At 69.4% G+C, this 57,671-nt stretch carries 43 protein-coding genes (2 of these 43 cut by a window edge); 17 read left to right on the forward strand and 26 right to left on the reverse strand.

Features of this window, described 5'->3' with window-relative positions; all coding sequences use genetic code 11:
* The 8 genes from FZ029_RS33285 to FZ029_RS08000 all read right to left on the reverse strand — a co-directional run.
* Positions 1 to 712, reverse strand: the 5' portion of a protein-coding gene (locus tag FZ029_RS33285; protein WP_211104118.1) for a DUF4347 domain-containing protein. It extends 2,417 nt beyond the left edge of the window; only the first 712 of its 3,129 coding nucleotides appear in the window; its start codon is at positions 710 to 712; its stop codon lies off the left edge, out of view.
* Positions 713 to 1,105: 393 nt separating this feature from the next.
* On the reverse strand, positions 1,106 to 1,696 hold the full coding sequence (locus tag FZ029_RS07970) for a YigZ family protein (protein WP_149268770.1): 591 nt from the start codon (positions 1,694 to 1,696) through the stop codon (positions 1,106 to 1,108).
* A gap of 7 nt (positions 1,697 to 1,703) precedes the next feature.
* A complete protein-coding gene (locus FZ029_RS07975) occupies positions 1,704 to 4,112 on the reverse strand; it encodes a calcium-binding protein (protein WP_149268771.1) in 2,409 nt (802 codons plus the stop codon).
* A 72-nt stretch (positions 4,113 to 4,184) separates the two neighbouring features.
* The gene (locus FZ029_RS07980; RefSeq protein WP_044553747.1) at positions 4,185 to 4,481 is read right to left on the reverse strand and encodes a hypothetical protein; all 297 of its coding nucleotides are present in this window, start codon (positions 4,479 to 4,481) and stop codon (positions 4,185 to 4,187) included.
* A gap of 132 nt (positions 4,482 to 4,613) precedes the next feature.
* A complete protein-coding gene (locus FZ029_RS07985; RefSeq protein ID WP_149268772.1) occupies positions 4,614 to 6,191 on the reverse strand; it encodes a flippase in 1,578 nt (525 codons plus the stop codon).
* A 208-nt stretch (positions 6,192 to 6,399) separates the two neighbouring features.
* Entirely contained in the window at positions 6,400 to 7,647 is a 1,248-nt protein-coding gene (locus tag FZ029_RS07990; protein ID WP_149268773.1) for an aminotransferase class I/II-fold pyridoxal phosphate-dependent enzyme, read from the reverse strand.
* A complete protein-coding gene (gene pseB, locus FZ029_RS07995; protein ID WP_211104119.1) occupies positions 7,647 to 8,723 on the reverse strand; it encodes a UDP-N-acetylglucosamine 4,6-dehydratase (inverting) in 1,077 nt (358 codons plus the stop codon). The genes FZ029_RS07990 and pseB overlap by 1 nt, the downstream gene beginning before the upstream one ends.
* 136 nt (positions 8,724 to 8,859) lie before the next feature.
* Positions 8,860 to 10,152: a glycosyltransferase family 4 protein gene (locus tag FZ029_RS08000; protein WP_149268774.1), complete on the reverse strand. Its 1,293-nt coding sequence runs from the start codon at positions 10,150 to 10,152 to the stop codon at positions 8,860 to 8,862.
* A gap of 348 nt (positions 10,153 to 10,500) precedes the next feature.
* Between FZ029_RS08000 and FZ029_RS08005 the strand changes: the two genes are divergently transcribed.
* The 5 genes from FZ029_RS08005 (at position 10,501) to FZ029_RS08025 (ending at position 17,609) form a co-directional block, all read left to right on the forward strand.
* A complete protein-coding gene (locus FZ029_RS08005; protein WP_149268775.1) occupies positions 10,501 to 11,769 on the forward strand; it encodes a hypothetical protein in 1,269 nt (422 codons plus the stop codon).
* Between the two features lie 93 nt (positions 11,770 to 11,862).
* A complete protein-coding gene (locus FZ029_RS08010; RefSeq protein WP_149268776.1) occupies positions 11,863 to 14,346 on the forward strand; it encodes a CHAT domain-containing protein in 2,484 nt (827 codons plus the stop codon).
* A gap of 70 nt (positions 14,347 to 14,416) precedes the next feature.
* The gene (locus tag FZ029_RS08015) at positions 14,417 to 15,082 is read left to right on the forward strand and encodes an aspartyl/asparaginyl beta-hydroxylase domain-containing protein (RefSeq protein ID WP_149268777.1); all 666 of its coding nucleotides are present in this window, start codon (positions 14,417 to 14,419) and stop codon (positions 15,080 to 15,082) included.
* Between the two features lie 152 nt (positions 15,083 to 15,234).
* Positions 15,235 to 17,109 (forward strand): ABC transporter ATP-binding protein, encoded by a 1,875-nt coding sequence (locus FZ029_RS08020; RefSeq protein WP_247892199.1) that lies wholly within the window; start codon positions 15,235 to 15,237, stop codon positions 17,107 to 17,109.
* Positions 17,106 to 17,609 carry a hypothetical protein gene (locus FZ029_RS08025; RefSeq protein WP_247892200.1) on the forward strand — a complete coding sequence of 168 codons (504 nt, stop codon included), beginning with the start codon at positions 17,106 to 17,108 and terminating at the stop codon, positions 17,607 to 17,609. The genes FZ029_RS08020 and FZ029_RS08025 overlap by 4 nt, the downstream gene beginning before the upstream one ends.
* Positions 17,610 to 17,806: 197 nt before the next feature.
* Here the strand turns inward: FZ029_RS08025 and FZ029_RS08030 are convergent, their stop codons facing one another.
* The gene (locus tag FZ029_RS08030; RefSeq protein WP_012978551.1) at positions 17,807 to 18,751 is read right to left on the reverse strand and encodes a replication protein RepA; all 945 of its coding nucleotides are present in this window, start codon (positions 18,749 to 18,751) and stop codon (positions 17,807 to 17,809) included.
* A 751-nt stretch (positions 18,752 to 19,502) separates the two neighbouring features.
* On the opposite strand from FZ029_RS08030, the gene FZ029_RS08035 reads away from it, so the two are divergent.
* From FZ029_RS08035 to galE, 7 genes are all read left to right on the forward strand, one after another.
* Entirely contained in the window at positions 19,503 to 20,957 is a 1,455-nt protein-coding gene (locus tag FZ029_RS08035; protein WP_149268778.1) for a mannose-1-phosphate guanylyltransferase/mannose-6-phosphate isomerase, read from the forward strand.
* 157 nt (positions 20,958 to 21,114) lie between these two features.
* Complete coding sequence (locus tag FZ029_RS08040) at positions 21,115 to 21,537, forward strand: hypothetical protein (RefSeq protein ID WP_149268779.1); 423 nt, start codon at positions 21,115 to 21,117, stop codon at positions 21,535 to 21,537.
* A gap of 3 nt (positions 21,538 to 21,540) precedes the next feature.
* A complete protein-coding gene (locus FZ029_RS08045) occupies positions 21,541 to 23,775 on the forward strand; it encodes a peptidase domain-containing ABC transporter (RefSeq protein ID WP_188051865.1) in 2,235 nt (744 codons plus the stop codon).
* Between the two features lie 4 nt (positions 23,776 to 23,779).
* A complete protein-coding gene (locus FZ029_RS08050; protein WP_149268780.1) occupies positions 23,780 to 25,312 on the forward strand; it encodes an HlyD family type I secretion periplasmic adaptor subunit in 1,533 nt (510 codons plus the stop codon).
* 251 nt (positions 25,313 to 25,563) lie between these two features.
* Positions 25,564 to 27,459 (forward strand): hypothetical protein, encoded by a 1,896-nt coding sequence (locus FZ029_RS08055; protein ID WP_149268781.1) that lies wholly within the window; start codon positions 25,564 to 25,566, stop codon positions 27,457 to 27,459.
* A gap of 87 nt (positions 27,460 to 27,546) precedes the next feature.
* A complete protein-coding gene (locus FZ029_RS08060) occupies positions 27,547 to 29,874 on the forward strand; it encodes a hypothetical protein (protein WP_149268782.1) in 2,328 nt (775 codons plus the stop codon).
* A gap of 199 nt (positions 29,875 to 30,073) precedes the next feature.
* On the forward strand, positions 30,074 to 31,096 hold the full coding sequence (gene galE, locus FZ029_RS08065) for a UDP-glucose 4-epimerase GalE (protein ID WP_149268783.1): 1,023 nt from the start codon (positions 30,074 to 30,076) through the stop codon (positions 31,094 to 31,096).
* Positions 31,097 to 31,102: 6 nt separating this feature from the next.
* Here galE and FZ029_RS08070 read toward each other — a convergent pair whose 3' ends face one another.
* The 8 genes from FZ029_RS08070 to FZ029_RS08105 all read right to left on the reverse strand — a co-directional run bounded on the left by FZ029_RS08070 (position 31,103) and on the right by FZ029_RS08105 (position 41,489).
* Entirely contained in the window at positions 31,103 to 32,059 is a 957-nt protein-coding gene (locus tag FZ029_RS08070; protein ID WP_149268784.1) for a UDP-glucuronic acid decarboxylase family protein, read from the reverse strand.
* Positions 32,060 to 32,088: 29 nt separating this feature from the next.
* Entirely contained in the window at positions 32,089 to 32,952 is an 864-nt protein-coding gene (gene rfbA / locus FZ029_RS08075) for a glucose-1-phosphate thymidylyltransferase RfbA (RefSeq protein ID WP_149268785.1), read from the reverse strand.
* 11 nt (positions 32,953 to 32,963) lie between these two features.
* Entirely contained in the window at positions 32,964 to 33,854 is an 891-nt protein-coding gene (gene rfbD / locus FZ029_RS08080) for a dTDP-4-dehydrorhamnose reductase (RefSeq protein WP_149268786.1), read from the reverse strand.
* Positions 33,851 to 34,918 (reverse strand): dTDP-glucose 4,6-dehydratase, encoded by a 1,068-nt coding sequence (gene rfbB / locus FZ029_RS08085; protein ID WP_149268787.1) that lies wholly within the window; start codon positions 34,916 to 34,918, stop codon positions 33,851 to 33,853. Before rfbB ends, rfbD begins: the two co-directional genes overlap by 4 nt.
* Before the next feature lie 73 nt (positions 34,919 to 34,991).
* Positions 34,992 to 35,543 (reverse strand): dTDP-4-dehydrorhamnose 3,5-epimerase, encoded by a 552-nt coding sequence (gene rfbC, locus FZ029_RS08090; RefSeq protein ID WP_149268788.1) that lies wholly within the window; start codon positions 35,541 to 35,543, stop codon positions 34,992 to 34,994.
* A gap of 3 nt (positions 35,544 to 35,546) precedes the next feature.
* Positions 35,547 to 38,984 carry a glycosyltransferase gene (locus FZ029_RS08095; protein WP_211104120.1) on the reverse strand — a complete coding sequence of 1,146 codons (3,438 nt, stop codon included), beginning with the start codon at positions 38,982 to 38,984 and terminating at the stop codon, positions 35,547 to 35,549.
* A 260-nt stretch (positions 38,985 to 39,244) separates the two neighbouring features.
* On the reverse strand, positions 39,245 to 40,669 hold the full coding sequence (locus FZ029_RS08100) for an ABC transporter ATP-binding protein (protein WP_149268790.1): 1,425 nt from the start codon (positions 40,667 to 40,669) through the stop codon (positions 39,245 to 39,247).
* Positions 40,659 to 41,489 (reverse strand): ABC transporter permease, encoded by an 831-nt coding sequence (locus FZ029_RS08105; RefSeq protein ID WP_149268791.1) that lies wholly within the window; start codon positions 41,487 to 41,489, stop codon positions 40,659 to 40,661. Before FZ029_RS08105 ends, FZ029_RS08100 begins: the two co-directional genes overlap by 11 nt.
* An 847-nt stretch (positions 41,490 to 42,336) precedes the next feature.
* On the opposite strand from FZ029_RS08105, the gene FZ029_RS08110 reads away from it, so the two are divergent.
* Genes FZ029_RS08110 through cysN form a run of 3 tightly spaced genes read left to right on the forward strand, consistent with a single transcriptional unit; the run spans position 42,337 to position 46,131 of the window.
* Positions 42,337 to 43,173, forward strand: a complete 837-nt coding sequence (locus FZ029_RS08110; RefSeq protein WP_149268792.1) for a sulfotransferase — start codon at positions 42,337 to 42,339, stop codon at positions 43,171 to 43,173.
* The gene (gene cysD / locus FZ029_RS08115; protein WP_282184131.1) at positions 43,163 to 44,185 is read left to right on the forward strand and encodes a sulfate adenylyltransferase subunit CysD; all 1,023 of its coding nucleotides are present in this window, start codon (positions 43,163 to 43,165) and stop codon (positions 44,183 to 44,185) included. Before FZ029_RS08110 ends, cysD begins: the two co-directional genes overlap by 11 nt.
* The gene (cysN, locus tag FZ029_RS08120; protein WP_149268793.1) at positions 44,185 to 46,131 is read left to right on the forward strand and encodes a sulfate adenylyltransferase subunit CysN; all 1,947 of its coding nucleotides are present in this window, start codon (positions 44,185 to 44,187) and stop codon (positions 46,129 to 46,131) included. The genes cysD and cysN overlap by 1 nt, the downstream gene beginning before the upstream one ends.
* 27 nt (positions 46,132 to 46,158) lie before the next feature.
* Here the strand turns inward: cysN and FZ029_RS08125 are convergent, their stop codons facing one another.
* Positions 46,159 to 47,046, reverse strand: a complete 888-nt coding sequence (locus FZ029_RS08125) for an S-methyl-5'-thioadenosine phosphorylase (RefSeq protein WP_149268794.1) — start codon at positions 47,044 to 47,046, stop codon at positions 46,159 to 46,161.
* Positions 47,047 to 47,210: 164 nt separating this feature from the next.
* On the opposite strand from FZ029_RS08125, the gene mtnA reads away from it, so the two are divergent.
* The gene (mtnA, locus tag FZ029_RS08130; protein ID WP_149268795.1) at positions 47,211 to 48,302 is read left to right on the forward strand and encodes an S-methyl-5-thioribose-1-phosphate isomerase; all 1,092 of its coding nucleotides are present in this window, start codon (positions 47,211 to 47,213) and stop codon (positions 48,300 to 48,302) included.
* A gap of 280 nt (positions 48,303 to 48,582) precedes the next feature.
* Here the strand turns inward: mtnA and FZ029_RS08140 are convergent, their stop codons facing one another.
* The 4 genes from FZ029_RS08140 to FZ029_RS33900 form a co-directional block, all read right to left on the reverse strand.
* Positions 48,583 to 48,768: a hypothetical protein gene (locus tag FZ029_RS08140; protein WP_149268796.1), complete on the reverse strand. Its 186-nt coding sequence runs from the start codon at positions 48,766 to 48,768 to the stop codon at positions 48,583 to 48,585.
* A gap of 42 nt (positions 48,769 to 48,810) precedes the next feature.
* Positions 48,811 to 50,229, reverse strand: a complete 1,419-nt coding sequence (locus FZ029_RS08145) for a UdgX family uracil-DNA binding protein (protein ID WP_149268797.1) — start codon at positions 50,227 to 50,229, stop codon at positions 48,811 to 48,813.
* A gap of 3 nt (positions 50,230 to 50,232) precedes the next feature.
* The gene (locus FZ029_RS08150; protein WP_149268798.1) at positions 50,233 to 51,444 is read right to left on the reverse strand and encodes a putative DNA modification/repair radical SAM protein; all 1,212 of its coding nucleotides are present in this window, start codon (positions 51,442 to 51,444) and stop codon (positions 50,233 to 50,235) included.
* 116 nt (positions 51,445 to 51,560) lie between these two features.
* A complete protein-coding gene (locus FZ029_RS33900) occupies positions 51,561 to 53,591 on the reverse strand; it encodes a tetratricopeptide repeat protein (protein ID WP_149268799.1) in 2,031 nt (676 codons plus the stop codon).
* Positions 53,592 to 54,013: 422 nt separating this feature from the next.
* On the opposite strand from FZ029_RS33900, the gene FZ029_RS08160 reads away from it, so the two are divergent.
* Positions 54,014 to 54,709, forward strand: coding sequence for a DUF2076 domain-containing protein (locus FZ029_RS08160; protein ID WP_149268800.1), 696 nt, complete (start codon positions 54,014 to 54,016; stop codon positions 54,707 to 54,709).
* Positions 54,710 to 54,793: 84 nt separating this feature from the next.
* On the opposite strand, the gene FZ029_RS08165 is transcribed toward FZ029_RS08160, so the two are convergent.
* From FZ029_RS08165 to FZ029_RS08180, 4 genes are all read right to left on the reverse strand, one after another.
* The gene (locus FZ029_RS08165) at positions 54,794 to 56,176 is read right to left on the reverse strand and encodes a nucleotide sugar dehydrogenase (RefSeq protein WP_282184132.1); all 1,383 of its coding nucleotides are present in this window, start codon (positions 56,174 to 56,176) and stop codon (positions 54,794 to 54,796) included.
* Between the two features lie 122 nt (positions 56,177 to 56,298).
* Entirely contained in the window at positions 56,299 to 56,616 is a 318-nt protein-coding gene (locus FZ029_RS08170) for a HigA family addiction module antitoxin (RefSeq protein ID WP_014190039.1), read from the reverse strand.
* Between the two features lie 7 nt (positions 56,617 to 56,623).
* Positions 56,624 to 56,947, reverse strand: coding sequence for a type II toxin-antitoxin system RelE/ParE family toxin (locus FZ029_RS08175; protein WP_149268801.1), 324 nt, complete (start codon positions 56,945 to 56,947; stop codon positions 56,624 to 56,626).
* 61 nt (positions 56,948 to 57,008) lie between these two features.
* On the reverse strand, positions 57,009 to 57,671 hold the 3' portion of the coding sequence (locus tag FZ029_RS08180; protein ID WP_149268802.1) for a neutral zinc metallopeptidase. It continues 273 nt past the right edge of the window; only the last 663 of its 936 coding nucleotides appear in the window; its start codon lies off the right edge, out of view; its stop codon occupies positions 57,009 to 57,011.

Consider the following 57,671-nt stretch of genomic DNA (forward strand, 5'->3'; position numbering starts at 1 on the left):
CGCCGACATAATGGTCGCCGCCCAGCCCGCCGTTCAGCGTGTCGCCGGCCGACTGGCCGCTGTTGCCGCCGCCGACCAGCGTGTCGTCGCCCGCCCCGCCGAGCAGGCTGTCGTTGCCGGTACCGCCGACGATGCTGTCGTTGCCGGCCCCGCCGTTGATGGTGTTGCCGCCATCGTCGCCGATCAGCGTGTCGTCGCCGTCGGTGGCCGTGCCGCTGTAGGCCAGACGGTGGACCCAGGCGCCGGTGTCGGAGACGGGCAGGGACGCGACGATCGGCCCGGTGGTCACGTCGAGGTCCCAGGAGGCGCCCAGCGACGGATGGCCGACCGGATGGCTGGCGGCGGCAACGCGCGCGCCGGTCGCCTGCGCGAGCGCTGCGGCGAAGCGGCCGCCGTCCGCACCGGTGTCGCAGGCATGGATCAGGATCTCGGTCCCCGGCGCCTGCGGCCAATCGCGCCCCTCTGCCTTGCGGCCGGACAGCGCCACGACATCCAGCCGGCCGGCACCCAGCCGGACCGCACCCGGTTCGCCATGGGCCAGCAGATGGATGGCCGCCGGCCGGTCGGCGAGGGCGTCACTCAGAGCGTTGGCCAGGGCCTCCCCGCCATCCTCGTCTGCCATCACCCGGATGATCCGGACGCCGGGCCGGCAACGGTCGAGCAGCAGGTCGAGATCGTCGAGGCTGGCGTCCGCAATCAGTACGTCGCGCAAGGATGGTCCTCCTTCATGGCCGCCGGCGGCAGCGGCAATATTCCCTCAGACCGAACGGCCTCCTCCCCCGAATGTGAGGAATGGACGCACATCAACAATTCGATAAGTCGGGGTATTGCCGGCAAGAACGGGTGACCACCTGCAGGAAATCGCAAGAAGGAGAGTGCGATTTCAGACGGTGACTTCAGCAGATCTCCGCGCTCCACCGTATTTGACCAAAATTGCCGCTTTGCGGGAAAAATCCTTTTGCACACACGAAAAAGCGGTAGATCCGAGCCGGGCCGCGGCAAGACTCCAAGGTCAGAAACCAACATTTTAGATCATGATTTCATGACACCAAATCGACACATAAGGGCGCTTATGGAAAAACGGCCAAGCTCCGGCTCCGGCCGCTCACTCCCCGGCGGGGTTCACCACCGCCTGCCCGCGGGAGATGTCGGCGACCAGCCGGATGAACGCGTCGGCCCGGTCGCGGGGAAGCGTGACATGAAGCTGGACCCCGTCGGGGGTGAAGCCCGTCGTCTCCACCCGCGTGCCGGGAAAGCCGCCAAGCGCCGAGCGGATGCGCGCCTCGTCGGCGAAGGCGCAGGCGACCGACAGGGTGGCGTAATCGACGATGGGCTCGCGCTCCGCCGCCTTCAGGCAGCTGGCCGCCGTGCCGCCATAGGCGCGCACCAGCCCGCCCGCCCCCAGCAGGATGCCGCCGAACCAGCGGCTGACCACCACCGCCACCCGGTCCAGCTCCTGCCCCTCGATGGCCTGCAGGATCGGCCGCCCGGCCGTCCCGCCCGGTTCGCCGTCGTCGCTGAAGCGATAGACGTCGCCGACCCGCAAGGCCCAGCAATTGTGGCCGGCGTCGGGCATGCTGCACTCGGCGATGAAGCGGCGCGCCTCCTCCTCGCTGTCGGCCGGGGCGGCCTGGGCCAGGAAGCGGCTCTTCTTGATCTCCTGCTCGAACCGTTCGGTCCTGACGAGGGTGAACATCTCCCGCCTACAGCACGAAGTCGAAGGCGGAGAAGCTGTAGTTGGCGATGTTGACCTGGACGCGGAAATCGGCCGTGCGATCGCCGTTCACGTCGCCCTCGATCAGCGTCACCGCGCCGGAGGCCTGATAGCGCAGCTGGCCGGCCGCACTGAAGCCGGCGGTGCCGATGAAGGTGAAGGCGTCATTGTCGGTGGTGCCGGTGATGGCGTCGATCTCCGACAGGTCGATGCGGTCGCCCTCGGCGCCGACGGTGGCATAGCTCGCCAGCCCCTTCAGCGCCTCCGCCGCCACGACGGCGCCGTTGAAGTTGAGGATGACGTCGGGGGCGGCCAGGGTGGATTCGGTCAGGTTGCGGATGGAGAAGACGTCCGCCCCGGCGCCGCCGTCCATCAGGTCGGCGCCATAGCCGCCGATCAGCGTGTCGCTGCCGTTGCCGCCCAGCAGAACGTCCTCGTAGGTGGTCGTCGTGTCGGCGGCGTTGACGGAGATCTCGTGGTTGCGGTCGGAATAGACGTCGCCGAACATCACGTCGTCGCCGTTGCCGCCGCGCAGCACGTCGCTGCCCAGCCCGCCATAGAGCGTGTCGTTGCCGCCGCCGCCGTCCAGCCAGTCGTTGCCGGCCCCGGCGTCGAGCCAGTCGTTGCCTTCCTCGCCCAGCAGGGTGTCGTTGCCGACGACGTCGATGAGGTCGCCGCGCATCAGGTCGTCGCCCGCCCCGCCGAACATCAGGTCGTTGCCCGCCCCGCCCTCCAGCTGGTCGGCGCCGTCGCCGCCCAGCAGGACGTCGTTGCCGGCATTGCCGAACAGCGTGTCGTTGCCGGTCAGCCCGGCGATGGTGTCGTTGCCGCCGCCGCCGCCGATGGCGTCGCCCATGATCCCGCCGACCAGATAATCGTTGCCGGTGGAGGCCGAGGACGAGACGGTCAGCCCGGTCAGCGAGGGCTGGGAGAAGCTGAGCAGCGACCCCACCGGATAGACCCCGTCGGTTGCCTGCAGCAGCTCGATGCCGGTCAGCGTGTCGGTGCCGTCGGGCCCGCTGACCAGCAGGTTGCCGTTGCTGTCGATGGACAGCGAATAGGAGGCGAGCGCGCCGGTCAGTACGAAGGTATCGATGCCGCCCAGCCCGTCCACCGCGTCGGTGATCGGGTTGCCCAGCGCATCATAGGCGGCGCTGCCGCTCAGCGTGTCGTTGCCGGTCGTGCCGGTCACCGGCACCGGTGCGCCCAATGGCCCCCCCAATGGCGCCTCCTGCCTGGACAGCAGGTCCGCCGCCCAGGCGGGAGCCGCCGCCCCGGACAGGCGGGGCGTCGCCCGCAGCGGCCGGCCCTCGTTCCGCCCGAAGACCAGGTAATGGAGTTCGGCCGCCGTGGTGTCGCCGCCGGTCGCCGCCGCCACATCGGCGTTGGCCGCCAGATAGGCCGCCGCATCGAAGGTGACGCCGCGCCCCTCGCTCCGCCCGAAGCTCAGGTAATGGAGGGTCGCGGCCCGGCTGTCGGTGCCGAAGGCGGCGATCAGGTCGGGATAGGAGGCGAGGTAGCCCAGCGCGTCGAAGCCGGTCGTCCGCCCTTCGCGGGCGCCATAGACCAGATAATGCTGCCGGGCGGCCTCGGCATCGACGCCGACCGCCGCCAGCACGTCCGGGTTGACGGCCAGATAGCTCAGCCCGTCGAAACCGCCGAGGCTGCGTCCCTCGTTCCGGCCGTTCCAGGCGTAATGGGCCGCCGCCGCGATGGTGTTGTCGCCGAAGGCGACGGCAAGGTCGCGGTTGGCCGCGAGGTAGCTGCGCGCGTCGAAGGCGAAGGCAGACGGAGCGGCGGTGCGGCCGTCGATGGTCAGCAGCTCGACATCGGTCAGGGTATCGATGCTGCGGCTCGACACCACGGCATAGCGCCGGCCGCTGCCGTCGAGCGCCACCACCACCGGCGTCTCCGCCCGGTAGCTGCCGCCCTGCAGGGCATAGCGGCGCGGATCCGCGGTGTAGATGGCGCGGTCGGTGCCGCCGCCGCCGTCGAAGCTGCGCCCGCCGGGGACGCCCAGATAGACGCTGTCGTTGCCGTCCGCCCCGACGAAGCCGTCGATCTGCTGGAAGGTCCGGGCGCCGAGCCGGTCGAGCGTCCCGCCGGTCAGCGGAACATTCAGCCCCTCGATCCGGTAGCGCAGGTTGCCGGCCGCATCGCGGTCGGTCAGGCCGGTGAAGCGGACGCTCGCCGCCGCCCCGCTGCCGGCGGCGGCATAGTCGAGCGTGACGGCATGCGCCCGCCCGGCGACGGTGCGGGTGACGGTCTGGCTGCCGGTCCCGGCGGCGATGGAAGCGGCATCCGGCAGGGTGGTGAAGGCGTCGGCGACGAACCCGTTCGCCAGCCGGGACTCGTCCATATCGAGGGCAAAGCCCTGCCCCGCCACCAGCCGCGCCATGCACGCCCCCTAGCCGTCCCCCCTGGCGCCGCGAGGCGGCGCCGCCCGGCCGATCAGGCCGGATGAACCAGGTCAGATGACCTGGAGATAGGCCGGGTCGAGCGCGCCGTGGCGGAACGGGATCCAGTCCTTGTGGTCGGCGCGGTACTGCAGGCCGTAGGGGTTCTTGAAGAAGATCTTCTGCAGCGGCTGGCCGCCTTCGGCGCGGGTGCGCTCCAGGTCGATCAGCGGCGAGGAGGCGAACACCTTCTCCCACAGCTCGGTGTTGTCCACCTCGCGGCCGGCGTTCTTCACATAGTCGCGCGCGGTGTCGCTGAGCTGCCAAGCCTCTTCGACCATCGCGTAATAGTCCACAGTACCCTCGGCCATGGCCTTCGAACTCCAACCAGCGTTGCACAGAGTTTCCGCTCACATAGCGCATTTCCGGCGGCAAAGGAACCACCTGCGCGCCGCAGCGGTCGAGTGCGGCCGGTCCCCGCCGGCCACACCCTTGAGATGATGTTACGGACGGTCCGTCGCCGCTCCGTCGATGGCCCGCCCGTTCATTATGGCTGTGGGCATGGGCGCGGGCAGCGCGGCGGCCGGCCGCGTCTTGCGTAGCGGGGCGGCCAGCTTCTCCCACGACCGGGTGCGCAGCAGCCGGCCGGCCACCCCCAGCCCGACCGCCAGCAGCCCGGTCAGGCTGATCGCCGCCCCCACCGGCCCGCCGACCAGCAGCCCGGCCAGCCCGGCCGCACCGGCCAGCAGCGCGCGCAGGCCGATGGTCAGCGCCACCGCCCCCGTCCCCGGCGCCAGCCGCGGCAGCAGAACCAGCAGAAGCCCGCAATCGACCGCGGTGCGCAGGCTCCAGGCCACGGCGGCGCCGGTCGCGCCATAGCGCTCGGCCAGCAGCCACAGCACGCCCAGATAGACCGGCAGTTCGGCCATCTGCAGCCTTGCGGTCACGTCGACCCGCCCGACGCTCTGGATCAGGGTGTTGGGCACATAGGCGGTGGCGTTGAAGAAGACGCCCAGCATCAGGATCGACAGCACCGACGCGCTGTTGGCGGCGAAGGCCGGACCCAGCCACAGTTCCAGCGCCGTCTCGCCGCCGACGATGGTGGCGGCCTGCATGACCAGGAACACCGCCAGCGTCAGATGGCCGCCGGCGTCCAGGATGCGGCCCAGCGCCGGCGGATCCCGCCGGAACAGGCTGGAGGCCAGCGGGAACAGCGCCAGCGACAGCGCGCCGGGGATCACCATCAGCCGCGACAGCAGCTCGAACGGGGTGGTGTAGAAGGCGACCATCGCCGCCGGAACGAGGCTGAGCAGGATGAAGCGGTCGGCATAGAGCATCGCCGGGCCGACCAGATTGTTCAGCATCATCCAGGCGCTCATGGTGAACAGCCCGCGCAGGGACGGGCGGCCCCAGCGGCCGGGGCGCAGCAGGTCCGGCACTTGGCCCACCGCCAGGATGCCGTAGCCGACCAGCCCGACGAAGCGCCCCACCGCGATGGCGGCGATCACCGGCACCAGGCTCTGGCTGAAGGGCAGGACGCAGAGCGGGCTCAGGTAATTCAGCACCCCCACCGTCATCCGCACCAGGCTGATCGGGCGGAAGCGCTGGTGCGCCTCCAGCACGCCGCGCAGGCCGGCGGAGATCAGCGCGATCGGCACGATGGCCGCCGCCACCAGCAGGCTGAGCCGGATCTCGTCCGGCGAGGTGCCGGTCTCCAGCTGGAAGCGGTCGGCCAGCAGCCCGGCGCCCAGCGCCACCACCCCGCCGGTCAGCAGGCCGATGGCGCCCATCAGGGCGATGGCCGGCCCGGCGATGCCCGCAGTATTCGCAGAGCTGCTGGCGGCGCTCGCAGAGCCGTTGCCGTGCTCCGCCCCATGCCCGATCCGGTCGGCGACGACCTGGACCAGCGACCGTCCCAGCCCGAGGTCCAGCACGCCCAGATAGCCGAGCAGCGCCCAGATCAGGGTCAGCGCGCCGAAGCGCTCCATCCCGACGGCGGAGATGAGCCACGGAATCGACAGCAGGGCCGCCGCCATGGGCAGCCCCTCGCCGAGCAGATTCCAGAGCGTGTTGCGAAGCAAAATCGAAGGTCCGTACGCGAAACACTGTGGAGCGGCGTTCGGGATGACCCGACCCCGGCCATGCGGCTCTTCAGCCGTTGGACCTAGGCCTATGCCGTCCTGACGACGCCATTGTTATCCGTCCATCCTGTCCAAAACGCTAACGGAATCGCTTGGATGAAACGGTGTGGATCCTGAACGTCCCGACGGATGGCCGATAGGACACCCGTCAGGACAGAGCCCGCTCCAGCGCCGCGGCGACCCGGTCGACGTCGCCGTCGGCCATGGCCGGGAACAGCGGCAGCGACAGCGTGCGGTCATAATGGGCCATGGCGCCGGGCAGGACGGGGTCGCCGTAGCGGCGGCGCCAGTAGGGTTGGCGATGGACCGGGATATAGTGCACCTGGGTGCCGACGCCCAGGGCGCGCAGGGCCGCCATCACGGCGGACCGGGTCCGCCCCGCGGCATCGAAGTCGATGCGGGCGGCGCACAGGTGCCAGGCCGGCCGGCACCAGGGCACCTGGGCCGGCGGCCGCACCAGCGGGGCCAGCGGCGCCAGCCGCCCGGCATAGAGCGCCATCAGCCGCGCCCGCCGGTCGACGAAGCGGTCGAGCCGGCCGAGCTGGCTCAGCACCAGGGCCGCGTGGATGTCGGACAGGCGATGGTTGAAGCCGGGCTCCACCATCTCATAGTACCAGGGGTTGGCGTTCCCCTCCGCGTCGAGTGCTGCCTCGGGATCGGCGAAGCCTTCCCCAGCATGGGGCTCGCGCATCATGCCGTGGTTGCACAGGCGGCGGACCCGCGCCATCAGCGCCGGATCGCTGCCGGTGACCGCCCCGCCCTCCCCCGCCGCGATGGTCTTGACCGGGTGGAAGGAGAAGACGGTCAGCGACCCCGCCGCCACCTCCGGCCGGCCGGCGCCGACCGGCACCTCACGGCCGCCGGACAGATCAACCGTGCCGATGGCGTGGCAGGCGTCCTCGACCAGCGCCAGCCCTTCGGCCTGCGCGAGTGCCGCCAGTTCATCCATCGGGGCGGTCTGCCCGGCGTAATGGACGGGGGCAAGCGCGCGGACGCGCCAGCCGGCTTTGCGGGCGCGGGCGATGGCGGCCTCGGCTTCGGCCACCCCCATCAGGCCGCTGTCGGGCTCGACGTCGGCGAAGGCGACCTCTGCCCCGGCATGGCGGGCGGCCGAGGCGGTGGCGAGGAAGGTGTTGGACGGCACCACCACCGCGTCGCCCGGCCCGATGCCGAGCGCGGCATAGGCCAGCCGCAGCGCCGCGGTGCCGTTGGCGCAGGCCACCGCCTCGGCCGCCCCGACCCGCGCGGCCAACGCCCGCTCGAAGCCGGCGACCGCCGGCCCCTGGGTCAGCCAGTCGCCGCGCAGCACCGCCGCCACCGCGGCGATGTCCTCCTCCTCCACCGACTGGCGGCCATAGGGGAGGAAAGGCAACTCCGCCGGCAGGGGCTCCGTCATCAGGGCGCTTCCGCCAGCAGGCGGCGCAGCCGCTCGCCGTCCAGCCAGTCGTCGTTGCCGTCGCTGGCATAGCGGAAGCCGTCGGTCACCGGGCGGGCGTCCAGCCGCTCGTACGGCGCATGTTGCCAGAAGGTGAAGGCCGGCTCGATGACGTAGCGGTCTTCCAACTCGTAGGTCTGGCGGGAATCATCCTCGGTGATCATCACCTCGTGCAGCTTCTCGCCCGGCCGGATGCCGACGATCCGCTGCGGCAGATCCGGCGCCATGGCGCGGGCGAGGTCGGCGATGCGCATGCTCGGGATCTTCGGCACGAAGATCTCGCCGCCCTGCATCATGGCGAAGCAGGACAGCACGAAATCGACGCCATGCTGCAGGGTGATCCAGAAGCGGGTCATCCGCTCGTCGGTGACCGGCAGATGGTCGGCCCCCTCGGCGATCATCTTGCGGAACAGCGGGACGACGCTGCCGCGCGACCCCACCACGTTGCCGTAGCGCACCACCGCGAAGCGGGTGTCGAGCGCGCCCGACAGGTTGTTGGCGGCGATGAAGATCTTGTCCGACGCCAGCTTGCTGGCGCCATAGAGGTTGATCGGGTTGGCCGCCTTGTCGGTCGACAGCGCGACCACACGCCGCACCCCCGCCGACAGCGCTGCCCGCACCACATTCTCCGCCCCATAGACGTTGGTGTTGATGCACTCCATCGGGTTGTATTCGGCGGCCGGCACATGCTTCAGCGCCGCGGCATGGACGCAGAAATCGACGCCGCGCATCGCCAGCTTCAGCCGCTCGCAATCGCGCACGTCGCCGATGAAGTAACGCAGCGTCGGCGCCCACTCCGCCGGCATGTGCTGCTGCATCTCGTACTGCTTGAACTCGTCGCGGGAGAAGATGATGACCCGGCGCGGTTTGGCGTGGCGCATCACCGTCTCGACGAAGCGGCGCCCGAAGGAGCCGGTCCCCCCCGTCACCAGGACCGAGCGGCCGTCCAGCATGCGCAACCCCGCCTCCAGACCTCCGTCCGCCCCGTCCGGGGTCCATGCCTCGGGTCCGCTGGCCTTGCTGGAATGAGTCGTCACCGCCGGTTCCATCCGTTGAAGGTCCGCATCGCTCGAAACCGCCTGGAGGCCTCCCGCGCTCCGGATGGTCCGGGGCGGGCGCCAAGTCGGGATCGAAATGAACCCCGACCGTAGCCGGTGCTTTCTGACGATCGGGTTAATTCACTCCGTCCCCCGGCGCAAGGCCCCTGGCAGGCGGACAGGAGGGCAGCCTCCCCGCCTGCACGTCCTCCAGCAGGCGGATCTGCGCCGGCAGGCAGACGGTGGCGAGGTCGAAGCGCTCCACCGCCGTCATCCTTGCGGCGGCCGACAGGGCGGCGCGCAGATCCGGGTCGTCCAGCGCCGTCTCCACCCGGTCGGCGAGCGCCATGGGATCGAAGAAGCCGGTCAGCAGCCCGTTCACCCCGTCCTCGATCACCTCGGCGACCGGCGGCGTGTCGGACCCGACGATGACGGCGCCGCAGGCCATCGCCTCCAGCATCGACCAGGACAGGACGAAGGGGAAGGTCAGGTAGATGTGGGCGCGTGAGACGCGCAGGACCGACAGGTAGTCCTCATAGGGCAGCTTTCCCAGCACATGCAGCCGCGACGCTTCCGGCCTGGGAGTGCCGGCGGCGTCCAGCATCGTCTCCCGCCACATCGTCTCGCGCCAGGTGCCGCCCCCCTCCGGTGGCGCGCCGTAGCTGACCTCGTCGCCGCCCACCACCAGGATGTGCAGCTTCGGCCGGCGCCGCAGCAGCTCCGCCGCCGCCCGCATGAAGGTGGGAAAGCCGCGGTAGGGCTCCAGGTTGCGGGCGACATAGGTCACCACCTCGTCCTCGCGCGACAGGGTCCGGCCGTCGGGCAGGGTGACGGTGGCGGCCGGATCCGGCCGGCAGGCCGCGGTGTCGACCCCGTCATGGATCACCGAGATGCGCGGGCGGAAGACGTCGGGATGCTGGCGCCGCTGCCATTCGGTCGGGCTGACGCCCCAGTCCATCGCCTCCAGCCCGGCCAGCAGCGAGGCGTTCTTGGTGCGGATGCGGCAGCGCGTCTCCAGCGTCACCGGCCGTTCCGGGTCGAAGCCGACGTCCGACCCGTCGGCCCGATAGAAGAACTCGCAATAGAGCAGCAGGCGGGCGTCCGGGAACAGGTCCTTCAGGAACAGCGCCTCGCCCCAGCCGGGATGGGCGCAGATCACGTCGGGGGTGAAGCCCGCCTTCTGCAGGGCCAGCCCGGCCCGCACCGCGCCCTGCCCGTGCAGGACCTGCCCCTCGAACATGCGGATATAGGGGTGGGTGCCCTCCCCCGGCTCGCGCGTCGGCCGGTAGAGCGCCATCTGCACGCCCTTCGGCAGCTCGCGCCGGACCTTGCCGATGAAGGCGACCTGATGGGCCGGGTCGGCCGCGAAATGGCGGACGAGATGCTTGTACTGGCCAGGGGTGTTCTGGTGGACGAACAGGATCCGCATGGAAAAACAATGCCCGGAAGACGGAGAAGCGGGGCGACAGCCTGCAACCATCCGGCGGCGCTGTCGATGGGGAATGGGGTTTCCCGATCTGGCCGCAATCTGACTGCGATCGGATAGGAACGGCTTCTTCATGAAAAAGCGAATGGGAAAAGGCGGTACAGAAAAACCGCAGAAATGAAGGGTCGCTGAGATGCCGCGAAATCACCCCGGCCTGTACCCTCCTGCAACCTCCCGGCTGTGATCCAAACAACGACTACACGGATTTTCATTGCCATTGGGCATATTGCTTAAGTACAGGTTTCTATCATTGAATGCGTTGGGGGAGCATTGAAAATGGAATTTCTTCCGTTGAAACGCCTCAAGGCTGCCGTCGGCCTGGGGGGTGCGGTTGCCGCGGCGATGCTCGGCGGCAGCATGCCGGCGGGGGCGGCCGAGCTGTTCGGGCTGAGCGGCACGGTCACCGGCACCAACGGCGTCTCGCAGAGCGGCTCGGTGACGTTCAACGCCATCGAGGACATGGCCAACAAGCTCGACAATGCCGGGCTGCGCTCCGTGTTCAGCAACTACACCAGCGTGTCGGCCGCCAACGTGACGCTGAACGTCCGCGGCCTTCCGGCGACGGCGTCCTACGCGCTCAACTCCACCGCGCTGCGCTTCCAGGTGCCGTCGGCCGGCATCGACATCACCTTCCGGGGAGCCACCCGCGACCAGAGCCAGGACCAGCTGCTGGACTTCCTCAAGGGCAAGGGGTCCGGCATCCTGACCGAGATGCTGAAGTCGCTCGTCGCCAACTCGCCGGTCGATCCGGTGGCCGGCAACCCGGCCAGCCTTCAGAGCCGCATGAGCGAGCAGACCTTCGGCAACGCCACCGGCTTCGGCACTCTGGGCGATCCCACCGGGACGCCGGACGGCAAGGGCGGCTTCGTGGCCGTGCCCAACCTCGCCACCGTGGGCGGAGACGTCGGCGTCGCGCGGTCCGGCGGCTACACCAGCCAGATCGCCACGATCCCGATCAAGTACTCGTACTATTTCAGCGATCCGCGCTACGCCATCACCGTCGACCTGCCGATCACCTATGTCCGCACCGAAGGCGCCAATTCCGGTCAGGCCTCGCTCGGCCTCGGCTTCCGCTTCCCGGTTGCCGAGAACTGGTATCTGGTCCCCTCCGCCCGCGTCGGCGCGGCCGGTTCGCTGGACCTCGGCGCCGGGGCGCTTCTGTATTCGGGCGATCTGACCAGCGTCTACAACATCTACACCGGCGACCTGAAGGTCACGATCGGCAACGGCGTCGGCTATTACCGCTCGCAGAAGCTCCATATCGGCGACGTCAGCATCGACTACGACCTGCAGAACACCGCGCTGAAGAACGGCGTCAGCGTCGAAGGGCCGCTGGGCTTCACGATGTTCGACCGGCCGACCTCCTGGCAGGCTTACGTCACCGACACCCACATGTTCGGCGACAAGCTGTATGTGCAGCATTACGACGAAGTCGGCCTGCTGTTCGGCACCCGCCCGACCATGGACGGCCAGTCCTGGGACTCCTTCCGCCTCGGCGTCAGCTACACGCACGGCAACAACTACAACGCTCTGAAGGCCAATTTCGGCTACCGCTTCTGACGCGGAACCGGGTTTCCCGCGAGGCCGGCACGGTCCGGCCTCGCGGGGAAACCTCGACCTGGCCCCATCCGGAACGGCTTCAGGAGCACCGCCATGCCGCCTTTCACCCTCTTCGCCTCCAAGCACACCGGTCCCGCCGGGCGGGCGACGCCGCCTTTCCGCCGGCTCGCGCTGCTGGGTCCTCTGCTCGGCCTTCTGCTGGGGACGGCGCTGTCGGGCTGCGGCGGTGGCGTCATGGCGGTGAACTACATCGCCAGCCAGTCAGAGCTGAAGGCGTCCGCCAACCTGTCGGACACCGATCTGGCGGACCTGCGCGACGGCCGCCTGACGGCGCTGCGCGAGCGCTATGACCATGTGCCGGCCGACCGGCTCAGCGACGGACAGCTGTCGCTGCTTTGCGACGTGCGGCTGAAGCTGCAGGATTTCGGCAGGGCACAGCTCTGCAACGAGACTTTGGCCGTGCGCGCCGCACGGAACGGCGATGCCGCCCTGATCGGCAAGGTGCGCGGCAGGCGCGCCCTGTTCGCCCTGGCCCAGCAGCGCTATGGCGACGCCGTCGCCGAACTGGAGGGCAACCAGAGCGAGGGAGCCCGTTACGTGCGCGCGCTCGCCCAAGCCCGGCTCGGCAAGACCGCGGAGACCCGCGACGCCGCGGCGTTGCTGGGCAGGCAGTTCAAGCCCCGCCCCGTCTTCTACGCGGCCTCGCTCTACGCCGCGGCCGGCGACTGCGGGCAGTCCCTGCGGCTGCTGGAGGACCCGGAACGGCGGCTGCTCGCCGATTACGGTCTGACCGCCCTTTCCGCTGGCGCAAGCGCCAACCCATCTGGTGGCGCAAGCGCCAGCCCATCTGGTGGCGCAAGCGCCAACAAGGCCCCGTTCCGCCTCGATGTCTTCGACGATTTCAGCTATGGCTGGTTCGGCGACTTCTCCTTCGCGCCGGCCGCCAATGTCTATGTGGAGATGCTGGCGGCGCAATGCATGGCCGAAACCGGCCGGACCGCCATGGCGGTCGACCGGCTGAACCGGCTGCTGGCCTTCCCCGATCTGCCGGCCTACCGCGACGTCCACTGGGCGGCGATGTACCGGCTGGGCCGTCTGCGCCAGCAGGCCGGCGACCGGGACGGCGCCCTGTCGCTGTTCCGCTCCGCCGCCGAGGTGGTGGAACAGTCGCGCGCGACCATCCTCAGCGAAGACGGCCGCATCGCCTTCGCTCTCGACAAGCAGCAGCTCTATGGCGATCTGGTCGACGGGCTGCTCCGCCAGGGGCGGCAGGAACAGGCGCTGGAGGTGGTGGAGCGCGCCAAGAGCCGCGTCCTGGTCGACATGCTGTCCAGCCGGCGCGACTTCGCGCCGGACGACCTGCCGGTCGGGGAGGCGCGCCAGCTGCTCGCCCAACTCGACGAGGCGCAGGCCTCTTTCTCGACGATCGCCTTGCGTGGCGACGGCGGGGCTGCGGGCGGCGGTACGGATGCCGCCCTGTCAGCGATCCGCGCCGCCAACGGCCGCATCCGCAGCCGGTCGCCCAGCCTGGCCCCTCTGGTCAGCGCCGTTCCCTTCCGCTTCGCCGAGTTGACGGCGGTCCTCCAGCCGGGAGAGGCCGGCGTCGTCTATTACAATGTCGGAGAGCACTGGTACGCTTTCGTCCTGTCTTCCGGAACGGCGCGCACGGTCGATCTGGGGACGCCGCCGGTCCGTACGCTGGTGCTGCAATTCCTCAAGCAGCTGTCGGATCCGGCCAGCACCGGCTATTCCGCCGCCGCGCGCGCGCTCGGCGACGCGGTGCTGACGCCGGTGCTGGCCGGCGCGTCCGGACAGAAGCTGCTGATCGTCCCGCACGGTCCGCTCCATTACGTCCCGTTCGCCGCCATTGACGGCGCGGGCGGCCCGCTGGTCGCCCAACGCGCGATCCGGATGGCGCCCAGCCTCAGCGCGCTGGTCGCAACGCGGTCCCGGCCGGGCATGACGGCAGGCGCGGCCGACCGCCGCGGCGCGATCTTCGGCAACCCCGCCCGGCGCGAGGCCGGCCTCAACCTGCCGGGAGCCGAGGCCGAGGCGCAGGCGATCGCGCATATCTATCCCAAATCGGACCTGTTCCTGCGCGGTCAGGCCACGCTTGACCAGTTCCGCAGCGCGGCGCAGGGCAAGGCCTTCGTCCACATCGCCGCACACGGCCTGTTCCAGCCGGCCGATCCATTGGCGTCGCGCCTGCTGTTCAGCCCATCCGGCGACAACGCCGGCGATCTGACGGTCGGCGACCTCTACGGCATGCGGCTGGACTCGTCGCTGGCGGTGCTCAGCGCCTGCCAGACCGGTCTCAGCGACGTATCGCCGGGCGACGACCTGATCGGGCTGGTCCGCGGCTTCATGTTCTCCGGGGTGGGTGGGGTCGTCGCCACCTATTGGAACGTTGCCGACGAATCGACCGCGCTGCTGATGCAGACCTTCTACAGCCGCCTGAAATCCGGCGCCTCGGCGCAGGAGGCTTTGCAGGCCGGCCAGACGGCGGTCCGGCAGCGCTTCCCCCATCCCTTCTACTGGGCACCTTTCGCCCTGATGGGGGGCGATGCCCGCCTCTGACGGCCGGTGGCATGTCTCCGCAAAAAAGTTTAACAACCGGTCAGACCCACAACCGAACGGCCCGTCCGCCATGCAGCTCCTCCATCCCTGGCAGCAGGTCACCGTCGGCAGCGGCCTGATGCTGCATGCCCCCCTGACCGTCCGCGCCGATGCGGCAACGCTTCAGCGCGAGTTCGCGGCCCTCGACGCGGCGACGGGGGACGAGGGGCGCCAGTTCAGGGCCGGCGACGGCAGCTGGTCGTCGATCACCCTGATCGACGAGGGGCTCGGCTCCGACGGCATGCGCGCCATCGGCCGGCCGACCCCGGCACTCGACCTGATGCCGAGCGCCCGCGGCCTGCTGGAGGGGTTGGGCTGCCGCATCCTGTCCTGCTACGTCCACCGGCAGGAGCCGGGCGGCCTGCTCCGCTGGCATTACGACAATGCCGCCCTGCACTGGCCCGAAGCGCGGCTGATCGTTCCGGTCCTCGTCCCGTCCGCCGCGGTGACCTGGATCGGCGACAGCCCCGCCGCCTATCCGGCCGGCACGCCGTGGGCCGGCGACTTCACCTTTCCCCATCAGGTGGAGAATGCGCCGGAGGCGCAGCGCATCGTCCTGCTGGTGGACGTGGTCAGCGACGACCGCGCCCGGTCCCTCGCCCCGGCGGAGCTGTACGACCGGCCGGCGCTCCGCCACGCATTGAGGGAGCAGGCGGTGACCAGTCTCCTGGCGAACCGGGATCTGGGGCCTGTCTGACGCGGAACGCCCGACGGCGGCTCATCCCCCCTGCGAGCCGCGGCCTTCTCAAGTCCCACGAAGGATCCGTTCCGCCGCTGTCGCCTTGCGCCTATAAGGTTTCCGTCCGCCGGCGGTGCCCGGCCCATCGCGCGACGGAGCGCCGACGCCCCTTGCCTACCATCACCCCGTCTGCCCTCACCCCGTCTGCCCTGCCGTCCTCCCCCTGGCGCTTCCTGTGGATGTTCGTGCGCGACGGCTTCCTCGGCCGCGCCATCCTGCTGAACCTCGCCGCCGCCGGCGGGATCGGGCTGATGGGGATGGAGCCGGTGGCGATGCGCGGGCTGGTCGACGCGCTTGCCGGACTCTCGGGAAGCCAGCCCGCCGGCTCTCCCGGCTGGACGGCGGAGGTGATGCGCTGGTTCCTGCTGCTGGGCGGGCTGTGGATCGCGTCCGCCCTGTTCAACCGCCTGCGCGAGCTGGTGGACCTCCACACCTCGCCGGCGTTGCGCCATGCCATCCAGGTCCGGCTGTTCGACCACCTGATCGACCATTCGCCGCGCTACTTCCAGGACAATTTCGCCGGCAACCTGGGCCAGAAGGTCAAGCAGGCCGGGCAGAGCGCCATCCAGATCCTGGAAATCCTGACCAACGACATCATCCGCATCGTCGTCATCCTCGCCATCGGCCTGACCCTGCTGGCCTCGGCCCAGACCCTGTTCGCCGGGCTGCTGGTCGGCTGGACCGCCGCGCACCTGACCCTGTCGGCACTGCTGGCCCGGCGCTGCCTGCGGCTGTCGCACGCCTTCTCCGAAGAGGTGTCGTCGACCACCGGCCGCATGGTCGACGTCATCGCCAATGCCGAGCTGGTGCGCGCCTTCGCCCGCCGCCGCCAGGAGCTGGCCGGCCTGTCCGACGCGCTGACCGGCGAGATCGACCGCTCCAAGGAGCTGCGCTGGTTCCTGACCAGGATGTGGTTCTGGCTGTTCAACGCCCTGCTGGTCTTCCAGATCACCCTGATCGGCCTCGCCGTGTCGGAGGCGACGGCCGGCCGCATGAGCGTCGGCGACTTCGCCATGGTCTTCTCGCTGGCCAGCATCGTCGGCGCCAATGTCTGGGGCCTGTCGACGCGCATGCTGGGCTTCTTCGAACAGCTGGGCATCCTGTCCGGCGCCCTGGAGCTGATCGTCCGTCCGCACGAGATCCCGGATCCGCCCGGCCGCCCCGATCTGGCCGTCACCGCAGGCGCCATCCGCTTCGAGGATGTCCGCTTCGCCCATCCGGGAGGCGGGGCGGTGTTCGACGGCCTGTCGCTGACCATCCGGCCGGGGGAGCGGGTGGCGCTGGTCGGCCCGTCGGGGGCGGGCAAGAGCACGCTGGTCCGGCTGCTGCGCCGCCAGTTCCCCGTGCAGGGCGGCCGCATCCTGATCGACGGCCAGGACATCGCCGCGGTCAGCCTCGCCTCGCTCAACCGCGCGGTGGCCGAGGTGCCGCAGCTGCCCAGCCTGTTCCACCGCTCCATCTGCGACAACATCGCCTATGGCAGCGAGGGGGCGGACGGAAAGGGAGCCGGGGACGACGCCATCCGCGCGGCTGCGGCCCGCGCCCATTGCGACCGCTTCATCGAGGGCCGCGCCGGCGGCTACGACACCGTGGTGGGGGAGCGTGGCATCCAGCTGTCGGGCGGCGAGCGTCAGCGGGTCGCCATCGCCCGCGCCTTCCTGAAGGACGCGCCGATCCTGGTGCTGGACGAGGCGACCTCGTCGCTCGACTCCGAGACGGAGCATCTGATCCAGGACGCCCTGCTCGGCCTGTTCGAGGGCCGCACGGTGATCGCCATCGCCCACCGGCTGTCGACCGTCACCGGCATGGACCGCATCCTCTATATGGAAGCCGGCCGTATCCTGGAGGACGGCGACCATGCCACCCTGCTGCGCCGCGACGGCCCCTATGCCCGGCTGTGGCGCCGGCAGGTCGGCGGCTTCCTGCCGGACGATGCCGGCTCCCCCGTTGGGACCGGGGCCACCGACATGGAAAAGGTGCGATGATGCGGATCCGACCGGCACTGCTGCTCGCCGCCAGCCTGTTGTTTCACATCCCGGAGGCCGCCGCCATGTCGCCAGCCATGTCCCCCTTGCCCTTTTTCCAGCGGGTCGAGCGCGTCGGCCTGCTCTGTGCCGTGGACGCCGAGGGCGGCCCGGCCGCCGATCTCGGGGATGACGCGCTCTGTGGCCGCGCCGCGGCGGTGCTGTCGGGACTGCTGGCCTCCGGCCCGGCGGTCGCGGTGCTCGTCCCCAACGACGCCCGCATTGTCGACCCGGACACCCTGCTGCTGCTGGTCCACGCCACGCTGCGACCGGATGACGGAAAGCGGATTTTCTCGCTCGCCGCGACCCTCCAGCGCACCGGATCCGCCGGTAGCGCGCCGTTTTTCATGATGCCGCCCCAGGCTCTGGCGCTGCCCGGCAAGCTGGACGAAAGTCTTTTGGAGCAGGCGCTCCGCCGTCTGCTGACCCCGCTGGCGAAGGCCCTGCGCGCCAATCCCTGAGGGGGCGGAGTTTGGAGTCTTGTCGCAGGGGGGAGGGGCGGGATTGGGAAGGTGCTCTTGCCCCCTCCCTAACCCTCCCCCTCTTCGAGGGAGAGGGAACTGCCGCCGCTTCGGGGGTCAGTTCACGTTAACAAGCATCCTATCCCCTCTCCCACCGAAGGTGGGGGAGGGATGGGGAGGGGGCAATCGCGCAGCCCCTACCGGCAAAGCTGCGCGAACTTGCGCTCAGGGATCGGCGGCGGCGAGGGGTGCAGCATCAGCCCCTGTTCCTCGACATCGACCCGCGCATCGGGATAAACCGCAAGCGCAAGCTGCAGAGCCTCGATGAACCGCTTCCGGAAATCGCGCAGGCGGCTGTATCCGGCGCCGAACTGCTCGAACACCGCCGGCCAGGTGATCGGGGTGGAACGGTTCAGGCTGTGCAGCCGGTAGGCCAGCCAGATATAGATGTCGATGCTGGTGCTGTTGTTCTGGATGTGGCGCAGCGCCGGCTCCCAGATCGGCACCGGGTGGGCCTTCAGCTCGCGGAAGAAGGCTTCGGACAGCAGGACGCGGTCCTCCCACAGCGACCCCTGCCCCGGCTCCGCCCCGGCATTGGCCGAGAAATGGATGCCGCCCTTGACGATCGACCCCTTTTCGAAGCCGATGCTGTGGGCGTCCTCCCAGGCGAAGGTCAGGTTGCAGGCGGCGATGCGCGAGGCCTGTTCGCGGATGTCGCGATAGGTCTGGCCGCCAACCGACAGGCCCATGCGGTCAAGCCATTCGTGCATGCTGCGGCCCAGCTCGACCTCGCGGCTGTCGGTCTGGATCGCCCGGGTCTGCAGATACAGCAGGATCATCCGCGCGCGGCTGCCGTACGGAACACCGTAAAGCTTAAAGCCACCATTGCGGATCGGCAGTCGTCCCGGCTCGATCAGCAAGCGGATCTTATGTCCGCGACGCTCCCACGGCTGGTCGTCGGGAAGACGACGATGCGGAAGAGCCGTCAGCGCGAAGCCCGAATAGGTGATGCCAAGCTCCTGCCGCTCCTCTTCGAGGACGGCAGCGGCGACGTCGACTAGCGAACGCTGATCCGGATCGGTCTGGAGCGCCTTCGCCTGGTCACGTCCTAGCTGGGTGATCAGGGTATGTATCTGTCCCATAGCGAGCTGACCTTGGCACGACTTTGCGAGGAACCCTATATCACGGCCGGTTAGTGCCAGCAATTTGGAGTCTTGTCGCTCAAACTATTTGTACGGTTATTTGATTCAGTTAATAGTTTGCGCGACAAGACTCCAGTAGAGAATCGCGAGTCGCGCGACAAGACTCCAGAATTCCCGCGACAAGACTCCAGCGGATAGTCCCGATTGCCTGTGGATTTTCCGTCGGACGCGACAAGACTCCAGGCGGGACATTTCGATTCGGCCCCGAATCGCTTCCGATTCGCTTATTTCCGAGTCGCGGAGCCGAATCGGCCGCCGTCCGCCCGTGATTCATGCCCCGCGCCGATCCGATCCGCACCCGGGGTTTGGAGTTCTGTCGCGCCCCCAATCGTCCAGCCTTTGCCGCATCGCCGTCCCCATTCGTCCCTGTGGGAGCCGCCGGCCCCGGATCCGGGGGGTGCTCCGGGGATCGGCCGGCAGGGGGGCGCGACAAGACTCCAACCTCGACCCTGGCCTTATCGCCGCCGAACGGGGGGGGCCGGCGGGGGGATGTTTGGAGTCTTGTCTCGCTCCTTACCGCCCCGATCCCACCCCCATCCCGAAGAGGCGCCCCGGTCGGGTGGGTCTCGGAGGGGTGCTTGTGGAGCATGGAAAGCGCGGTCTATAACGAACCGCCGTGGCGCCGGCCATTGGTCCTGCCTTTGGTTTTCCGGCGCCCGGCCACATGTTCAACACAATGAATGGCGGCAGGATGAACGGCAATTCCGCGCAGAAGATCGTCCCGGTGCTGCTGTCCGGCGGTACGGGGTCCCGTTTGTGGCCCTTGTCGCGCGAGCTGTATCCCAAGCAGTTCCTGCCGCTCTGCTCCGACCGGACGATGCTCCAGGACACCGCCCTGCGGGTCAGCAGCCAAGCAGGCGGCGGCGCCGATGTCGTCTTCTCGGCCCCCCTGGTGATCTGCAACCAGGAACACCGCTTCCTCGCCGCCGAGCAGCTGCGCCAGTCGCGCTGCACGCCGCGCAGCATCATCCTGGAGCCGGCCGGCCGCAACACCGCCGCCGCCTGCGCCCTCGCCGCCCTCGCGGTGACGGCCGAGGATCCGGACGCGCTGCTGCTGATCCTGCCGGCCGACCACGAGATCCGCGACGCCGAGACCTTCCGCCGCGCCATCGTCATCGCCGCCCGCGCCGCCCAGGCCGGCCGGCTGGTCACCTTCGGCATCACCCCGACCCGGCCGGAGACCGGCTACGGCTATATCCGCCGCGGCCATTCGATGGACGAGGCCGACGGCGCCTACAACGTCGCCGCCTTCGTCGAGAAGCCGTCGCTGGAGGTGGCGGAGCGCTATCTCGCCGAGGGCACCTATGCCTGGAACAGCGGCATGTTCCTGTTCCCGGCCGCCCGCCTGCTGGCCGAGCTGGAGCGCCACGCCCCGGCGGTGCTGGCCGCCTGCCGCGAGGCGCTGGACCAGGGCTCCAGGGACCTCGACTTCTTCCGCCTGGACGCCGCCGCCTTCGCCAAGGCGCCCAGCATCTCCATCGACTATGCGGTGATGGAGCGCACCGACCGCGCCGCCGTCGTCCCCTGCGAGATCGGCTGGACCGATGTCGGCGCCTGGTCGGCGCTGTGGGATGTCGGCAACAAGGACGGCGAGGGCAACGTCATCGTCGGCGACGTGCTGCTGGAGGGGGCCCGCGACTGCTACGTCCGCAGCGAGAACCACCTGACCGCCGTGGTCGGGGTGGAGAACGCCGTGGTGGTGGTGGTGGACGACGCCGTGCTGGTCGCCGACCGGAGCCAAGCCCAGGACGTCAAGCGCATCGTCGACCGGCTGAAGGCCGAGGGGCGCAGCGAGTCCGTCAGCCACCGCCGGGTCCACCGCCCCTGGGGCTCCTACCAGTCGCTGCACACCGGCGACCGCTTCCAGGTGAAGAGCCTGACCATCGCCCCCGGCTCGCGCCTCTCCTTGCAGAAGCACCATCACCGGGCCGAGCACTGGGTGGTGGTCAACGGCACCGCGCTGGTCACCCGCGGCGAGGAGCAGGTGATGGTCTACGAGAACCAGTCGATCTACATCCCGATCGGCACGGTTCACCGGCTGGAGAACCCCGGCAAGGTGCCGCTGACCATCATCGAGGTGCAGTCCGGCTCTTATCTGGGCGAGGACGACATCGTCCGGCTCGAGGACGTCTACGGCCGCAACTGATCCGACGACCGGCCGCGGGGAGACATGAAGCGGAGGCGCCGCTTGTGTCTCTTTGCGGGCGTCGGCAATGGTGGCTTGGTCCGGATCGCCACCTTCCGGTAGAAAGAGGATGCGAGGGTGCCGCAGCGGCGCCCCGCCTTCTGCTGCCGGGACCATCATGACCATCGAGCCGCCGCCGGACGACCGCATCCCCGAACTCTATGCCGACGGGGTCTTCGACATCGGCTTCGGCAACGGCATGGTCCGCATCGACCTGTTCAGCCTGTCGGCGCTGCGCAAGGACGCCAACGGCCAGCCGCTGCCCGCCATCCGCCAGCGGGTGGTGATGAGCCTGCCCGGCTTCCTCGCCAGCCTGTCCGCGCTCGAGGGCATGCGTCAGCGGCTGGAGGCGGCCGGCGTGCTGCCGCCCAATTCCGGCTCCGTGCCGGGTGCGCCCGTCTCCGCTCCTGCGGTCCCTGCCGCTCCGGTCTTCCAGAGCCCGGTGCAGGCGACGATCCAGCCGGCCTCCCCCACCGGTCCGTCCGCTGGCCCCGCGACGCCGGCTCCGTCCGGACGGCCCCGCTCGCCGAATTTCGGCTGACCGATGCCGGACGCCAGCACGACCGTCGCGCCGCCCCCTCCGCCGGGTCCGGACGCCGCCCCCGACCGTGGCGCCCCTGATCGCGATGAAAGCACCGCGCTGCGCTGCCTGACGCTGGTGGCGCGCCATCACGGCCTGTCGGCCTCGCCGTCCGCCCTGCGCGCCCGCGTCGCCCCAGGCCCAAGCGGACCAAATGGCGAGCCGTCCACCGCCGACCTGCTGCGCATCGCCGCCGCCACCGGCTTCAAGGCGACCGCCCGCCGGCTGGACTGGAAGGCCCTGCAGGCCCTGCCCCCCGTCTTCCCGCTGCTGGCGCGGCTGTCCAACGGCAACACCGTCATCCTGGTCGGGCTGTCGCGTCCTGCGGACCCGGCGGAGGAACCGATGGTCGGCGTCGTAGACCCGCTGGCCGACCGGCTGGACGTGATCGACGTGCCGCGCAACCGCTTCCTGGAGCGCTGGGACGGCGAGCTGGTCTTCCTCAAGCCGCGCCACGGCCTCGCCGACCCGCGCCAGCCCTTCGGCCTGCGCTGGTTCGTGCCGGAGATCCTGCGCCAGAAATCCGCCTTCCGCGACGTGGTGGTGGCGGCGCTGGTGCTGCACGCGCTCGCCCTTGCCGTCCCGGTCTATTTCCAGATCGTGATCGACAAGGTGCTGGTGAACGAGACCGTCGCCACCCTGCAGGTGCTGACCATCGGCGTGCTGGCCGCCCTGCTGTTCGAGGCGGCCTTCCGCTTCCTGCGCCAGTTCATCCTGCTGTCGGCGGCCAACCGCATCGACATCCGCCTGTTGAACCGCACCTTCGGCCATCTGCTCGACCTGCCCATCACCTTCTTCGACGGGCATTCGGCCGGCGTCACCGTGCGCCACATGCAGCAGGTGGAGCGCATCCGCGAGTTCCTGACCGGAAACCTGCTGTCCACCGTGCTGGACAGCCTGGTGCTGCTGGTCTTCCTGCCGGTGCTGTTCTTCTATTCGGTCAAGCTGACGCTGGTGGCCCTGTTGTTCGCGGCCCTGATCGCCGGGGTGGTGGTCGCGCTGGTGCCGGTCTACCGCAGCCGCCTGCGCGACCTCTACAACGCCGACGCCGAGCGGCAGGCCATGCTGGTGGAGACCATCCACGGCATGCGCACCGTCAAGTCCTCGGCGCTGGAACCGCAGCAGCGCCGCAGCTGGGACCGCAAGGCCGCCCGCGCGGTGACCAGCCATTACCGGGTCGGCCGCATCTCCATCGCCGCCCGCACGGTGACGGAGTTCCTGGAGAAGGCGATGATGGTGGCGGTGGTCGCCGTCGGCGCCTTCGACGTCTTCGACCGCCAGCTGTCGGTCGGCGCGCTGATCGCCTTCCAGATGCTGTCGGGCCGGGTGGTGACGCCGCTGGTCCAGATCGTCTCGCTGATCCACCAGTACCAGGAGACCGCGCTTTCCGTCCGCATGCTGGGCGAGGTGATGAACCATCCGGCCGAGCCCCGGCGCGAGGGCAGCGGCGCCTGCCCCGCCCTGATCGGCCGCATCGAGATCGAGGGGCTCGGCTTCCGCTACGACCGCAACCGGCCGGCGGCGCTCGACGGCGTCACCCTGACCGTGCCGGCCGGCTCGGTCGTCGGGCTGGTCGGGCGCAGCGGCTCGGGCAAGAGCACGCTGATGCGGCTGCTCCAGGGCTTCTACCCGGTGCAGGAGGGCAGCATCCGCTATGACGGGCTGGACATCCGCGAGCTGGATCTGGCCCATCTGCGCCGCTCCATCGGCGTGGTGCTGCAGGAGAATTTCCTGTTCCGCGGCACCATCCGCGACAACATCGCCATGACCATGCCCGAGGCCAGCCGCGAGGAGATCGTCGAGGCCGCCCGGCTGGCCGGCGCCGACGAGTTCATCCACCGCCTGCCCGACGGCTACGACACGCTGGTGGAGGAGGGGGCGAGCAACCTGTCCGGCGGCCAGAAGCAGCGCATCGCCATCGCCCGCGCCCTGCTGCCCCAGCCGCGCCTGCTGATCCTGGACGAGGCGACCAGCGCGCTCGACCCCGACAGCGAGGCCATCGTCATGGCCAACCTGCGGCGCATCGCCCAGGGCCGCACCGTGCTGATCGTCACCCACCGGCTGTCCACCCTGACCGGCTGCGACACCATCGCCGTGCTGGAGCAGGGCCGCCTGCTCGACCTCGCCCCCCATCCCATCCTGCTCGACCGCTGCGCCGAATACCGGCATCTGTGGCAGCAGCAGAACCGGGGGCGCTGAAGCCATGCCCGATACACGCATATCCGGGGCGGATCAGGGCGCCGAAGCGGTGGAGACCGAAGCGGTCGAGACCGGCCGGGAGGTCGTCCCGGCCAAGGCCGCCCCCACCCCTCCTTCTTCCTCTCCCTCTCCCTCTGGCCGCCGTCGCCCCGCCCTGCCGGCGCCGTCGGCACCGCCGCCGGGCTTCGCGCTGGACTATCTGCCGGACGGGGCGGCGATCGAACATGCGCCGCTGCCTTGGCTCGCGCGCTCCACCCTCTATGTGCTGGCCGGGCTCTTGGCGGCGCTGGTCCTGTGGGCCGGCTTCGCCCAGGTCGACCGCATCGTCACCGCCGGCGGCCGGCTGGTGACCACGGCGCCGCTGGTGGTGGCCCAGCCGCTGGAGACCGCGGTGGTGCGCGGCGTCGACGTCCAGGTCGGCGACCGTGTGCGGGCCGGCGACCGTCTGGCGACGCTCGACCCCACCTTCGCCGCGGCGGATCTGGCCGACCTGACCGGCAAGCTCGCCGGCGTCGAGGCGCAGATCGGCCGGCTGCGCGCCGAACTGGACGGCAGCGACTTCACCCCCGCCGCCGGCAATCCTGACGCTGCGGTCCAAGCGGCCATCCTGGAGCGCCGCCGCGCCGAATACCGTTCCCGCCTCGCCTCGCTGGACGAGAAGGCCGGGCAGCTGGACAGCGCCATCGCCGCCAGCCGCCGCGCCCAGGCCGGCCTTGCCGAGCGGCTCGCCGTGGTCGGCGAGGTGGAGGACATCCGCCGCCAGTTGCAGGAGCGCCAGACCGGCTCGCGCCTGACCTGGCTCGAGGCGCGGATCGAGCGGCTGCGCATGCGCGACGACCTGACCGCCCTGCAGGACCGCGAGCGGGAGAGCGCGCACGAGCTGCGCGGCATCCAGGCCGACCGCGCCGCCTTTGTCGACGAATGGCGCCGCAAGACGGCGGAGGAGCTGGTGGAGCAGACCCGCCAGCGGGCCACCCTGGTGGAGCAGATCGCCAAGGCCGAGCGCCGCCGCTCGCTGGTCACCCTGACCGCCCCGGTCGACGCGGTGGTGCTGGAGGTGGCCAAGCGCTCCGTCGGCTCCGTCGTCCGCGAGGCCGAGCCGCTGGTCACCCTGGTCCCCGCCGACGTGCCGCTGGAGGTGGAGGCCGAGATCCCGTCGCGCGACATCGGTCTGATCCGTGTCGGCGACTTCGTGCGGGTGAAGCTGGACGCCTTCCCCTTCCAGCGCCACGGCACCCTGTCCGGCGAGATCCGCACCATCAGCGCCGACGCCTTCACCCACGACCCGACCCAGGGCGGCTCGCAAGGAAGCGGGGCAAACTCCATCAACGCCGACGCCCCCCGCCCGGCCGCCGGCGCCGTCTTCCGCACCCGCATCCGCCTGACCGACACCCACCTGGAGGCGGTGCCCGCCGGCACCCTGCTCAGCCCCGGCATGGTCGCCTCGGCCGAGATCCGGGTCGGCACCCGCTCGGTGCTGTCCTACTTCCTCTATCCCGTCATCCGCGCGCTGGACGAGAGCATCCGCGAGCCCTGAGGATCCCCGTCATGGGATGGGGGTTCGGGATGGCAGCGACCATTCCGATGGTGGTAGGTATAGCCGCGTCCAGGCTCACAACCGATCCGCCGGGTTATCCGCCGGGTCATGGACCGGAAACGCGGCTTGCCGGTCCGGTCCGTCCGTGCCCTGCGGCCCATCGCCAGCTATCGCCACCAGCCACCGTGAATCCCGCCATGCCCTTTGCACCCGATCGAAGCGACCCACGGCTCCGCCTGGGTCGATCCTGGATGTTCGCCTATGGCCTGACCATCCTGCTCTTCACTTGGCTGATGGCCAACCTGCCGCTGGTGGCGATCCCGGAGGCGGCCTATGACGACGCCCTGTTCGTCCGGCAGGCGGTGAACCTGCTGGCCGGACGCTGGCTCGGCGACTACGACAACCTCACCCTGGCGAAGGGGCCCTTCTACCCGGTGTGGATCGCCGTCGGCTGGCTGGCCGGCCTGCCGATCCTGGTGTCGCAGGGACTGGCCTACGCCCTGGCCTGTCTGGTGCTGGTCCGCGGCGTGCGGGGCTGGCTGCCGGCGGGGCGGACGGGGGAAGCGGTGGCCTTCGGCCTGTTCCTGCTTCTGCTCTTCAACCCGATGACCTACGGCGTCGGCCAGATGCGGGTGATGCGCGAGGGGATCTATGTCCCGCTGACCATCCTGCTGTTCGGGCTCGGTGTCTGGTGGTTCCGCTGGCAGAGCCGCGGGCTGCCGCGCCGCGCCCTTCTGGCCGGCGCGATGGGCGGGGTGCTCGGCCTGTTCTGGTGCACGCGCGAGGAGGGGTTGTGGGTGCTGCCGGCCTTCGCCGCCGGCTTCGGGCTGCTTTTGCTGACGCGCCTGCTGGCGGAGGGGCCGGACGGGCGCCTGCGCCTCGCTGGAATGGGGGCCGGGAAGGGGCCCGGGAAGGGGATGGCCCGGACGGTCGCCGCGCTGGTGGCGGAAACCGGACTGGCCGGTCTGGCGGCCGGCGCCGCCCTGCTGGTGATCGGCGGCTTCGGCTGGATGAACCAGCGCCATTACGGCGTCTCCGACGTCGTGGAGTTCAAGCAGCAGGAGTTCATGGCCGCCTACGGGTCGCTGTCGCGGGTGCGGCACCGCACGCCCTGGGTCCCCTATGTCGTGATCCCGCGCGAGGTGCTGGAGCGCGTCTATCCCGTCAGCCCGGCCGCGGCGGAGTTGCGCCCCTATTTCGACGGCGCCGCTCCGGACGGGCTGGAGCAGGTCGGCTGCGCCACCTACGGCGTCACGCCTTGCGACGGCGAGATCCGCGCCGGCTGGTTCATGTGGGCGCTGCGCGACGCCACCGCGCAGGCCGGCCATTACCGCACCGCCACCGAGGCGAAGGACTTCTACCGCCGCATGGCCGGGGAGATCGGCGCCGCCTGCGACGACGGCCGGCTGGACTGCCTGCCGCCGCGGGCGACCATGGTCCCGCCCTTCCGGACCGATTACGTCTGGCCGACCCTGAGCGCAGCGGCGCGGATGGTCGGCTTCCTGGCGACGATGGAAAGCTCCGGCGTGCCGCGCCCGGCCATGTCCTGCACCGTCGACGATTGCGGGCAGAGTCCCGGCCGCGCGGTCTTCCTGGACATGGTCCGTTCGCCCCTGTTCACCCATGCGCCCTGGCTGCTTGCCTCCACCGATTTCCAGCGCCGCAGCCAGGACGGCGGAACCCTGCCCTTCCAGCGCCGCGCCGCCATGGTCGCGAAGCTGCTGGATGGCGTCGCCGCGGCCTATCGCGCCGCCCTGCCGGTTCTGCTGGGCGCCGGCCTGATCGGCTACGCGGCGGCCCTGGTCGCCGCCGTCCGCCGCCGCCGCATCGACCCGCTGCTGCTGGCCGGCGGGGTCGCCGCCCTGCTGGTGCTGTCGCGGGTGGGTCTGCTGGCCGTTCTGGAGGCCACGGCGATCCCCAGCATGAACTCGCTCTACCTGTCGCCGGCCTATCCGATGCTGCTCCTGTTCGGCGCGATGGCCGTGCTGGGCGCCCTGAGGATGCTGGTCCACCGCCCGGCCTCCACCCCCATTCCGCTGGCGGCCCGGCCGCCGATCGGCGAACTGGTGCAGGAGGACACCCCGGCCGAATCCGCAGAAGCCGTCGCAGAAGCGCCGGCCGAAGCGGCCGGGGCCGGAAGGCCATAGCCCTTAGGAGGCTGTACCTCCGGGCGCGTTCTTTTTCTCCGGGGTTCGGGAAAGTTTGGGGCTTCTCAAGAAGGGGCCCCGATCGCCATGACCCCCAGCCGGTCCTCCATCTCCGTCCAGACCTCCACTCCGTCGCCGTCCCGCTACGCCCCGGCCGCTTCGTCAGCCGGCGGGGTGGGCGGGTTGTCCCTGCGGGGACTGTCCGTTTCCGCCGGGGGGCTGTTCGCCGCCGTCGTGCTGGCCCTGTCGGTGCTCTACGCGGCACTGGCCTGGACGCCCTCCTCCTACGGGGTGGCGCTGCGCCAGATGGGGGTGACGGAGGACAGCGGCCTCGTGCTCGGCAAGCCGCGCGACATCCGCAGCGACGAATGGGCGGTGTGGACGCCCTATCTCCAGATCGCGGTCGACAATGATTTCGCCCGCCACAACGCCCATTCGCCCTATCACGAGGATCTGCGCAACTTCAACGCCCTGCCCCTGCGGGACTGGGCGCTGCCCTTCAAGCCGCAATACTGGGCCTTCTTCCTGGTCGATCCGGCCCATGCCTTCGCCATCTACCATGCCGCCTTCATCGCCCTGTTCCTGATCGGCTATCAGCGGATGGGGCGGATGCTGGGGATGGCGCCGGGCATCTCGGTCTGCTTCTCGCTGCTCGCCTTCTTCGCCGGCTACACCCAATATGCCTGGACCACCACCGGGCCGCTGCTCGCCCTGTTCCCCTGGCTGCTGGTGACGCTGGCGGCGCCGCTGCGGCTGCCGGTGAAGGGGCTGCTGCTCTACTGGCTGGCGGCGGTGTGGCTGCTGTCGCATTTCTACCCGCCGGTGATCCTGTCGCTGGGCTTCGTCGGCGCCGTGCTGGTGCTGGCGCTGCGCCGCGACCTGCTGCGGTGGCCGCTGCTGGCGACGGCGGGGCTGGCCGCCGCCCTGGCCGCCGGCACCGTCTACGCCTATCTGGCCGAACCGCTGCAGGCGATGACCGCGACCGTCTATCCCGGCCAGCGGCACAGCGACGGCGGCAGCGGCGACTGGCGCATCTGGCTGTCGACCGTCCTGCCCTTCATCACCACCCGCGGCTTCGACAGCCTGATCGTCCACAACATCGTGGAGACCGGGGCGATCGGCAGCTATTGGCCGCTGCTGCTGCTGGTCTTCGCCGACTGGCGGCAGGGACTCGCCGGGGGAGCCGTCGATCGCGGCCGGCTGCTGACGGCCCTGGCGGTGCTGGGCGGCGGGCTGGCGCTGGTGTCGGCCTGGATGCTGCTGCCCATCCCGGCGGCGGTGGGGAAAATCCTGCTTTGGGACCGCGTCTTCCCGCCGCGCATGATCGTGGCGGTCGGCCTGCTGGCGCTGGTCGCCACCGCGCTGCTGGCCGGTTCGGTCCGCTGGCGGATCACGCCCCTGCGCGTCGCGCTGTTCACCGCCGCCGTTCTGGCGGCCTGGATGCTGTCCAAGCGCGCCGGCGGCGTGGCGCCCTGGTCCAGCCTGTTCGACGTGACGATCCTGCTGGTGCTGGCCGGCGGGCTGGCGCTGTGGCGTCTGATCCCGCTCCTGGGACTGCCGGCGCCGCGCACGGACATGGGCACGGGCACGCTGGTGGCAGGAATGGCGGTGGCGGCCAACCTGCTGACCTTCGGGCAGTTCAACCCGATCCAGTCGGCCAAGCCGATCTTCGACCGGCCGCAGACCGCGCTGACCGCCCGGCTGTCGGCCATGCAGGCGGCGCACCCCAAGGGCTGGCTGGTGGAGACGCTGCCGATCTTCACCGGGGCGGTGCTGGCCGGCTGGGGCTACAACTCCATCGCCCACACGCTGATCGCCCCCCATGCGGACTTCTTCCGCCCGCTCTTCCCCGACATGGCGGAGGACCGCTTTACCCAGGTCTTCAACCGCTACGCCCACATCATCCCGGACACGGTGACGGAGCCGGTCTCCCCCTATCCCGATCAGGTCCGGGTGCCCTGGTCGGCCCTGGATCCCAGGGCCGCGAATTCCGGCACTCCGGCGCGGGAGGCGAGCGTCCTTCCGGCCGATGCGGCCCCCGTCGGCGGGCCGTTCCCGACCGGCGGCAGCCTGGACGAGGTCCGGCTGGAGAACGGGCTGCTGCGCCTGCGCGGCTGGGCGCCCTGGACCGGCGTCCGTGCCACGCAGGGCGTCACGGTGGTGAGCGACGTGCCGCTGACCGTGGTGTCCCAGGGGCTGGAGCGCCGGCCCGACCTGCAGGCCGCTTTCCCCGCCGCCGACCGCGGACAGGCCGGCTTCACCCTCCTGCTGCGGCCGGCGGCGGCATCGGACCAGCCGCCGGTGCTGTGCGTGCTGGCCCGCGACACCGATGCCGGCACCATCGCCCTGGACGCCCCCCGTCCGGCGAATGACGGAGGGGAGCCGGACTGCCGCCGGCTGGGGCTGGCGCGGTGATGCGGCAGATGGCCCCGGGAGATGACCCGGGAGATGGCCGCGGAAGAATGTTGTGGTGACCCCGCATCGCTCACAACGGGGTAACGCGCGCCTCCCCCTCCCTCTCCGGAAGCCCTTGCCTTAAGCCGGAAAAACCCATGCCGGAGGCCGTGGACGCGCTACTTTCAGGCGGATGACGCCCAACGACGAAGAGCGGACCATGACCAGGAGCGACAACGCGACCGTGCTGGTGACCGGCGGCGCCGGCTATATCGGCTCCCATGTGGTGCTGGCGCTGCGCGACCAGGGACGCGCCGTCGTGGTGCTGGACGATCTGTCCACCGGCCGGCGCCAGGCGATCCCCGACGGCGTGCCCCTGGTCGAGGGCGACGTCGGCGACAAGGCGCTGCTGGCCGGGACCTTCGCCCGCCACGGCATCGGCACCGTGATGCATTTCGCCGGCAGCATCGTCGTGCCGGAATCGGTGGAGCGGCCGCTCGCCTACTACCGCAACAACACGGTGAAGAGCCACGCCCTGATCGAGGCCTGCGTCGAGGCCGGGATCGGCCGCTTCATCTTCTCCTCCACCGCCGCCGTCTACGGCATGCCCGACCGGCTGCCGATCGACGAGCAGACGCCGACCAGCCCGATCAACCCCTACGGCTCCTCCAAGCTGATGACGGAATGGATGCTGCGCGACAGCGCCGCGGCCCATCCGCTGCGCTACGTCGCGCTCCGCTATTTCAACGTCGCCGGGGCCGACCCGCAGGGCCGTTCCGGACAGGTCTCGAAGGTCGCCACCCACCTGATCAAGATCGCCGCACAGACCGTCACCGGCCAGCGGGCGGAGCTGCAGATCTTCGGCGACGACTACGACACGGCGGACGGCACCTGCGTGCGCGACTACATCCATGTCAGCGACCTCGCCGACGCCCATGTCGCGGCGCTCCGCCATCTGGAGGCGGACGGCACGTCGGAGGTGCTGAACTGCGGCTACGGCCGCGGTTATTCGGTGCGCGAGGTGCTGTCGATGGTGGAGCGGGTGACCGGCAAGCCGCTGCCGATGCGCATCGGCCCGCGCCGCGCCGGCGATCCCCCGGCCCTGGTGGCGGGCGTGGAGCGGATCGGCCGGACGCTCGACTGGACCCCGCGCCACGCCGACCTGGAAACCATCGTCGCCTCGGCGCTCGCCTGGGAGGAGCGGCTTATGATTCCCTCTCCCCGGGGGGAGAGGGGGGAATAGATCCCCTCACCCGAAGAACCGCCCGCGGAAATAGGCGATGGTGCGGGCCAGCCCCTCGTCCAGCGGCACGGCCGGTTCCCAGTCCATCAGCGCGCGGGCCTTGGCAATGTCGGGCCGGCGCTGCTTGGGGTCGTCCTGCGGCAGCGGCTTGTGCTCGATCGTCGAGGACGAGCGGGTCAGGCGGATCACCTTCTCCGCCAGTTCCAGCATGGTGAACTCGCCGGGATTGCCCAGGTTGATCGGCCCGGTGATGCCCGCCGGCGTGTCCATGAAGCGCAGGAAGCCTTCGATCAGGTCGTCGACATAGCAGAAGGAGCGCGTCTGCTGGCCGTCGCCGTAGATGGTGATCGGCTCGCCCTTCAGCGCCTGGATGATGAAGTTCGACACCACGCGCCCGTCGCTGGGGTGCATGCGCGGGCCGTAGGTGTTGAAGATGCGGATGACCTTGATGTCCAGCCTGTGCTGGCGGTGATAGTCGAAGAACAGCGTCTCGGCGCAGCGCTTGCCCTCGTCATAGCAGGCGCGCGGGCCGATGGTGTTCACGTTGCCCCAATATTCCTCGGGCTGCGGATGCACCGCCGGGTCGCCGTAGACCTCCGAGGTCGAGGCCTGCATGATCCGCGCGTGCACCCGCTTGGCCAGCCCCAGCATGTTGATGGCGCCGATGACCGAGGTCTTGGTCGTCTGCACCGGATCGTGCTGGTAATGGATCGGCGAGGCCGGACAGGCGAGGTTGTAGATCTCGTCGACCTCGACATAGAGCGGAAACGTCACGTCGTGGCGCATCAGCTCGAAATGCGGGTTGTTCAGCAGGTGCAGGACGTTGTCGCGGCTGCCGGTGAAGAAGTTGTCGACGCACAGCACGTCGTTCCCGGCCGCCAGCAGCCGGTCGCACAGATGGGAACCCAGGAAGCCGGCGCCGCCGGTGACGAGGACACGCTTTCGGTTGGTCAGGGCCTGCATGGCTTCCTTTCTGCCCGGTTGGAACGGCGTCAGCCGAGCAGCCCAAGCAGGTAGCGCCCGTAGTCGTTCTTCTTCAGCGGCTCGGCCAGGCGGCGCACCTGTTCGGCGTCGATCCAGCCGGAGGTGTAGGCGATCTCCTCCGGGCAGGCGATCTGCAGGCCCTGGCGGTGCTGGATGGTGCGGACGAACTCCGCCGCCTCCAGCAGGCTGTCGTGGGTACCGGTGTCGAACCAGCCGTAACCGCGGCCCATCTGCTCGACCGACAGCCGGCCCTGATCCAGATAGGCGGCGTTGACGGACGTGATCTCCAGCTCGCCTCTGGCCGACGGCTTCACCGCGGCGGCGATGTCCAGCACGTCGTTGTCGTAGAAATAGAGCCCCGTCACCGCCCATTTGGAGCGCGGCGCGACCGGCTTCTCCTCGATGCTCAGCGCCCGGCCTTCGCCGTCGAACTCCACCACGCCGTAGCGTTCGGGGTCGCGCACGGCATAGGCGAAGACGCTGGCGCCCTCGGTCTTCTCGCCGGCGGCGCGCAGGATGTTGGTCAGGCCGTGGCCGTAGAAGATGTTGTCGCCGAGAACCAGGGCGCAAGCATCGTTGCCGACGAACTCGCGGCCGATGATGAAGGCCTGGGCCAGCCCGTCGGGCGAGGGCTGGATCGCGTAGGTCAGGTTCAGGCCCCACTGCGACCCGTCGCCCAGCACCGTCTGGAACAGCGGCTGGTCGTGCGGGGTGGTGATGACCAGGATGTCGCGGATGCCCGCCAGCATCAGGGTGCTCAGCGGGAAATAGATCATCGGCTTGTCGTAGATCGGCAGCAGCTGCTTGCTGATCGCCCGGGTCACCGGGTAGAGCCGGGTGCCGGACCCGCCGGCCAGGATGATGCCCTTCATGGTCCTCGTCCTCACGCCTGCGGCGGGTTGGTGAACAGCTCGTCGATCACGCGGTCAACGCTCTCCCGCCACGGCGGGCAGGCGACGCCGAGCCGCTCCCTGGCGCGGCTGCAGTCCAGCCGCGAATTGGCCGGGCGGCGCGCCGGGGTCGGATAGTCGGCCGTGCCGATGGCGGTCAGGCGCGGCCGCTTGCCGGTGCGCTCCTCCAGCCGCCGGAAGATATGGTCGGCGAAATCATGCCAGGTGGTATAGCCGCTGCCGGTCAGGTGGTAGGTGCCCCAGGCGGCGGCGCCGGTCTTCTCAATCGTCCCGGCGATCTGCACGATGGCGGCGGCGAGGTCGGCGGCGGCGGTGGGGGAGCCGTGCTGGTCGGCGACCACCCGCATCTCCTCGCGCTCCTTGCCGAAGCGCAGCATCGTCTTGACGAAGTTGTTGCCGTAGGCGCTGTAGACCCAGGAGGTGCGCAGGATGACGTGATGCGGCGTCGCCGCCCGCACCGCCTCCTCGCCCGCCGCCTTGCTGGCGCCATAGACGCCCAGCGGGTTGATCGGGTCGTCCTCGGTATAGATGCCGTCCTTCGTCCCGTCGAACACATAGTCGGTCGACACATGGACGAAGGGGATGCCGCGCGCGGCGCAGGCCGCCGCCATGGCGCCCGGCCCGTCGCGGTTGATGGCGAAGGACAGGTCGACCTCGCTCTCGGCCTTGTCGACGGCGGTGTGGGCGGTGGCGTTGACCAGCAGGTCCGGCGCGTGGGTGGCGACCGCCTTCTCCACGTCGCCCGGCCGGGTCACGTCGAACTCGGGATAGGGCAGGCCCACCACATCGGTGCCCGGCGCCCAGTTGGCCCGCATCAGCTCGAAGCCGAGCTGGCCGTTGCTGCCGAGAACCAGGACCTTCACGACGCTGCTCCTTCTTCGGTCAGACCAAGGCGTTCGCCGCGGTAGGAGCCGTTCAGGATGGCCTGCCACCAGTCGCGGTTCTCCAGATACCAGGCGACGGTCTTGCGCAGGCCGCTCTCGAAGGTCTCCTGCGGGGTCCAGCCCAGCTCGCGCTCGATCTTGCCGGCGTCGATGGCATAGCGCTTGTCGTGGCCGGGACGGTCGGTGACGAAGCTGATCAGGCGGTCGTGCGGGGCGCCGGCCGGGTGCATCTCGTCCAGATGCGCGCAGATGGCGCGGACGACCTCCAGGTTGGTGCGCTCGTTGTGGCCGCCGATGTTGTAGCTCTCGCCGATCCGGCCCTTCTCCAGCACCAGCCGCAGGGCGCGGGCATGGTCCTCGACATAGAGCCAGTCGCGGATGTTGTCGCCCTTGCCGTAGACCGGCAGCTTCTCGCCCGCCAGACCCTTGAGGATCATCAGCGGGATCAGCTTCTCCGGGAAATGGTAGGGGCCGTAATTGTTGGAGCAGTTGGTCAGCACCACCGGCAGCCCGTAGGTCTCGTGCCAGGCGCGGACCAGATGGTCGCTCGACGCCTTGCTGGCCGAATAGGGCGAGTTGGGGCTGTAGGCGGTGGTCTCGGTGAAGAAGCCGTCGTCGCCCAGCGTGCCGAACACCTCGTCGGTCGAGATGTGATGGAAGCGGAAGCGCTCCTTGCGCTCCGCCGGCAGCGCCGACCAGTAGCCGCGCGCCGCTTCCAGCAGGCGGAAGGTGCCGACGACGTTGGTCTGGATGAACTCGCCCGGCCCGTCGATCGAGCGGTCGACATGGGATTCGGCGGCCAGATGCATCACCGCGTCGGGCTGGTGGGTGTCGAACACCCGTCTCAGCTCGGCGGCGTCGCAGATGTCGACCTTCTCGAAGGCGTAGCGGGGATTGCCCTCGGCGCCCGGCAAGGAGGACAGGTTGGCCGCGTAGGTCAGCTTGTCGACATTGACGACGAAGGCGTCGGTTTCGGCGAGAAGCTGGCGGACCACCGCCGAGCCGATGAAACCGGCGCCGCCGGTGACGAGAATGCGCGTCATCAAACCACCTTACCGCCAAAAACGGGGCCGCACGCCCCACCGGGCAAAAAAGAGCCGAAATCCAATAGCGCCGTCAGAACCAGTCGCCAAGCTGGGCGAAGGTCGGATGCTTGTGATCCTTGTCCGACAGCTGCGCCTTGTCCGCCGACACCGGCCAGTCGATGCCCAGTTCCGGATCGTTCCACAGCAGGCCGCGGTCATGCTCGGGCGAATAATAGTTGGTCACCTTGTAGATGACCTCGGTGTCCGGCTCCAGCGTGCAGAAGCCGTGGGCGAAGCCGATCGGCACCAGGATCTGGTTCCATTCCGCCGCGCTGATCACCGCGCTGACATGCCGGCCGAAGGTGGGGGAGCCTTTGCGGATGTCGACCGCCACGTCCAGGATGGCGCCGCGCACCACCCGCACCAGCTTGTCCTGGGCGAAGGGCGGCAGCTGGAAATGCAGGCCGCGCACCGTGCCGACCTCGGCCGACAGCGACTGGTTGTCCTGGACGAAGTCGTAATGCAGCCCGGCCGCCTCGAACGTCTTCTTGGTGTAGGTCTCCGAGAAGAAGCCGCGATGGTCGCCGAACTTCTTCGGGCGGATGATCTTAACGTCGGGAATGTCGAGGGAGACGACGTCCATGGCTCAGATGCTTTCCTTCTGAAGCTCTTTGCGGGCCGCCGGCTGCTCCTTGCGCAGCCAGGGCCTGACCGTGCGCGGCGGGAAGGCCAGACCGAAGTCGGACGCATCCAGGGTCAGGTTCGGGTTGTAGAAGGGATCCTCGATCAGCGACCGGCCCCAGCGTTCCTGCATGTAGGCGATCTCGCGCTTGAAGCGGGCGATCTTGTCGGGCGCCATGTCCGACCCGCGCGAGGCCGATTCCAGGTGGTACAGCTCGGCATGCGGCGTCCACACCAGGAAATAGCCGGCGTCGCGGATCTTGAGGCAGAGATCGACGTCGTTGAAGGCGACGGCCAGATGCTCATCGTTCAGCCCGCCGACCTCCTCGAACACCGCCTTGCGCATGACCAGGCAGGCGGCGGTGACGCAGGACATGTTCTGCGTCAGCATCAGCCGGGCGAAATGGCCGGGATGCTCGCGGGCGAAATGCTTGTGGATGTGATTGGCCACCCCGTTGATGCCGGTGATGACGCCGGCATGCTGGATGGTGTCGTCGCCGTAATAGAGCTTGGCGCCGACCGCTCCCACCTCCGGCCGCAGGGCATGGGCGACCATCTCGGTCAACCAGCCCGGATGGATCACCTTGATGTCGTTGTTGATCAGGCCGATCAACTCACCCTGCGCCGCGCGCACGCCGAAATTGTTGATGGCGGAGAAGTTGAAGGGGCCGTCATAGCGCAGCACCCGCACCCGCTCGCGCCCCTGCAGCGAGGCGAAGTAGTCGAGCGTCTCCTTCTCCTCGCTGTTGTTGTCGAGGACGATGACTTCCAGGTTGGGATAGTCGGTCTCGGTCAGCAGCCCTTCGACGCACTGGCGCAGCAGGTCGACCTTGTCGCGGGTCGGCACCAGCAGCGAGACCAGCGGCGCCGGTTCCGGCACCGGATAGACGGTGCGGGTGTACCATTCGGCCCCCGGCGCCGGCTCCACCCGCACCGGCTGGCCGGTGCGCTGGAAATGATCCTGCAATGCCCGGCGCGCCGCGTCGGTGGCCGTCGGCAGCGCCACGGTCGAGAAGGAGGAGGAGGCGGAGAACACCCGCCAGTGATAGAGGATCATCGGGATGTGGCGGATGCGCGGCGCCGTGGTCTTCTCCACCGCGCGCAACACCAGATCGTAATCCTGGCTGCCCTCGTAGCCGACGCGGAAGCCGCCGATCTCCACCAGCAGGCTGCGGCGGAACACGCCCAGATGGCTGACCATGTTCTGGCCGTGGAACAGGTCGGGGTTCCAGTCGGTCTTGAAATAGGGGTCGTAGCGCCGGCCGTTCTCGTCGATCTTGTCCTCGTCGGAATAGATCACGTCGGCGTCCGGGTGCCGCTCGATCTCCTCCGCCACCATGTAGAGGGCGTGCGGCGGGAGTTCGTCGTCATGGTCCATCAGGGCGACGAACTCGCCCGAGGCCAGCTCCAGCGCGCTGTTGCTGGCCGCCGAGATGTGGCCGTTCGCCTCGCGCCGCATCGTCTTGATCCGGGGGTCGCGCGCGGCATACTCCGCCAGCACCGCCGCCACATGCGGGGCGGTGGAGGCGTCGTCGGCGATGCACAGCTCCCAATGCGGGTAGAGCTGGGCCAGCACCGTGTCGAGCGCGCGGCGCAGATAGGGTTCCGGCGTGTTGTAGACCGGCATGACCACGGAGATCAGCGGCCGCCGCGCCATCCGGCCGATGGCCTCGGTGATCGACTGGCGGTCGAAGGGAGTCAGCGTATCGTAGAGGCGGATCCAGCTCTCGTAATCGGTAACCAGCGTGTTCGGCTGCAGATCCTGCAGCAGCTTGTGCTTGGTCGCCGCCAGACCGTGCTGGCGCAGGTAGGTCAGCCCGCGGAAGGCCTGGCCCTGATAGGTCTTCAGCGCCCGCTGCAGGACCTGGAGCTTGCCGATCTCCTCGACCGTCACGTCCTCCAGCCGGAAGCGTGCCGGTCGGTCGGTCGGGTCGAGCCGCAGGGCTTTGGTCTCGTAGGGCAGCAGCACCAGGGCTTCCGCCTCGCCGTCGACCACCGGCGGCAGCCGCAGCATGCCGCCCTCGCCGAAGCCGGCGCCGCAATCGATGTAGAGCACCGGGGCCAGCGGCACCGTGGCGTCGGCGACGCGATAGCGGATGATGCACCAACCGGCCGGGCAGCGGCCCTGGTCCGAGACCAGCCGGAAGGCGGGATCGACCCCCAGCGTCTCGAAACGGCCATCCTCCAGCCGGACGACGTCGTGGAACGGCTCCAGGGCGATGGCGTGGCGGCGCGAGCGGTGGAAGCGGCGCAGCTCGGTCGTCAGCCGGCCGAGCTTGCGCACCGGGGCGGAGACCTTCCAGGAGGTGGAATTGACCAGGGAGTGGATATGCTGGTCGCGGGCGCGCACCACCCCGTGCAGCTCGTCGTTGGCGGTGCGCAGCCGCGCGGCCTCGGCATGGGCCTCCTCCAGGCTGCGGCGCAGTGCGTCGCCTTCGTCCTGCAGCGCGGCAATCCGTCCGTTCAGCTGCCCGATCTCGCCGCCCAGTTCGATGATGTGCGCATCGCGGCCGGCGATCCACTCCTGCAGGGTGGCGATCGACTCGTTGCGCTCGGCCACCGTGGTCATCAGACCGCGGATCTCGTCCACCCGGTTGCGGACGTCCTGATGCAGACCGGCGATGTCCTGCTCCAGCCCCAGGATCCGGCGGGCGCGTTCCTGCGCCTGCTGGGTCTCGATGACGCCGCTGCCCAGCCGGTCGAAGAAGGCGCGGATCTGCTGGGCGGTCTGGCCGTCGCGGCCCGCCTCGAACAGCCAGCGGATCTCGTCGGGCAGATCGTCGCCGACCGCCAGCACGCCGAGCCCGTTGGAATGCAGGAAGCCGAAGGACGGGTAGCGGGCGGTCAGCTCCTCCCACAGCTTCCAGACGCCGAAATCGCCCTTGCGGACGTTGATGTCGTGGAACAGCACGACGCCGCGACCGCTCATCTTCGGCAGCCACGTCTCGAAATCGTGGCGCACCGCCTCGTAGGTGTGCAGACCGTCGATGTGCAGCAGGTCGACGCTGGCGTCGGCGAAATGGACGACCGCCTCGTCGAAGGTCATCCGCATCATGCGGGAGAAGGCGGCGTAGCGCGGGTCATGGAAGTCGGCGAGCGTCTGGTAGACCTCGTCGCCGTAATAGCCCGCCTGCGGGTCGCCCTGCCAGGTGTCGACCGCGAAGCAGGCGGTGCCGGTCCCGAGCTGCTTCACCGCCTGGCAGAAGGTCGAATAGGAATTGCCGGTGTGGGTCCCCAGCTCGACGAAGGTCCGCGGGCGCAGCGCCTCGGTGATCCACAGCGCGAAAGGCGTGTGGCCGAGCCAGGACGGCGGGGCGACGATGAGGTCGGGGGTGAGAAAGCTGATCGGCCGGCAGAGGCGATGGAGAGTATCGGAACCTGCGTCCTGCAAAAACGAATCCACCTGTCGCCTCTTGTTTTGCCTGCCTCCGCACCGGGATCGTTCCGGGCTTTCGGCCGCTGCTTCGATCCTATCGCCAAGTCAGGGCATCCGGTCTGCGGGCACCGGACGGCCCTGTCACAGCCGCCGACACACATACGCTGACACCCCGGCGGAATGCAAGCCGCTGCCCCCGGACCGCCTGGTGGGGGGCCACAATAGCCGGGGGTGCGGTTTTCCTGCCTCACTCCGGGGGCATGGGCGGGGGTATGGGCGGGCCGTCCCTATTTTGTCGCAGGGACGGCGCGGGGGGTGGAGGCCCCCTCCGCCTCCAGTGTGATCGCCAGCATCGGCATGCCGACCAGCCCGCGGACGACATGGCTGGCGTGGACCTTGAAGAACAGCGCGTCCTCGACCCAATGGTGCTGGACGTGATCGTTCTGCGTGCCCTCGGCGAGCGCCACGGTGATGGAGAAGTCGCCGCTGGGCAGGTAGGGCATCTGGAAGCGGAAGCGGGCGGCGAAGTCCTGCCCGGCCGGGATGGTGACGGGGTCGAGCTGGTAGCTGAGGAAGGTGTTGTCGCCGAACAGGTTCTGGCCCAGCTTGTCCTTGACGTAGAAGCCGACGATGGGGCGGTGGACCTGCTGGTCGGCCCGGCAGTCCACCTTCAGCACGATGACCTCGCCGCCCTCCAGCACGCTGAGCGGATGCTCCTCGGCATCCAGGATCGAGACGTTGGTGATGGTGGCGCCGCGGTTGCCGAACCAGGGGCCGCTGTCGTTGAAGTCGAACAGCTCGATGGCGTTGCGATGCTGGGATGCCTTCAGCAACTCGGCGCGGGCGTCCTCCACCGGCTCCTCGCGCTTGGCCTGGGGCAGCGCCTGCCGCGCCCCGCCGATGCGGAAGCCGCGCGAGGTGTCCTGGTCGCTGTAGAGCGCCGCCAGATAGTCGTGGCAGACCTCCTTGGCCGGGCCGATCGCCCGCACCGACCCGTTGTCCAGCCACACCACCCGGTCGCACAGGTTCACCACCTGACCCGTGTCGTGCGACACGAAGAACAGGGTGCCGCGCTCCTTGAAGCGGTGGATGAAGCGCATGCATTTCTGGGTGAAGGAGGCGTCGCCGACCGCCAGGATCTCGTCGACGATCATGATGTCGGCGTCGACATGCGCCGCCACCGCGAAGGCGAGGCGGGCGTACATGCCGCTGGAATAGAGCTTCACCGGCTGTTCGATGAAGTCGCCGATGCCCGCGAACTCGGCGATTGAGTCGTAGCGCTGGGCGATCTGCTCGTTCGACAACCCCAGCACCGAGGCCGCGAGATAGACGTTCTCGCGCCCGGTGAATTCGGGATTGAAACCGGCGCCCAGCTCCAGCAGCGCCGCGATGCGGCCATCGACCACGATGCGGCCCGAGGTCGGCGTCAGCGTGCCGCAGAGCAGCTGCAGGAAGGTCGATTTGCCCGAGCCGTTGCGGCCGATCAGCCCGACCGTCTCGCCGCGGCGGACCTCCAGGTCGACGCCGCGCAGCGCCCAGTACTCGTCGTAATATTTGCGCCGGCCGCGCACCAGCATCTGCTTCAGCCGGTCCTGCGGGCGCTTGAAGATGGCGTAGGCCTTGCCCAGCCCCTCCGCCCGGATGACCACAGGGGCATCGGCGTGGGGATCGGCGGCGGTATCGGCGGCGGGAGTCTCGGTCTCAGACGACATCGGCGAACCCCCGGCGGGTCTTCATGAACCAGAGATAGCCGAGCCAGGCCACCACCCAGGCGCCCAGCGTCGCCAGTCCCCACTCCACCGGCGACGGGACGCGGCCCCAGAACAGCAGGTCCTTCGACTGCTCCAGGATCGCGGTCATCGGGTTCAGGTGCAGGATGGCGCGGAAGCGCTCGGGGATCGCGGTCATCGGATAGAAGATCGGGCTGAGGAACATCAGCACGGTGACGGCCACCCCCACCACCTGCCGCAGGTCGCGCAGGAACACGCCGGCGGCGGCGAAGAACCAGCTCAGCCCCAGCGTGGTCAGGCAGAGCGGCGCCAGCACCAGCGGCAGCAGCAGCGCCGTCGGCGGCGGGAGCCCCGCCACGGCGAGGTGGAAGACCAGCAGGATGACGAAGCCGATGCCGGCGTTGAACAGCGCGACCGCCAGCGACACCAGCGGCAGGATCTCCAGCGGGAAGACCACCTTCTTGATGTAGCTGATGTTCTCCAGCAGCAGCCCGGGCGCCCGGTTCAGGCATTCGCCCAGCACGTTGAACAGGATCAGGCCGGAGAACAGCAGCAGGGCGAATTCGGTGTTGCTCTCCCCCGCCGCTCCGCTGGGCGTGCCCCAGCGCGCGCGGAACACCACCGAGAAGACGAAGGTGTAGACCGCCAGCATCAGGATCGGATTCAGCACCGCCCAGACGATGCCCAGCACGGACCCGCGATAGCGGGCGTCGATCTCCCGCCGGGCCAGCCGCAGGATCAGCGACCTGTGGTGCCAGGCGGTCTGGAAAAGGGCAAAGGGACCGGCGCCGAAACCCGCCACCTTAGGGTTTCCCGACTGAGAGTTGAACAATTTAGAGTATTCCCCGTCTGCGGCCGGCCGACCATAACCCCCGCCCCGGCGGCGTTCAAGCGAAAGCATCCCCCGGCACCGGAGGGGCGGCAGAGGGAATGGCTGGCCGGGTGGACCCTCCTGAAAAAGAACAGGAGGGGGAACGGACCTTTGGTTTCCCCCGTTTACCCGAAAGATCGGGGAGGTGGTGACTCTGTCCAGGGATTTCCGTTATCACGAAAGAAAATTTTACAGTAAACATTCGGAGCGTCGGCACTGTTCGAGCTAATGCCACGGGAAGTGCCGGAGTTCCGCGTCCTATGCGTATCAGTAAACTTCAAGTCGAAATCAAACGTGACTTTCCTATACGCAGGATAGGGACATGCCTTGTCATGAGATTGCTATCCGATGCGCGATCCACCATTGGGGGTCGCAACGGTAATTTTATAAGCCCATGGGGTTAGATCCGGATTAGAGCTAAAAAAGCTCATCCGATAGGGCCATAACTAGCCTTGAGAAGCGGCGATTGCCCGATTTGCAGGAAAGACGCACCGATTGCCGAAGTCCGGGAAAAACCGGAGTGCCCGGCGGAGCGGTGACGCAAAAGGAGGCCGTTGTGTTTTGGAATGCAAAGACCCTGACAGCCGATCACTATGCCGCATCGTTAAGAAATCACTTCGGTGACGGTGCGGTCCATCGTCTTCAGAAAGAGATCGGTTTTGTTGGAAAGCGGCTTCTTAGACTTCCCAGCACGGAAAGATCGAGCTTCTTCGATCCCTGGTTCACGGAGGAGAACGCCCGTCATCTGCGGTCGGTCGCCCAGTCGGTCCGCGGGATCATGCCGGATGCCGCCGGTGCGGCCGGTGCCGCTCCCCGCGCCGCTCCCCGCATCGTCTTCCTGCACGGGGTCATGCCGCGCAGCGGCACCAACTATCTCCAGAGCCTGCTGGAGCTGCATCCCGACGTGGTGGTCAATCCCTACGGCGTCCGGGAGCTTCCCTTCCTGAACACGGTGGAGGACGCGCGCATCTATGAGGGGCGCTTCCTGCGTCTCTATCAACGCAACCGGGAGTCATTCAGCGATTTGGAAACCTTCTGCTATATGGTCAGCGGGTTCCTCCGTCGCATCGAAGCCGAGTTCCCGGCGGACAAGACGGTGGTGATCAAGTCGCCCCACACCCGGATGATGCGCTATTTCCCCTACCTGTTCCCGACGGAGCGCTGCCTGATCGTGCTGCGCGACGGCCGCCGAGCGGTGCAGTCCACCATCGACACCTGGCCGCTGCGCTTCCTCGGCCGCACCTTCGCCGACGTCTGCCGCGAATGGAGCTTCGGCACCGAGGCGGCGCTGGAGGCGCAGAGCCGGATGAGCGCCGACGCCTGCCGTCTGGTCCGCTTCGAGGACGCGGTGGCCTCCCCCGACGGCACCGCCCGCGACCTGCTGCGGTTCCTGGACCTGAGCGAGGCGCGCTATCCGTTCGAGCGGATCGGCGACCTGCCCATCCTGGGATCGTCCCGCGTCTCGCGCCGCGATGGCGAGGTCAGCTGGACCCCCGTCAAGAAACCCGAAGGCTTCGACCCGTCGAAGCGCCAGATCGACTGGTCGCGCAAGCGTCGGACCGTGTTCGACGCCGTGGCCGGAGACATGCAGAAGAAGGCCGGCTATGCTGCTTGATCCACTGCTCGACCCCCACCCCGCGGCCAAGGATCGCTCCGGGGCCGCGACCGGTTCCCCCGGTTCCGTCCCTGCTTCCGAGGACAGCTTGCCCGCCATCCTGACCACGCCGGCCCGCCTCACCCACTTGCAAAGGCTGGAGGCTGAGAGCATCCACATCATGCGCGAGGTGGCGGCCCAGTTCCAGAAGCCGGTCATGCTCTATTCGGTGGGCAAGGACAGCTCGGTGCTGCTGCATCTGGCGATGAAGGCCTTCCATCCGTCGAAGCCGCCCTTCCCGCTGCTGCATGTCGACACGACCTGGAAGTTCCGGGAGATGATCGAATTCCGCGACCGCACGGCGCAGGAGTTGGGCATCGACCTGATGGTCCACATCAACCGGGACGGCGTGCGCCAGGGCATCGGCCCCTTCACCCACGGCTCGGCCGTCCACACCGACGTTATGAAGACGCAAGCGCTCAAGCAGGCGCTCGACGCCCACGGCTTCGACGCCGCCTTCGGCGGGGCGCGCCGCGACGAGGAGAAGAGCCGCGCCAAGGAGCGCATCTTCTCCTTCCGCACGGCTTCCCACCGCTGGGAGCCGAAGAACCAGCGGCCGGAGCTGTGGAGCCTCTACAACGGCCGGATCAACAAGGGCGAGAGCATCCGCGTCTTCCCGCTGTCGAACTGGACCGAGCTGGACATCTGGCAATACATCCACCAGGAGAACATCCCGGTCGTCCCCCTCTATTTCGCCAAGCCGCGCCCGGTGGTGGAGCGTGACGGCACGCTCATCATGGTCGATGACGACCGCCTGCCGCTGAAGCCCGGCGAGACGCCGGAGATGGCCTGGGTGCGCTTCCGCACGCTCGGCTGCTATCCGCTGACCGGGGCCGTGCGCAGCACCGCCGCCACCCTGCCCGAGATCATCCGCGAGATGCTGCTGTCCACCAGTTCGGAACGGCAGGGCCGCGTGATCGACCAGGACGCCGCCGCTTCCATGGAAGCGAAGAAGCAGGAAGGCTACTTCTGATGCTGAAGGAACTCGATCCCGTCGCCGCCGACATCGACGTGGCCGGCCCCGATGTTGCCGCCCCCGATGCCGATAGGGAAGTGCAGGAGTATCTGGCCCGCCAGAACAGCAAGGACCTGCTGCGCTTCATCACCTGCGGCTCGGTGGACGACGGCAAGTCGACGCTGATCGGTCGCCTGCTCTACGACTGCAAATGCCTGTTCGAGGACCAGCTGGCCAGCCTGGAGACGGACTCCGGCCGTTTCGGCACCACCGGCGCCGGCCAGCTCGACCTCGCGCTGCTGGTCGACGGGCTGGCGGCGGAGCGCGAGCAGGGCATCACCATCGACGTCGCCTACCGCTTCTTCACCACCGAGCGCCGCAAGTTCATCGTCGCCGACACGCCGGGCCACGAGCAGTACACCCGCAACATGGTCACCGGCGCGTCCACCGCCGACGCCGCGGTGCTGCTGGTCGACGCGCGCAAGGGCGTGCTGACCCAGACCCGGCGCCACAGCACCATCGTCTCGCTGCTCGGCGTGCGCCATGTCGTGCTGGCGGTCAACAAGATGGACGCCGTCGGCTGGGACCGCGAGACCTTCGAGCGCATCGCCGCCGACTACCGCGTCTTCGCCCAGCGCATCGGCATCACCGACGTCACCTGCATCCCGGTCTCCGCCCTGACCGGCGACAACGTCACCAAACCGTCGGACGCCATGGCCTGGTACGGCGGCCCCACCCTGCTCGGCCATCTGGAGAGCGTCGACGCCGCGGCGGAGCGGAAGCTCGGCTCCTTCCGCATGGCGGTGCAGTGGGTGAACCGGCCGAACCAGGACTTCCGCGGCTTCAGCGGCACGGTGGTCGGCGGTGCGGTGCGCGTCGGCGACGACGTCGCCATCCTGCCCGGCGGCCGGACCAGCCGGGTGGCCCGCCTCGTCACCATGGACGGCGACCTGGAGACGGCGGAACCCGGACAGGCGATCACCCTGGTGCTGGCCGACGAGGTCGACGCCAGCCGCGGCGACATGATCGTCGCCGCCGCCGGCCGGCCGGAGGTGGCCGACCAGTTCGCAGCCCATGTGGTGTGGATGGACGGGCAGCCGCTGCTGCCCGGCCGCTCCTATCTGCTGCGCGCCGGCACGGCGACGGTCGGCGCCCAGGTGACGGAGCTGAAGCACGCCATCAACGTCAACACCCAGGAGCATGCCGCCGCCAAGCATCTCGACCTGAACGACGTCGGCTTCTGCAATCTGGCGCTCGACCGGCCGATCCCGTTCGACGCCTATGCCGACAGCCGCGAGACCGGCAGCTTCATCCTGATCGACCGGCTGACCAACGCCACCGCCGGCTGCGGCATGATCCGCTTCCCCCTGCGCCGGGCGTCGAACATCCACCGCCACGCCACGAAGGTGGACAAGGCGGCGCGGGCGGGGAACTTGCAGAAGCCCTGCGTGCTGTGGTTCACCGGCCTGTCCGGCTCCGGCAAGTCCAGCGTCGCCGACCGCCTGGAGCAGGAGCTGCACCGTCTCGGCCGCCGCACCATGATCCTGGACGGCGACAATGTCCGCCATGGCCTGAACCGGGATCTGGGCTTCACCGACGAGGACCGGGTGGAGAACATCCGCCGCGTCGCCGAGGTGTCGAAGCTGATGGTGGAGGCCGGGCTGATCGTGCTGGTCAGCTTCATCTCCCCCTTCCGCGAGGAGCGCCGGATGGCGCGCACCCTGGTGGAGGACGGCGAGTTCCTGGAGATCTTCATGGACACGCCGCTGGAGGTCTGCGAGGCGCGCGACCCCAAGGGGCTGTACAAGAAGGCACGATCCGGCCAGCTCCCCCACTTCACCGGCATCGACAGCGCCTACGAGCCGCCGGAAGCCCCGGAGATCACCTTGAAGGGCGGCGAACACGGCACCGACGAGATGGTCGCCCAGGTGATCGAGGAACTGCGGCGGCGCGGGGTGATCTGACCGGGCAGCGCCCTCTCCCGCTGCGGGTCACCCCAGCGTGCGCTTCACGATCAGCGACAGCTTTTCCAGCATCGCCGGGTCGCGGTGGGAGGGGGCGGTCATGATGGCGTTGTCCAGCGCGGTGTGGCAGCCCTGGCCGCATAGCCCCTCGCGCCCCGCCACCTTCGGCGCCAGGGCCGAGACCAGCGCGCGCGCCCTGCCGGCATTGGCGACCACCACCCGGATCACCGCATCGACCGACACATGGTCGTGCCCCTCGTGCCAGCAGTCGTAATCGGTGACCATGGCGACGGTCGCGTAGCACATCTCCGCCTCGCGGGCGAGCTTGGCCTCCGGCATGTTGGTCATGCCGATGACGTCGCAGCCCCAGCTGCGGTAGAGGTTGGATTCGGCGACGGTGGAGAATTGCGGCCCCTCCATCACCATGTAGGTGCCGCGCCGCTGGTGCGGGATGTCCAGCTCGACCAGCGCCTGCTCGATCAGGTCGCCCAGCCGGCCGCAGACCGGGTGGCCCAGCGCCACATGGGCGACCAGCCCGCTGCCGAAGAAGGTCTTGTCGCGGGCGAAAGTGCGGTCGATGAACTGGTCGATCACCACGAAGGTGCCCGGCGGCAGATGCTCCTTCAGCGAGCCGACCGCCGACACCGACAGGATCTCGGTCACGCCCAGCTGCTTGAGCGCATGGATGTTGGCGCGGAAATTCAGCTCCGACGGCGGGATGCGGTGGCCGCGGCCGTGGCGCGGCAGGAAGACCAGCCTCTGCCCCGCCAGCTCGCCGGTCAGCAGCTCGTCCGACGGGTCGCCGAAGGGCGTGGTCACCTTGACCCAGCGGGTGTTCTCCAGCCCGTCGATGTCGTACAGGCCGCTGCCGCCGATCACACCCAGAACCACACCGCCAACCGCATCACCGCTCATGCCCTGCTCTCCCCCGCTGAAGCTGGTGCGACTATTCCGAGCGCACCGGGAGAAGGCAACAGCGGACTTTCTCCACAAGCGGCCAAAAGCGGCCAAAAGCGGATTGATGCCGGCCCATCCACCCCCTACCCTCGCCAGTCCGTTTTTTGATGGAGTGTCATGTCATGCGGATCGACGGGACGGCCTATCGCACCATCTGGCCGGACGGTGAGGGTGCCGTCGCCATCATCGACCAGACCCGGCTGCCGCACGACTTCGCCGTCGTCCGCCTGACCAGCCTGGAGGAGGCCGCCCACGCCATCCGCGCCATGCTGGTGCGCGGCGCGCCGCTGATCGGTGCCGCGGCGGCCTACGGCGTGGCTCTGGCCCTGCGTGCCGATGCCAGCGACCGCGGGCTGGAGCGGGCCTGCGCCACCCTGCTGGCGACCCGCCCGACGGCGGTCAACCTGCGCTGGGCGCTGGAGCGCATGCGCGGCCTGCTGGCCCCGCTGCCGGAGGCCCGGCGCGTCGGGGCCGCCGAGGCGGAGGCCGCGGCCATCGCCGACGAGGATGTCGAGATCAACCGCTCCATCGGCCTGCACGGCGCGGCGTTGATCCGCGCCGCGGCGGCGAACAAGGTTCCGGGTGAGCCGGTGAATGTGCTGACCCACTGCAACGCCGGCTGGCTCGCCACCGTCGACTGGGGCACGGCGCTCGCCCCCGTCTATGCCGCTTTCGAGCAGGGCATCCCGCTGCATGTCTGGGTGGACGAGACGCGGCCGCGCAACCAGGGCGCCAGCCTGACCGCCTGGGAGCTGAAGCACCACGGCGTCCCCCACACCGTCATCGCCGACAATGTCGGCGGCCATCTGATGCAGCATGGCAAGGTCGATTTGTGCATCGTCGGCACCGACCGCACCACCGCGACCGGCGACGTCTGCAACAAGATCGGCACCTATCTGAAGGCGTTGGCCGCGCACGACAACGGCGTTCCCTTCTATGTCGGACTGCCCTCGCCGACCATCGACTGGACCATCGCCGACGGCGTGCGCGACATCCCCATCGAGGAGCGCGACGGCCGCGAGGTGAGCGAGCTGACCGGCCGCACCGCCGACGGCCGGATCGAGACGGTGCGCGTCACCCCCGACGGCAGCCCGGTCGCCAATTACGCCTTCGACGTTACGCCGGCCCGCCTGGTGACCGGCCTGATCACCGAACGCGGCGTCTGCCCCGCCACGCGCGACGGGCTGCTCGGGCTGTTTCCGGAGCGGGGCTGAGGGCCTGTTTGAAAAATCCGTCGGCCAACATTCAACGCCTTTCCATCGTCATTCCCGCGAAGGCGGGAATCCAGGAAACTCCGTAACGAAGGAGCTGAAATGGCTGGATTCCCGCCTTCGCGGGAATGACGGCTGAATAAGTGTTTCGGTTCCAGTGTGTTAATCGCCTGCGAGATCTGTGCATCCCGTAGTGCCTTCGCGGGGATGACGGATCGGGAAAGGACGGAACATGATGGACGCTTTCAAACAGGCTCGGAGGGCATTGCCGGCAAGGTGACGGTCAGGTGGAGCGGGAGCGGGCGGAAAATGCTTTCCCCTGTTCGGCGATCCGTTCGGCATCGAAGTCCGTCAAGCGTCTCTCGGCCAGATCGGTCATGCCCCGGTCAATATCCGCCTTCAGCGACGCGAATTCCTGGCGCTGCAGGGCGGCCGGCAAGGTGATGATCAGACGTTCGATCTCGGTCATGACTGCTCCTCATGGAATACTCGATCATACCCATCGAGGCCGTCAACCTACCCCTTCCACCATCTCCCGCGCCCGCCGCAGGTCGGCGACGAAGTCGCGATAGGCCTGCGCCGCCCCCTCCCCCGCCGGCAGGCGCAGCAGGTAGGACGGGTGGACGGTGACGAAGCCGTTCCAGTCGCCAAACCCCATCGGCCCGCGCTCCCGCAGGACCGACACGCTGCGTCCGGTCAGCGCCAGGGCCGCCGTGGCGCCCAGCGTCACCACCAGGCGCGGGCGGACGAAGGACAGCTCCTTCATCAGCCACCAGCGGTAATGCTTCACCTCGCCGGCGGTCGGCGACTGGTGCAGGCGGCGCTTGCCGCGGGCGACGAACTTGAAATGCTTCACCGCGTTGGTCAGGTAGGCGGCGCTCCGCTCGATCCCGGCCTCTTCCAGCGCGCGGGCCAGCAACTGCCCGGCCGGGCCGACGAAGGGGCGTCCCTCCAGGTCCTCCTGGTCGCCGGGCTGCTCGCCGACGATGGCGATGGCGGCGCCCACCGGCCCCTCGCCCGGCACCGCCTGCGTCGCCCCCGGCACCAGCGGATCCGCCGCCAGGATGATGCGGTTCAGCTCGGCCAGCGTCGCCGGCTCCTGCCGGGCCATGGCGGCGACTGCCTTGTCGGGGTTGCGGCGGCGCGGGGCCGCGGCTTCCGCCTCGATCATCGCCTGCACCCGCGCGGGCGCGGAGCGGATCATGCCGGGAATGGCCGCCGCTTCCGGCAAATTGGCCCAGTATTTCCGCGGCATCTCCGCCCGCATCGCCGCAGGGTTCACCCGCGCCGGGTTGAAGGTGCTCTCGTAATAGCGCTGCCAGCCCTCGGCGAAGCGGTCGTCGCGGTCGAGCCCCTCCGGCCTCAAAGCCGCCGGCCCGACGGTCAGCGCCCGCCGGTCCCACTGCAGCGAGCCCACCGGCGTCAGGATCGTCCAGACCAGACTCTCGAAGCGCTCGACGAAGAAGGGGGCGGTGGCCTCGACGATGAAATGGTCGGGCTCGAACCACGCGACATAGCGCTCGGCCCCATCGGGATCGCGCACCTCGCGGAAGCGCAGGAAGGCGTGCATCTTGTGCAGGTCGCGCCGCACCGCCTTGTCCAGCAGCGCCAGCCGGTGCACCAGCGGGTCGGCATGGTGGTCGAGCATATCGCGCTCCCCCCGCAGCACCCGCCACACCAGCCGGTGCAGCAGGGCGTAGCGTTCCGGATCGCGGTGGCAGACCACGCTTTCGATCAGCGCCCCCACCGGGCGCGGCAGCGACACCGGCGGCGCGTCCGCCGGCAGAGGTGCGTCATCCCCGAACAGCGACGGCGCCGCCCCGACGCTCCACACCACCTCGCCCGGATCGGCGCCAAGTGCGACCAGCCCGCGCAGCGCGCGGCGGAAGCCGTCGAGGTCGGCGCCGTCCCTCAGGTCCACACGATGCATGGCTCAGAACAGGCTGAGTTGCTTGGGCGGCGCCACCAGCCGCTGCCGCAGGTCGGCGCGGTCGGTCAGCCCGCCCGGATGGTGGTCGGCGGCGATCAGGAAGGCGCGCGCCCGCTTCAGCCCCGACGACAGCCGGGCCACATCCTCCAGCCGCAGGGTGGTGTGGCGCCGCGCCTCGACGATCCTGTCGACCGCCCGCGCGCCCAGACCCGGCACGCGCAGCAGCATCTCGCGATCGGCGCTGTTGACGTCGACCGGGAAGCGCTCCCGGTTCTTCAGGGCCCAGGCCAGCTTGGGGTCGATGCCGAGGTCCAGCATCCCGCCCTCGCCCCCGGCGGCGATCTCCTCCACCGTGAAGCCGTAATAGCGCAACAGCCAGTCGGCTTGGTACAGCCGGTTCTCGCGCTGCAGCGGCGGCGGCTTGGCCGGGAGGGCGGAACTCGCCTCCGGGATCGGGCTGAAGGCCGAATAATAGACCCGCCGCAGCCCATAGCGGCGATAGAGCGTGTCGCTGGTCTCCAGCACCGACAGGTCGGTGGAGGCGTCGGCGCCGACGATCATCTGGGTGCTCTGCCCGGCGGGGGAGAAGCGGCGCTTCTCCTCCTTGGCCTCCAGGATGCGTTCGCCGACCTGTCCCATCACCGCCTTGATCGCGCCGCCGTCCTTCTCCGGCGCGAACTCCTTCAAACTGCGGTCGGAAGCCAGTTCCAGGTTGATCGACAGCCGGTCCGCCCACAACCCGGCCTGTTCGATCAGCCAGGGGCTGGCCTCCGGGATCGTCTTCAGGTGGATGTAGCCGGCGAAGCCATGGTCGCGCCGCAGCGTGCGCGCCACCAGCATCAGCTGCTCCATCGTGTAATCGGGCGAGCGGATGATGCCGGAGGACAGGAACAGCCCCTCGATGCAGTTGCGCTTGTAGAAGCCCAGCGTCAGCCGCACCACCTCGTCCACGCTGAACCGCGCGCGGCGCACGTTGGAGGAGCGGCGGTTGATGCAGTAGGCGCAGTCGAACAGGCAATAGTTGGTCAGCAGGATCTTGAGCAGCGAGACGCAGCGCCCGTCCGGCGTATAGGCATGGCAGATGCCGGCCCCGGTGGTCGAGCCGATGCCGTCCGGCCCGCCCGTCCGCCGCTTGGCGCCTGACGACGCGCAGGAGGCGTCGTACTTCGCCGCGTCGGCGAGAATTTCGAGCTTGTCGAGCAGCGCGTCATCCACCGTGGAGGCTTCCCTCTCCCTTGAAGATGTTCGCAATATGTTCTTTTGAAAGCAAAAGGCAAGCCGAATGGCGGGGGCAAAATCGTGCCTTCGGCCCGTCTTTTCAGCCCGCTCCCTTAGCCCGCCGCAAGCGCCTCGCCCAACTCTCGACCCAGTTTCTGCAGCACGCTGTCCCAGTCGCCCGGCGCGGTCTGCCGGAACAGCCGGACCGACGGATACCAGACCGTGTCGTGGCGCCCCTGCATCCAGCGCCATTCGGCGTTGTGGGGAAGCAGCGCCCAGGTCGGGCGCCCCAGCCCGCCGGCGAGATGGACGGTCGAGTTGTCGACCGACACCACCAGATCCATGGCGGAGATCAGCGCCGCCAGCCCGTCGATGTCGCCCCAGGCATCCAGCCCCGCATCGGTGACGCCGGCGGCGGCGGCCTCCGCGGCGACGTCGCCATATTGCAGGCTGACCAGCTTCACGCCGGGCCGCTCCAGTGCTCCAGTCAATGCCTGGGCCAGCCGGGCGAGGGGGATGGAGCGCAGATGCCCGACGGCGGCGTTCTTGCTGCTCCAGGAAACCCCGATCAAGCGCCGGCCATCCCCGAGACGCCGCCGCAGTTCGGCCACCCGGTCGGGATCGGCCTTCAGGAAGGCGGGCTGGCGGCCGGCGAAGTCCTCGATCCGGCGGCGCATCAGGCGCGGCAGGCTGCCGGCCGGGATCTGCGCGACCACGTCCGGCGCGGTCAGCCGTCCGTCCGGCGGTTCGCCGCGCGCCACCACGGTGACGCCCGGCGGGCAGTGGGGCAGGCAGTGGGGCAGGCCGCGGGCGAAGAGCGGGGCCAGCCGCGCGTCGCAGTCCAGCACCACCCGTACCCCCTCCCCGGCCAGCTGCGGGATCAGGCTGGCGAACATCACCTCGTCGCCCAGCCCCTGCTCGCCCCACACCAGCAGTCTGCCGTCGCCCAGCGCCCTGCCGTCCCAGAGCGGCTGGGGGAACTCCGCCCGCGGGAAGCGGCCGGACGGCACGGCCCAGCCCAGCTCATAGTCGTCCCACCCCTCCGCCAGCCGGCCGAGCGTCAGCAGGGCGATGGAGCGGTTGAAACGCGCCTGGGGCGCGCCGCCATCGGCGTTGACCGCCTGTTCGAAGGCGCCCAGCGCCTCGCCGGCCTTTCCCCGCGCCATCAGGACGGAGCCCAGCGTGTTCCAGCCGCCGGCAAATTTGGGTTCAAATCTGGGTTCTGCGGCGACGGCGGCCCGCGCGTCCGCTTCCGCCGGCTCCAGCCGGCCCAGCTTCAGCCAGCCGTCGGCGCGGTTGTTCAGCAGCACCGGGTTCCCCGGCAGCAGGACCAGCCCGCGGCCATAGCCGGCGACCGACTCCGCAAGCCGCCCCAGCCCCTTCAGCCGGTTGGCCAGCTCGTTCCACAAGGCCGGATCGCCGGGGGCGAGCGCCACGGCGATGCGCGCGGCCTCCGCCGCCCGTTCCGGCAGCCCTTCCCCCGCCAACAGGCTGGCGAGGGTCGAGAACAGCCCGGCATCCGCCGGATCGTCCGAGACGGTCATCGCCCGGCGCTGGGCCGCCATGGCGGCCCCGCCCCGCCCCAGTTCCCGCTCCGTAGCGGCGAGCCGCAGCAGCGCCTTGGCATGCGCCGGCTCCAGCACCAGCGCCGCGCGGAAGCCGTCCCGCGCCCCGGCGAACCGCCCCTGCGCCTCCCGCAGCAACGCCCGGTTCAGGTGGATGCTGGCGTGGAGCGGCGCCACCATCAGCAGGGCGCCATACTGCTCCTCCGCCTCGGCCGTCCGTCCCAGATCCTGCAGGAGCCCGGCCAGCTGGAAGCGCGGTTCCACCGCCTCCGGCTGCAGGGCGACGGCGTTGGCGTAGAGGCGGGCGGCGCGGTCCGGCCGCTTCAGCGCGGCCTCGACCCGTGCCAGATTGATGTGGAAATCGGCGATGTCGGGCGCGACGGCGATGGCGCGGCGGATCCGGTCGATCGCCTCGTCCGTCCGGCCGGTCAGCGCCGCCAGGATGCCCCACAGGTGAAGCGCATGGGGATGGCCGGGGGATGCCGCGAGAATGCGGCGATACAGGGTGTCGGCCTTGGCGAAGCGCCCGGCCTCCTGATGATCCAGCGCCGCGACCAGGGCTTCCTGCAATGTTGCCATCGCCCTTTATAGGTTGGGGGGAATTGCCGGTACAAGTCCCGCTCCGGTTCCGGTCCTTATCGGGTCGCAAATTGTTCGGGTGCCGTCTTGACAGGAAAGCGGGACGGGGCCACGTGCTCATCACCTGGATCCGGGCCCCTCTGGCGACTTAGACGTGGTCGCGATGTCGGATCTCTTCACCTGCTTTTGCGCCGACGGGCGTGACCGCACTTGGAGGGACCGATGTCCTTTTCCCCGACCCCTTCGCCGGAAAGCCCGCCCCGGATCCCGGCCCTTCCCGCTTCCGACGCCTCCCCGACGCGCGCCGCCCCTCCGGCGCGCGGCCGCAGCCTCACGCCCCTTCGGGGTGACAGTCTTGCGCCTTGTCAGGGTGTCGGCGGCAGGGCCTTTCCCGCAACTTCCTCATGAGAACGAGCATCGCCATGGACCAGACCGAACGCCAGATCATCGACGACCTGTTCGCCAAGCTGCATCAGGCCGAGGCGCAATCCGGCCCGCGCGATCCCGAGGCCGAGGCGCTGATCCGCGAGCGCATCGCCCGCCAGCCCGCCGCCCCCTATCTGATGGCCCAGGCCATCGTGATGATGGAGCAGGCGCTCGCCGCCTCGCAAGGCCGCAACGAGGAGCTGGAGCGCCAGCTGCGCGAGCGTCCCGCCGCTCCGGCCCAGTCCGGCGGTGGCGGCCTGTTCGGCAGCCTGTTCGGCGGCGGCCGGCCGGCTCCCCAGCCCCAGCCCCAGCCCCAGCCCCAGTACCAGCATCCTGCCGCCGCCCAGGCGGCCATGCCGCCGGGTTCGCCCTGGGGCCGTCCGGCCGCCAATGGGCCGGCCGCCAATGGGCCGGCAGGCGCCCCGGCCTATGGCGATCCCCGCGTCGCCGCCTATGCCCAGCAGCCGCGGGCCGGCGGCGGCTTCATGGCCGGCGCCATGCAGACGGCGGCCGGCGTGGCCGGCGGCATGCTGATCGGCAGCGCGCTGTCCAGCATGTTCTCCGGCGGCGAGGCGGTGGCCGCCGAGGCTGCCGGTGCGGCAACTGATGCCGCCACCGCCGCGACCGACCATGCCGAACAGGCGGTCGAGGACAGCGGCTGGGGCGATTTCGGCGGCGAAGAAGAACTCTGAGGCCCGCGCCGGTTCGCGGGAGGGAGGCGACCGGCCCCCTTCCCGCAGCCCCTTCCCGCAGCCCCTTCCCGTGGGCCTGTTCCCTCAGGCCTTCACGATGCGCTCGTCGAAGCCCTCGACGGCGCGCATGGCGTTGCGGGTGTCGACCACCAGCGGGCAATGGGCGGCAAGGCTGTGCCAGTCGATGCCGTCATGGTCGGTGACGATCACCGCCGCGTCGAAGCCGGCAAGCCGCTCCACGTCCCAGGCGACGGAGCTGCGGCCGGCAAGCGCCGCATGCTCGCGGGTGACCGGCAGCACGGGGATGAAGGGGTCGTGGTACTCGACGGCCGCCCCGCGCTCCAGCAGCATCTCCATCAGCCGCAGCCCCGGCGACTCCCGGCTGTCGTCGACGTTCTTCTTGTAGGCCATGCCGACCAGCAGGATGCGCGCCCGGCTCAGCCCGATGCCGGCGCGGCGGTCGAGCGCCAATGCCAAGCGGTCGACCACATGGCGCGGCATCATCGTGTTGACCTCTCCCGCCAGCTCGATGAAGCGGGTGGAGATCTGGTACTCGCGCGCCTTCCAGGTCAGATAGAAGGGGTCGATCGGGATGCAGTGGCCGCCCAGGCCGGGGCCGGGATAGAAGGGCATGAAGCCGAAGGGCTTGGTCTTCGCCGCCTCGATCACCTCCCAGATGTCGATGCCCATCGGCTCGAAGACGATCTTCAGCTCGTTCACCAGGGCGATGTTGACGGAGCGGAAGATGTTCTCGGTCAGCTTGGTCGCCTCCGCCGCCCGCGTGCCGGACACCGGCACCACCTGCGGCACCACCTGCTCGTAGAGCGCCACCGCCAGCCGCCGCGCACCCTCGTCGTCGCCGCCCACCACCTTGGGGATGGTGCTGGTGGTGAAGCTGATGTTGCCGGGATCCTCGCGCTCGGGCGAATAGGCCAGGAAGAAGTCGCGCCCGCTGGCCAGCCCGGTCTCCTCCAGGATCGGCCGCATCACCTCGTCGGTGGTGCCGGGCCAGGTGGTCGATTCCAGCACCACCAACTGGCCCGGCCGCAGCCGGTCGCGGATCAGCCGGGTGGAGGCCTCGACGAAGCTCAGATCGGGCTCGCGCTGCGGCGACAGCGGGGTGGGGACGCAGACGATCACGGCGTCGCAGGCGGCGAATTGGTCGGCGTCGGTCGTCGCCCGGAACCGCCCGGTCGCCACCGCCTCGGCGACGCGCCCGTCGGCGATCTGCCGGATGTAGGAACGCCCGCTATTCAGCGCCGCCGACTTCACCGGGTCGATGTCGAAGCCGGTGACCGCGAAGCCGGCCCCGGTCAGCGCCAGGGCCAGCGGCAGCCCGACATAGCCGAGCCCGATCACCGCCACCCGCGCGCTGCGGCCACGATAGGCGTTTTCCAGCGACCGGATGTCGGGCGCCTGGATATCGGGCGCCTGGATATCGGGCGAGGTGTCCGCTGTGCTCATCATGACGTTCCGTATCGACACTTCGAAGAGCTGGGCAACCTGCCAGCCATCGCCGAATGTGTGACGGTCGGCACGGCTTTGCGCAACCCCCCGTTCCGTGTGGGGTTCGGGGGAGCGATGGGACCTCAGGCCGCCTTGCCCGGATGCGGCAGCGGCTGGATGGCGTCGAGCGCGTCGCCGATCTCCGCCCGCGCGACCTTGGTTTCGAAGATGCTCTGCAGGTTGGTCCAATAGCGCGCGTCGGTTCCGAAAGCCTTGCCCAGCCTCAGCGCCATCGGGGCGGTGATCCGGCGCTCGCCATTCATGATCTCCGTCACCGCGTTGGGCGGCACGCCGATATGCTCGGCAAAGCGCCGGGCGCTCAGGCCCAGCGCTTCCAGCTCGTCGCGCAGGAACTCGCCGGGGTGGATGGGCGGCAGATTGTCGGTGGCGGGATGGCTCATGGCGACCTCAGTGGTAATCGGCGATTGCAACATCGTAGGGCTCCCCCGGAACAGTCAGGAGGTCGGCTTCAGCCTGAGCGTCGCCAACCACGGCCCAGCGGAAACAGATGCGCCACTGGTCGTTGATGCGGATGCTGTATTGGCCTTTTCTCTCTCCGCCCAACGCTTCGAAGCGGTTGGACGGAGGGTGTCGGAGATCCATCAACCGGGTGGCCGCCTGGAGCTTGGTCAATGCTTTGGCGGCTTGGCGTTCGAAGGACTGGAACTCCTTCACCCGCTTGCCGGCCAGGAAATCGGCAGTCCGTTTATCCGCACATGTTCTTATCGGCATCCGCGTCCCCTCGCGGATTATTATGCGTTATGTAACGGATAACGGTCAAGCCTGCCTCCCTTCACAGCCGGTCCGCCCCGAAGGTGTCGCAGGATTCCAGCCGGCCGCTTTCCAGGCCGGTGCGGAACCAGCGGACGCGCTGGGCGGAGCTGCCGTGGGTGAAGCTGTCGGGGCTGACGGTGCCGCGCGCCTGACGCTGCAGGCGGTCGTCGCCGATGGCACTGGCGGCGGTCAGCGCCTCCTCGACGTCGCCGGGCTCCAGCATCCGGCGGTCGCGGTTGGCGTGGTTGCCCCAGATGCCGGCGAAGCAGTCGGCCTGCAGCTCCAGCCGCACCGACAGGGCGTTGGCCTGGGCCTGATCGCCCGCCCGCTGCTGGGCCGCCTGCACCCGGTCGGAGATGCCCATCAGGTTCTGGACATGATGGCCGACCTCATGGGCGATGACATAGGCCTGGGCGAAGTCGCCGGGCGCCTGGAAGCGGTCGCGCAGCTCGCGGTAGAAGCCGAGGTCGATGTAGAGCTTGCGGTCCATCGGGCAGTAGAAGGGCCCCATCGCCGCCTGCGCCCGGCCGCAGCCCGACGACACCGTGCCGGTGAACAGCACCAGCGTCGGATCCTGGTACTGGCGCCCCATCTGCTGGAACAGGCCCTGCCAGGTGTCCTCGGTGTCGGCCAGCACGACGGAGACGAAGCGCTTCAGCTCGTCGTCGGCCTGGCTGCGCGG

The sequence above is a fragment of the Azospirillum sp. Sh1 genome (genome assembly GCF_008365135.1).
GTDB classification, from domain to species: domain Bacteria; phylum Pseudomonadota; class Alphaproteobacteria; order Azospirillales; family Azospirillaceae; genus Azospirillum; species Azospirillum oryzae.

Bases quoted from the DNA above. Each gene is read 5' to 3' on its own strand.
- FZ029_RS07970 (WP_149268770.1), bottom strand. From the start codon at position 1,696: ATGTTCACCCTCGTCAGGACCGAACGGTTCGAGCAGGAGATCAAGAAG.
- FZ029_RS07975 (WP_149268771.1), bottom strand. From the start codon at position 4,112: ATGGCGCGGCTGGTGGCGGGGCAGGGCTTTGCCCTCGATATGGACGAG.
- FZ029_RS07980 (WP_044553747.1), bottom strand. From the start codon at position 4,481: ATGGCCGAGGGTACTGTGGACTATTACGCGATGGTCGAAGAGGCTTGG.
- FZ029_RS07990 (WP_149268773.1), bottom strand. From the start codon at position 7,647: ATGACGGAGCCCCTGCCGGCGGAGTTGCCTTTCCTCCCCTATGGCCGC.
- FZ029_RS08000 (WP_149268774.1), bottom strand. From the start codon at position 10,152: ATGCGGATCCTGTTCGTCCACCAGAACACCCCTGGCCAGTACAAGCAT.
- FZ029_RS08010 (WP_149268776.1), top strand. From the start codon at position 11,863: ATGCCGCCTTTCACCCTCTTCGCCTCCAAGCACACCGGTCCCGCCGGG.
- FZ029_RS08015 (WP_149268777.1), top strand. From the start codon at position 14,417: ATGCAGCTCCTCCATCCCTGGCAGCAGGTCACCGTCGGCAGCGGCCTG.
- FZ029_RS08025 (WP_247892200.1), top strand. From the start codon at position 17,106: ATGATGCGGATCCGACCGGCACTGCTGCTCGCCGCCAGCCTGTTGTTT.
- FZ029_RS08030 (WP_012978551.1), bottom strand. From the start codon at position 18,751: ATGGGACAGATACATACCCTGATCACCCAGCTAGGACGTGACCAGGCG.
- FZ029_RS08035 (WP_149268778.1), top strand. From the start codon at position 19,503: ATGAACGGCAATTCCGCGCAGAAGATCGTCCCGGTGCTGCTGTCCGGC.
- FZ029_RS08040 (WP_149268779.1), top strand. From the start codon at position 21,115: ATGACCATCGAGCCGCCGCCGGACGACCGCATCCCCGAACTCTATGCC.
- FZ029_RS08045 (WP_188051865.1), top strand. From the start codon at position 21,541: ATGCCGGACGCCAGCACGACCGTCGCGCCGCCCCCTCCGCCGGGTCCG.
- FZ029_RS08050 (WP_149268780.1), top strand. From the start codon at position 23,780: ATGCCCGATACACGCATATCCGGGGCGGATCAGGGCGCCGAAGCGGTG.
- FZ029_RS08055 (WP_149268781.1), top strand. From the start codon at position 25,564: ATGTTCGCCTATGGCCTGACCATCCTGCTCTTCACTTGGCTGATGGCC.
- FZ029_RS08060 (WP_149268782.1), top strand. From the start codon at position 27,547: ATGACCCCCAGCCGGTCCTCCATCTCCGTCCAGACCTCCACTCCGTCG.
- galE (WP_149268783.1), top strand. From the start codon at position 30,074: ATGACCAGGAGCGACAACGCGACCGTGCTGGTGACCGGCGGCGCCGGC.
- FZ029_RS08070 (WP_149268784.1), bottom strand. From the start codon at position 32,059: ATGCAGGCCCTGACCAACCGAAAGCGTGTCCTCGTCACCGGCGGCGCC.
- rfbA (WP_149268785.1), bottom strand. From the start codon at position 32,952: ATGAAGGGCATCATCCTGGCCGGCGGGTCCGGCACCCGGCTCTACCCG.
- rfbB (WP_149268787.1), bottom strand. From the start codon at position 34,918: ATGACGCGCATTCTCGTCACCGGCGGCGCCGGTTTCATCGGCTCGGCG.
- rfbC (WP_149268788.1), bottom strand. From the start codon at position 35,543: ATGGACGTCGTCTCCCTCGACATTCCCGACGTTAAGATCATCCGCCCG.
- FZ029_RS08100 (WP_149268790.1), bottom strand. From the start codon at position 40,669: ATGTCGTCTGAGACCGAGACTCCCGCCGCCGATACCGCCGCCGATCCC.
- FZ029_RS08110 (WP_149268792.1), top strand. From the start codon at position 42,337: ATGCCGGATGCCGCCGGTGCGGCCGGTGCCGCTCCCCGCGCCGCTCCC.
- cysD (WP_282184131.1), top strand. From the start codon at position 43,163: ATGCTGCTTGATCCACTGCTCGACCCCCACCCCGCGGCCAAGGATCGC.
- cysN (WP_149268793.1), top strand. From the start codon at position 44,185: ATGCTGAAGGAACTCGATCCCGTCGCCGCCGACATCGACGTGGCCGGC.
- FZ029_RS08125 (WP_149268794.1), bottom strand. From the start codon at position 47,046: ATGAGCGGTGATGCGGTTGGCGGTGTGGTTCTGGGTGTGATCGGCGGC.
- mtnA (WP_149268795.1), top strand. From the start codon at position 47,211: ATGCGGATCGACGGGACGGCCTATCGCACCATCTGGCCGGACGGTGAG.
- FZ029_RS08140 (WP_149268796.1), bottom strand. From the start codon at position 48,768: ATGACCGAGATCGAACGTCTGATCATCACCTTGCCGGCCGCCCTGCAG.
- FZ029_RS08145 (WP_149268797.1), bottom strand. From the start codon at position 50,229: ATGCATCGTGTGGACCTGAGGGACGGCGCCGACCTCGACGGCTTCCGC.
- FZ029_RS33900 (WP_149268799.1), bottom strand. From the start codon at position 53,591: ATGGCAACATTGCAGGAAGCCCTGGTCGCGGCGCTGGATCATCAGGAG.
- FZ029_RS08160 (WP_149268800.1), top strand. From the start codon at position 54,014: ATGGACCAGACCGAACGCCAGATCATCGACGACCTGTTCGCCAAGCTG.
- FZ029_RS08165 (WP_282184132.1), bottom strand. From the start codon at position 56,176: ATGATGAGCACAGCGGACACCTCGCCCGATATCCAGGCGCCCGATATC.
- FZ029_RS08170 (WP_014190039.1), bottom strand. From the start codon at position 56,616: ATGAGCCATCCCGCCACCGACAATCTGCCGCCCATCCACCCCGGCGAG.
- FZ029_RS08175 (WP_149268801.1), bottom strand. From the start codon at position 56,947: ATGCCGATAAGAACATGTGCGGATAAACGGACTGCCGATTTCCTGGCC.